Raw genomic sequence first — 57302 nt, 5'->3', positions numbered from 1 at the left:
TGGCCTATGACCGGGAGGTCTATGATGACCTTTACGTCGGTGAGGCGGTCGAGTTTCTACAAGAGTTCGAGGACGAAGACGGAAGCCGCCCGCGTTGGGATCTGATCGCCGCAACGGATGTCTTTCCCTATCTGGGCGCGATCGAACCCATCCTGGCCGGGGCCGCTGATCGGCTTGAAGCCAAGGGCTACTTTGCCTTTTCAACCGAGACGCTGCCTGAAAGCACTCTGGCTGGCAGGGACTACATGGTCGGTGCAAAACAGCGTTTTGCCCAAGGCGAGGGCTACTTGCGCCGCGGTCTTGAGGCTCATGGTTTCAAGGTATTGGCCATGGATCCGATCACCGTGCGTCTTGAAGACGGCGAACCGGTGCCAGGGCACTTGGTTGTTGCCCAGCTGGCGGCGTAATGCGTCACACGGTTGTCTCTGAGATTTAAACGCAAAAAGGGCGGGGATCAGGAATCCCCGCCCTTGCCGTCGCCGGCTCTGGCCTCTGCCGGCGACTTGCCGCGTTTAGCTGTGCGCGAGCCGCTTGAGCAGCGCCAGTTCCTGTCCCAAACTCGTATCGGCCTGTGATTGCGCCTCGATCTTACGGACTGCATGAAGAACCGTTGTGTGATCACGGCCTCCGAAGCGCTTGCCGATCTCGGGCAGGGAACGCGGTGTCAACACCTTCGACAGATACATGGCGATCTGTCTTGGGCGGACCAGATTGCGGGACCGGCAGGCGGACAGGAGGTCAGCCTTGCTGACGCTGTAGTGCTTGCACACCACCTGCTGAATCTCCTCGATCTTGATGTTGCGTTTCTCACCCGAACGAACCAGATCGCTGAGGATCTTGTCGGCGAGATAGGGGGTGATTGCCTGAGATGTCAGCTGGTGGTGGGCATAGAGCCGGTTGATGGCACCTTCCAGGTCTCTGCCGCAGGCTGTGACATGGCAGGCGACATAATCGAGCACCTCCTTCGGGATGTCGAACGTCGGCAGAAGCTTCTTGGCCGCTGCCAGCCGCCTTGTCAGAATACCGCGGCGCAGGGCGAAGTCCGGGGGCTGCAAACCCACCACCAGTCCATCACAAAGCCGGTCACGCAGTCCGCACTCGACCGTTTCCAGTTGCAGCGGCGGGCGATCAGCAGCCACGATGACGTGCTTGACCGGTTGCATGAGCGACAGAAGTGTCTCGCTGAAGTCCGCCTGGGCCTGTTTGCCATGGAGGAACTGCATGTCGTCGACCAGCAAAACGTTGATTGATGCAAGGATCCGTTTCAGGGCCTGGAACGAGCGGGACTTCAACGCCGGCACGAGATGGTACATGAAATACTCGGCGGTCAGATAGCAGACAGTCTGTCCGCGAGACCTTGCCTCCGTCGCAACGGCATGGAGCAGATGGGTCTTGCCGAACCCGACAGCGCCATGAAGGTACAGCAGATCGAGGGCTTCGTTTTGACCACCTGCGATTTTACGGGCTGCCTCGAAGGCAAGCCCATTGGAATCTCCTTCGACAAAGGACTCGAAGGAGTTTCGTGGATTGGTCGGCGCGCCTTTCAGGAATTCAATCAGAGTTTCCTCGTCGGCGTCGCCGAGGGCGATGGGCACCTGCGGATAGCGAATGGCATCTGGCAAGCCCGGGTGGGCATAGCTGGCACGGGCCGGTGATGCATTGGTGGGTATGAGTTTTTTGGGCTTGGCCTTGCTTGGGCGAAGTGCGCTGCGAACCGTCAATTCGATGCTGTTGATGTCCCGGCACTCGTGTTGCCAAAGGCCGACCAACTGCTCTTCGTAGTGGGATTGGATCCAGTGTTTCAGGAAGCGTGTCGGCACTGACAGCCGAACAACATCCCCATCGTTTTCTTCGAGAATAACGCGCCCAAACCAGTTGAAATAAGCGTCATCTCCAAGTTCTTCTCTCAATTTAGACTTCACACGATCCCAGCGTTCCGTTCCGTTCACACTTTGAATCTGCATACTCGCCTCCTGTTAAAGGAAAGCGGCCCAACTCACCCGCTTGCTGTTTTTTAAAGGAAGGACAAGACAGTGATGCCTTTGGCTTCCTTCGGTTTTTTGCGGTTTTGATCCGCAGTCTGGGTTTTCTCGGCATCCCGACATCTTCTGGTCAGGTATGCGCTTTCACCACGTGCACTTTGTTTCTTCTGGACTTTGGCAACCGCGACATCGCCCTTGTTGGTTTTTGTAAGCCGTTGCGCGGTCGAAAAGTCAGGAGCGAAAATTGCTTGTATTTACACTCCAGAGTGTAATTAACCCTGTTATATTTTACGGAAGGTTCTCCTTTGCTTTGAACTTGTGATGTCAATTATTGTTATTTGTCTTTCTTGAGTATTGAACAGCTTTTTTGAAGAAATCAAAAAAAAATTAATCTCTTAGGAGAAATCAGAGCTGTTAACCAGCATTTGGCGCGTTATGTCCTGTCAAATCTACTCTGTCTCGCAGCAGACGCTTTTCCCCATCACGTCCATAAGGATGTTTTTCGGCATCAAACTGTGACGAGAATGTTCACGATTTCGGATAGGATATTGACGGACATGAGGAATCACTTGAGCCGGCGGCCCTTGTCAGTTTTTTCAAGCCTGACAGATAGGTGGCTCTGCGATTGGCCCTCAGCTCCCGATTGGTTTCGTCAGGCCCGCTGAGTGCGTGGCCTTGGGAAATCAGTCCTTAGTATTCGCAAGTCATTTACAGGTTCGAACCCTGAGCAGCCCGCTGAGCCGTTTCGCGCTTGCAACAGCCTCTTCGCGATGAATTGGCCAGCTTTGCATGAGGCCCTCGATGATCAGGTTCAGATCCACCTGATGTTGCGTCAGACCGCAGGCCCGGGCAGCGCGCTCTGACACCTCTCCCTTGTGCCGCTCCAGAAGCGCGCGAAGCCGTGCATCTCCGGGCGCTGCGGCCACAGCGGCATGAAAGAGGCACCCATGAGACGCCTCATTCAGCATCCATGCGCCAATCCGGTCCATCAGGCTGTCGGTTGCCATGGCCTGATCCTCAGGCAGATCGTTGAAGGTGCTTGCCAGATAGCGTTGATGTCGATGCTCAAGAGCTGCCAGCACCATGTCATCGCGTGACGGTGTGTACTTATAAAGGGTTCTGAGACTGACACCGGCCGCTTCGCGCAGGTCCTCGACGCTTGGCTCCGCAAAGCCGCGGAGCGCAAAGGCGTGTTCAAGCCCGGAGGCGATCTTGGTCATTGTCGCGTTCATGCTTGACTATGTAGAATGATCCCTCTACCAAGGCAAGTAGAGTAATCATTCTACCAACTAAGGGGGCCGTGATGGCACTTCCAGAAACAATGAAGGGCATGGTCCTGACAGGGCATGGCGGCCTCGACAAATTGGTCTGGCGCGAGGACCTGCCGGTTCCGGCGCCCGTACCGGGAGATGTCCTTGTTCGCGTCGGCGCGTCTGCCGTCAACAACACGGATGTGAACACCCGCATCGGCTGGTATTCAAAGACTGTGCGCGGCGACACGGCTGTCGCCGCAACAGACGGCTATGAGGATTCCGAGGATCTTGAAGGCGGATGGGCTGGGGCCTTGTCCTTCCCTCGTATTCAGGGCGCAGATTGCTGCGGCAAGATTGCCGCCGTTGGCGAAGGCGTTGATCCGGGGCGTATCGGTGAAAGGGTTTTGCTGCGCCCGATGCATCGTCCTGTAGGGTCAGAAGATCCCCACGCACTTGCCACGATGGGCTCGGAGCGCGATGGCGCGTTTGCCGAATACACCACGATTGCGTCTGTCAACGCAGTCGCCGTGCGCTCGGACCTCACGGATGTCGAGCTTGCTTCGTTTCCCTGCGCGTTTTCGACTGCAGAGGGCATGATCCAGCGTGCCGGGCTCGCAGGCGAGCGCGTTCTGATCACCGGTGCTTCAGGCGGCGTTGGCTCGGCGGCCATTCAGTTGGCAAAGAGACGCGGCGCGCATGTCACTGCTGTGACCAGCCCGGCAAAGGCCGCAGATCTTCGTGCGCTGGGCGCAGATGCGACTCTGGATCGTGACGCGGAACTGGGAAAAGAGGCCTATGACGTGGTCCTGGATCTCGTTGGCGGCGCGCGCTGGAACGCCTTGATCGATGCCCTGCGCACCGGTGGTCGCTATGTCACATCAGGTGCCATCGCGGGGCCGATTGTCGAACTGGACCTACGCACGCTTTACCTCAAGGATCTCACCTTGATCGGCAGCACGCGTCAGCCGGTCAATGTCTTCACCGATCTGGTGAGGTATATTGAGACTGGAGAAATCAAGCCGACGGTGGCGCGAACCTTTCCCTTGAAGGAGCTGCGTGCAGCGCAAGAGGACTTTCTGGCCAAGGCCTACATTGGCAAGATCGGGATCGTAATACCGGACTAAGCTTCGAGCCGCACATGCGATCGCCATCGACGGTGGTCTATAAGAAGGTCCGCTTCGAAGTGAGGCGGACCTTCTTTTTTCGCAAACCGTTTTCAGGCTCAGATCGCCGTCGTCAGCTGCATGTGCGGGACACCGTCCGAGGTCTTCTCGGCGGTCTTTCCGTCGTTTCCGAGCGTCACGGTGACCCGTTGCCGGAAGGCGGAAAAGCTGTCGAAGCTGACCACATCTACCGGCTCGTCGAAAACAATGGTGATGCGCGTCCTGTCGGACGGCCCCACCTTGGCGGCCGAGACGATCTCGCCCTGGAACGCCTGATGCAAATATGTGCCGGATACCTTCTGCCCGAGAGACAGCGGCACGTTGGGCGCATTGCCTCTGGCAGCATGAAGGGTGTTCCAGTCGCGGAAGCCATATTGCCGGGCAACAAGATCAAGCGACTGGCCGTGATTGAGTGGCGCATCGGTTGCTGCCGGCAGCGCGGCTCTCAAACGTTTGGCCTGAGCTTTCAACTCGCTCAGCGGAGGAAGTGTCGATAGGGTCATGGGAACGTGCCTTTCACGTTTGTTGCAGGCGTTCCGGATGGGGCTCGCATTGCCATCGGCCTGCATCAAAGCAAAGGCTGATTTCAATCTGGCCGTCGATTGTTGGCGGCAAGGGAAGGTTTCACCCAAGGCATATGCCCGCGAGCGGCCGGGACCTTCGACCCGACCGCCGAAATAGGAACCCGCCAGCCTTCTGTCAAGGCTTGCGGGCCAGGCGGCTACAGAACGCGACCGGGGTTAACGAGACCCTTGGGGTCGAAGGCGTCCTTGATCCGCTGCATCAGGTCCAGTTCAAGCTCGCTTTTTACGCCCTTGAGCAGATCGCGCTTGAGGCGCCCGATGCCGTGTTCGGCAGAGATCGAGCCGTTGAAGTTGGCCACGATGCCATGAACGATCTCGTTCATCGCGTCCCACTTCTCCAGATAGGCTTCTTTGTCCGCGCCGACCGGCTGGCTGACATTGAAGTGGATGTTGCCGTCACCCAGATGGCCAAAGGGCACTGGGCGGCAGTTGGGAACGAAGTCCGTGACCGCGGCGATGGCCTCTTCCAGGAACGCCGGGATCGAGGCGACAGGGACAGAGACATCGTGTTTGATCGAGCCACCTTCGGCCTTCTGCACTTCAGACATGCCATGCCGAATGTGCCAGAAGTCCTGGACCTGCTGCATGGACTGGGCGAATGCCGCGTCCTCCACCAGTCCGCCCTCGAAGGCTTCGCCCAGAATTGACTCCAGCAAGTCACGAACCGGAAAGGCCTCAGACCCGCTCGAAAGCTCCATCAGCACATACCACTCGTGTGGCGCCTCGAGAGGATCTCGCGCGCCGTCCAGATGCGAGAGACAGAACTCGACCCCGACCCGGGGCATGATTTCGAAGCCTGTCAGCACAGGTCCTGCCTGAGCCTTCGCGGTGGAGAAGAGCTTCAATGCTGCCTGGGGATCTGCGAGACCGACGAAGGCGGCTTCCAGCTTTTTCGGCTTGGGGAAAAGTTTGAGTGACGCTGCGGTAATTATGCCGAGAGTCCCTTCCGCACCGATAAACAATTGTTTCAAATCATAACCAGTATTGTCCTTGCGGAGGGTCCTGAGACCATTCCAGACATCGCCATTTGGCATCACCACCTCGAGCCCGAGAACGAGGTCGCGGGTGTTGCCATAAGCAAGAACGGCAGTGCCGCCGGCGTTGCTGGAGATGTTGCCGCCGATCTGACAGGATCCCTGCGACCCCAGCGCCAGCGGAAACAGGCGGTCGACTTTTTCAGCTTCATTTTGCAAGGTCTCGAGGATCACGCCGCTCTCGACCGTGATCGTGAAACCGTCGGGGTCGACGGCTCGAACCTTGTTCATTCGCCCGAGTGAAAGAACGATTTCATCCCCGGTTTCCAAGGGGATTTGACCGCCCACGAGACCGGTGTTGCCACCCTGGGGAACGATCTTGAGATCGTTCTGGGATGCATATTTCATCACCGCGCTGACGTCCTCGGTTGATCCCGGTCGCAGCACCATCGGTGTCACACCCTGATAAAGGTCCCGCCATTCCGTCAGGAACGGAGCCTTGTCTTCGGGGCTGGTCAATACATTAGCTGCGCCGATGATTTCAGCGAGCCGCTCGGCATGGGGATTTCGCTCCATGAGCGCATGTCCTCGTTTCTCGATGGGGTGATTTCGGCCGGTAACATAGTGCCAAGATGTGGTCCCGTCGACGCTTCATTCGCGTTGACGGCGTCTTGAAGGATATGGGGGGCTGTGCCATAGGAGGCCAGCCCGCTATAGGGTGGTTACTGGAATCCTTCTGGAGATGAAGATGGCGGAAACGCGCGGACTTATGAACGGCAAACGCGGACTTATCATGGGCGTTGCGAACAACAGGTCGATCGCCTGGGGAATCGCAAAGGCTCTTGCCGATGCCGGCGCGGAACTCGCTCTGACCTATCAGGGTGATGCCCTGAAAAAACGTGTCGAACCTCTGGCAGACCAGCTTGGCGCCTTCGTGGCCGGCCACTGTGACGTGACGGATGGGGACAGCATCGATGCCGTCTTCAAGGCGCTTGAAGACAAGTGGGGCAAGATCGATTTCCTCGTTCATGCCGTTGCCTTCTCCGACAAGGATGAGCTGACCGGGCGCTACGTCGACACGACCTCCGACAACTTCAACCGCACCATGGATATTTCGGTCTACTCCCTGACGGCTGTCACACAGCGTGCAGAAAAGCTCATGGACGATGGTGGTTCGGTGCTGACGCTGACCTACTACGGCGCCGAGAAGGTCATGCCGCACTACAACGTCATGGGGGTTGCCAAGGCTGCATTGGAAGCCAGCGTCAAATATCTGGCGATGGACCTTGGTCCCAAGCAGATCCGTGTGAATGCGATCTCTGCCGGCCCGATCAAGACCCTCGCAGCCTCCGGCATTGGCGACTTCCGCTATATTCTCAAGTGGAACGAATACAATGCGCCGCTGCGCCGTTCGGTTTCCATCGAAGAAGTGGGAGACAGCGCGCTCTATCTCCTGTCCGACATGGGCCGCGGTGTCACCGGAGAGATCCAGCATGTCGATTGCGGATACAACATTGTCGGCATGAAGGCCGTGGACGCGCCGGACATTTCGGTGGTGAAGGACTAAGGTCCGAACCCGAAGCTCTCAAGGCCGGCGCGAGCCGGCCTTTTTTATATCTATCGGGCCGTCTCCGCAGGGATCTGGACAGCCCGTCATGAATTGGTGATAGGTAGCGGCCAGAAAGAGGTTCTGCTGTCGTTGGATTCTCATCTTCTCAAGCCCGCGAAAGTCGCCATGAGTTCTGCACTGCCCAAGCTGAATGACCCGAATTTCCTGATCTTTATTCGCCATGGCCAGACGGACTGGAATGCTGAAGGCCGCATGCAGGGCCAAAGGGATATCCCACTCAACTCGATCGGCCGCGGCCAGGCCAGCGACAATGGGCGTCGTTTGGGAGACTTCCTCAGCGCCGAGAACGTCGATCCCCAAACTCTGGATTTTATCTCATCGCCGCTCGGTCGTACGCGGACGACGATGGAACTCGCGCGCACGGCCATGAACCTTGATCCCAGTGCCTATCGCCTTGATGAGCAGCTGCTTGAGATCACGTTTGGTGAATGGGAAGGTTCTACGCTGGAGGAGCTTGCCGAGGATGCGCAGGACCTCGTTCTTGCGAGGCGTCATGACAAATGGGGGTTTGTGCCTCCAGGTGGTGAGAGCTACGAGATGCTTGCAGGCAGGATCGGCAACTGGCTGAAGACGGTCGATCGTCCGAGTGTCGTGGTGGCGCATGGCGGCGTGTTTCGCGTCCTGCGCGGCCTTCTGGAAGGGCTGGAGACCACTGTGGTGCCCAAGCTGGATGTGCCTCAGGACAAGGTCTTCGTCTGGCGCAACAGCGGGTTTTCCTGGATCTGATCCTGGCGGACAAGAGCACACGGCAATGTGAAAAGCTGGTCGCGTAAATGGTTGATCGAGCTTTGAAACCTTCGCGTAAGAAGGGGCGAACACAGGACGTTGCCATGCCGGATCTTTCAGACCAATTTTATCTCAGGTTAGAACCCTTTACTGATTTCGCGACCGTCGGCGACGTGGAGCGCTATGAAACCGTTCCGGCCGACTGGGTGATCCTTGCCGCCGATATCGTCCGTTCCCGCGATGCGATTGAGGCCGGTCGCTACAAGGAGGTGAACCTCATCGGCGCGGCGGTCATCTCCGCAGTGCTCAATCAGGTTGGCCGCGAAAACGTGCCCTTTGTCTTTGGCGGCGACGGCGCGATGCTGCTTGTACCGCCAGGCGCTGTGGACGCGGGAAAGATCGCACTGGCAGGCGTTCAGCGCCTCGCCGCCGAGGAAACCGGGTTGTCATTGCGCACCGCCGCGATCCCGCTCACCGAGATCCGGTCAAATGGCGCCGACGTCTGTCTTCGCAAATATGAACTGTCGCCGGGCAACTACCTGGCCATGGTGATCGGTGGTGGGCTCGAGCTTGCAGATCGGATCCTCAAGGACGAGGGCCTCTGCAAACCCTTCCTGATTGATCCGGCCATGGCCGTTGAACCTGACCTTGAGGGATTGTCCTGCCGCTGGGAGCCTCTGCCGTCGGAGCGGGGAAAGGTTCTGTCCTTGATCCTGAGGCCCTCTGAAGGCGGCGGTGAAAGCCTGCGGTCGATCGCGGCGGACATTGAGCACATTGTTGGCTTTGATCCGCTCGGTGAGACGGATAGCGCCAACCACGTCACCCGAGACCGGTTGAGATTCCGGTTCCCTCCACGCGGGCTCGGACTGGAAATCCGGATGCTTTCGCGCACCGGAAACCGCTTTGCCTATGGCGCAAAGGCAGTGTTTCAAAGCCTGGCCACGATTTGGGGCTTCGTCACGGGGCTCAGCGTCGGGCCATTTCGTCCTGCGCGATACCTCCAGGAAATTTGCCGCCATACCGACCACCGAAAACTTGATGACTCGCTTCGCCTGGTTCTCGACGTTTCGATGGAACAACTGAACGCCCTGACCGACTATCTCGACGAGGCGTTCCGCGCCAGACGTCTGAACTATGGCATGCATGTCAGCGACAGCGCCCTGATGACCTGCTTTATGACGGACATCGGCGCCAGTCAGCATGTGCATTTCATCGATGGCGCAAATGGCGGACTGTCCGTTGCTGCTTCGGATTTCAAGCAGCGCAAGGCAGCTACGTCCTGACACTTGTTCCTCTCGTATGGGGGCGACAACCGTCCCCGCTGGGCGGAAGGGCTTGAGATCAGCCTTTTGATGGCTTATCGCTTCCCGCACTGGATTTCAGCGGGTCGGCACGTGCCGACGATCGCTTTCGGGAAGGCAAGGCATGTCACATAACACGTTCGGGCATCTGTTTCGCGTCACCACCTGGGGCGAAAGCCATGGACCTGCGATTGGCTGTGTTGTTGATGGCTGCCCGCCGCTCATTCCCCTGACAGAGGCCGATATTCAGGGCTTTATGGAAAAGCGCAAACCCGGCCAGTCGAAATACACCACCCAGCGGCGCGAGCCGGATGAAGTGAAAATCCTCTCCGGCGTCATGATCGACGAAGACGGCGTGCAAAAGACCACTGGGACCCCAATTTCTCTGATGGTTGAGAACACCGATCAGCGGTCCAAGGACTATTCCGAGATCAAGGATCGCTATCGTCCGGGCCATGCCGACTACACATATGATGCCAAGTATGGCATTCGCGATTACCGCGGTGGGGGACGCTCTTCTGCACGCGAGACCGCCATGCGCGTGGCCGCTGGTGCCGTTGCACGAAAGGTCTTGCCGCAGGTGACCATCCGTGCCGCACTGGTTCAGGTCGGTCCCCACAAGATCAATCGCGACAACTGGGATTGGTCCGAGGTCGACAACAACCCGTTCTTCTGCCCCGACAGGGAAGCAGCTGCATTTTGGGCTGATTATCTCGATGGTATCCGCAAGGCCGGGTCTTCTGTCGGTGCAGTGATCGAGGTCATCGCCGAAGGCGTGCCCGTCGGCCTGGGAGCGCCGATTTACGGCAAACTCGATACGGAGCTGACCGCGGGGCTTATGTCGATCAACGCTGTCAAAGGCGTTGAAATCGGCAATGGCTTTGATGCCGCCGCTCTTACAGGCGAGGACAATGCTGATGAGATGCGGATCGGCGAGGACGGCAAGCCGCTGTTTCTCTCCAACAATTCGGGCGGCATTCTGGGTGGAATTTCCAACGGTGACCCGATCGTTGCCCGTTTTGCGGTCAAGCCGACATCTTCCATCCTGACAGAGCGCAAGTCCGTGACGCGTCAGGGGCAGGAGGTCGATGTCATGACCAAGGGCCGCCATGATCCCTGCGTCGGGATTCGAGCCGTCCCGGTCGGTGAAGCCATGGTCGCCTGCGTTCTGGCCGACCATCTTCTGCGCCATCGCGGTCAGGTCGGGTAGGACCTGGCCCGATCACTTCTCCGCGAAGTGGGGGCTATAGCAAACTTCTGATACATCTCGTTACAGTTTTCATACTGCCATTGGCTGGATTGCGGATGTCAGACTTTTAGTATTCTCGCCAGGCAGGCTGCTCTGCCTTACCGATGGAGGGATGCTATGAACGAGATGACCCCGGTTCGCCGAAAAACGGCAAAAGACTTTCCGCAGGAACTGCTCGACCTTTACGATTTTTATGCCCACGGCAAGATCACCAAGCGTGAATTCATGACACGTGCCGGCAAATTCGCAGTTGGCGGTGTTACCGCTGCCATGCTTTTGAACCAGCTGGCGCCGAACTACGCGCTGGCACAACAAGTGGCGCCGGACGATCCCGAGATCGAAACCACGCGTATCACCTATCCCTCGCCCAACGGCCACGGCGAAGTGAACGGTTATCTGGTGAAACCAGCCGGTGCCACGGGCAAACTCCCAGCCGTGCTGGTCATCCACGAGAACCGTGGGCTCAACCCCTACATCGAGGACGTGGCGCGCCGCATGGCCAAGGCAGGCTTCCTGGCACTTGCTCCTGATGGACTGACTTCGGTCGGGGGCTATCCAGGTACGGATGATGAAGGCCGCGAGCTGCAGCGTACAGTTGACCGCGAGAAACTGCTCAATGACTTCTTTGCAGGTTTTGAATTCCTGCTGAAACACGAAGGCTCAACCGGCAAGGTCGGGGCTGTTGGCTTCTGCTACGGCGGCGGTGTGGTCAATGCGATCGCCGTTGCGTATCCGGAGCTGAGTGCAGGCGTTCCCTTCTACGGTCGCCAGCCATCCGCAGAAGATGTGGCCGCAATCGAGGCACCGCTTCTTGTTCAGCTCGGTGAGCTCGATGAGCGCATCAATGCTGGCTGGCCGGCCTATGAAGAAGCCCTCAAGGCCAATGGCAAGACTTACGAAGCCTATATCTATGAGAACGCCAACCATGGCTTCCACAATGATACGACCCCTCGTTACGATGAGGAAAAGGCAAAGCTTGCCGAAGAGCGCACGATTGCATTCTTCAAGAAGTATCTAGGCTAAGGCGCCGGCAGCGGCGGTCTTTTAGCCGAACGCAAGCCGGATGAAGACGAGGACGAGGCCGCCCCCGATCAGGGCGGCCTTTTTTACGGTCGAGCCCGCGGCAATCAGGCCGTAGGAGATGCAGCCGAGCCCCAGGCCAATCTGGGCAAAGGCAAGCAGCGCGGCGACGGGCGCGTCTGAAAGACCGATCAGATCCGGATTGGCAATCATGCCCAGCGGGATGATGTAAAGCCCGATCCCCAGCGCCATCGCGGTCACTGCGACCTTCAGCCAGTTTTCGTTGATCATGCCGGCGGCAATGAAGACAGCACCGCAGACAGGCGGCGTGATCGTCGAAAGAAGTGCGAACCAGAACACGAAGAGATGGGCCTGAAGCGGCTCCAGGCCAAGCTGGGTGAGGGCTGGGCCGGCAACCGAAACGCAGATGACATAAGCCGCGGTGGTCGGAACCTCCATGCCGAGCACGAGACAGGCAAGGGCCGTCAGGAACAGAGAAGGCCAGAGATAGCCTCCCGATACAGACAGGATCAGGGACGTAATCTTGACGCCGAGGCCAGTGATCGACAGCACGCCGATGATGATTGAGGCGCAGAGGATGATCGAGGCAATCATCGCGACCTGGCAGGCTGCCGTGACCAGGGCAGCCTCCATGCGAAGAGACGTCTTCTTCATCGAAAAGCCAAACTTGGCATCGGTGAACAGCAGCAGGAAACCGGCGAGGATCGCAAGGCAGGCCGCGTACTGTGGCGTATAGCCGACCGCAAACATGCCCCAGAGCAGAACCGAGAAAGGCACCAGGAAGAAAGCGGTGGTGATCAGCGTGGCCTTTAGATCCGGACGGTCGGCTTCGTCCATGCCTTTCAAGTCCAGCCGGCTCGCATAGGCATTGATTCCGACCCATACGGCGATGAAGTAGAGCAGGGCCGGAAGAACCGCAGCGGCCATGATCGATGTGTATGGGATGCCGGTGAGTTCGACCATAACGAAGGCACCGGCCCCCATGAGCGGCGGCATGATCTGGCCGCCGGAGGAAGCAACGGCTTCAACAGCTGCAGCAAGCCGTTTCGGATATCCAAGCCGCGTCATGGCGGGCAGAGTGATGGCGCCGGTCGATGCCACATTGGCGGATGCGGAGCCGGAAATGGAGCCGAACAGCGCTGACGAAACCACGGAGACTTTTGCTGCACCACCGTTGAGACGACCCGCGGCCGTTGCTGCAACGTTCATAAAGCCTTGACCGGCTTCGCCTGCGTTGAGCACTGCTCCGAAAATGACGAAGATTGCGACCACCGAGACGGAAACACCCGTCAGGCTGCCCCAGATGCCACCTTCGGCAATCGTGAGGGTTCCGAGAAAACTCTCGATTGGAGTGCCCGAGTGGCCGAATTCACCGGGGATGTGCTGTCCGAACAGCCCGTAGGCCAACGCCAGAATGGCCACGAGCGGCAGAGGCCAGTTGATGGCCCGCCGGGCCGCTTCAAGTACAGTGACCAGCAAGATGGCAGCGACCGCGATCTGAAAGTCACCTTCCAGAAAGCCGTATTGATCAATCAGGACGCTGTGGTTCAACGCAACCCAAAGGCTGGCAGCGAGGCCAAGCGCCGCAATCACATAGCCGGTCACCCGTGAAATGAGGCCGGTCGACGCGCTGAAGAGGAAGATCCAGGGAAGGGCCAGCGCCAGATGAAGTGGTCTGCTGACAAGGTTCGGCACCAGACCTGAAAAGATCAGGCCGAGGTGAAAGGCAACCAACGTGGCGGCGCAGGCAAGCAATATGAAGCGATGAATCGGTCGCGCGGGTGCGGTAGAGGTCGGCATGGCTGGCCCTGGCAAAAACAAGACCCCGGGCACATGGCATGCCCGGGGCAAAATCATCGAGAGGGTAAGTGGTTTACTTTTGCGCGTCGGTCAACGCAAAACCGACCTCTTCATAGTAGCGCTGGGCACCTGGATGGATCTTGCCCGTGATGGTGCCCATCAGGCCTTCGTCTACGCCATTCCACCAGCGGGCAGTCTCGCCCATCTTGGCCTTGGTTTCCCAGAAGGTTTTGGTCATCGCATAGGCCGTGTCATCATCCATGGCTGTCGTCGTATAGGCGACGACGGGAAGCGACGTGGTTGTGATATCCGCGTCCTGGCCTGAATAGGTACCAGCCGGAATGACCAGCTTGGCGCGTTTGGACTGGGCAATCTGCTCGTCTGTCAGGGTGAGGACCGTCACGTCGGTGGAGGCGGCCGCCTCGATGACGTTCGGCGCAGGCCATGAGCCGGCGGTGACGAACCCATCGATCTGACCGTTCTTCAAGGCAGGAACAGCGTTGGACAGCTCGACTTCTGCGAGTTCCACCTTGCCTTCGAGGCCGAAGAGCTTGAGGTACTTCTCACCCTCGCGTGCGCCGAAAGATCCCTTGCCGAGCAGGATGGTCTTGCCTTCCATGCCAGCAAAGTCCGTCGCGCCGCTTTCTTTCGACATGACGAAATGCATGGTCAGCGACGGGATCGGGAACAGGGCGCGGATTTCGTCGAACTTCGGGCTCGACTTGCCTTCGAACATGGCTTTGCCGCCCTGGGCCAGACCCACGAGAGCCGGCGGCGTCGTGAACACATAGTCGCCGCCGCGTGCGCGGGTTTCCATGACGTTCTGGACCGAGCCCTGGCTTTCCTCGACCGTGACGATGATGTCACCGCCAGAGCCTGCCTTCATGGCTTCGGCAATCTGGACGCCCATCTGATAGTAGGATGAGCTCGATTTGGCCGACTTGTAGGTGATGCGCGTTTCTGCTGAAGCAGGCAGCGCAAGGGCGAAGCCGGCGACAGCGGCAAGGCCCAGACGAAGAGCTGATTTTAGCATGGTTTCCTCCAGTTTGATTTGAGATGCTCTGACCTGACCAATGAATGAAAGCCGGGCCCTGGCACATGTCTTTGCGGCGCAGAGTGCACGCTCCGGCGCCGTTCCACAACTGCCTTTACAACCATTTTAGGCCTTGTCAGACGCCTTAGACTTCGATCCGCTGAAAAGCCTTGTTGGAAGTCACGGCATGCGTGCTGGGTTGGCAGTCAGGCGGGCCGATAGGCTTGCAGCCGTCGCAGGATTTCCTCCGGTTCGCCCGCCAGCGTGTTCAATTTGATCGTCAGGTGATCAGTCCCGTCGGCTTGCCGGGATAATTTCCAGTTCCGCGTCATGACCGACTTCCAGAGCGGAAACATGTGCTTTTCATTTACGGCGTCTGGCAAAGCGCTGGTCAGCGAAATTTCCAAGCCAACGAGTTCGATGCTGCGCACGGACGATTGATGGAGGGTCATCTGGTCGATGGAGGCCCAATCGATAAATCCGATACGCTCAACGAACAGACCCTGCTCATTTGCCCCGAGCTGAGGCTGGCTACGGTCGATCATCGGATAGTGCCAAAAGGACACCAGCAGTGGCACGATGGCGAGGCCCGCCAAAGGTTTCACGCCGCCGAAAAGGCCAAGAACGACAAAGCCAAAGCCGAAGAACAGACCGCCAATGACAAGCGCCTCTCCTGTCGACCGAATATAGCCAATTGCAAATGGCTTGGGCCCGTTCGGGGTTTCCGAATTCGTGTCTTTGACGTCTGTTGGCATGAGGCGAATTGATATCCTGTTGTGAGGACGCTGGAGCCTCCTTGTTTCAGGCCGCTGAAGCCTTGTCAAAGCCTCCGCCCGCAACAATGGCGGTCACACGCTAGGCGCCGGCCGCTTTGGTTGGTGTCTCTTTCCCGATGCCCAGGAGCTTCATCAGTGTGAAGGCTGCGACGGCGCAGAAGGTGATGGCTGCGACCAGCGGTGTCACGGTGCCATCGAAGAATGGGCTTGCCGCCGCAATCATCAGACCGCCCGCGATCATCTGAAGGGTGCCGCCAAGGGAGGAGGCCAGGCCGGCAATTTTGCCGTGGTGATCAAGAGCGAGCACCATGGTCGAGGGAATGACGAGGCCAAGACACGCATTGCCGCAAAACAGGAAGAACATAACCACCGGCAGCACCCCATAGCCGGAAAGCGTCAGGGCAAGCAGGGCGAGTTCAATCAGGACGAAGCCAGTGACCGCATAGACGATGACCCGCGTCATGCCAAAGCGTTGACCGAGTTGGGCCGCGATCTGCGAGGACGCGAAGAAGCCGATCGCGTTGACGGCAAACGCAAGACTGAACTCGACGCCCGACAATCCGAAGTGGCCGGTGTAGACGAACGGCGCGCTGGCGATGAAGACAAAAAAGCTAGCCATGCCGCAGCCACCGATCAAGGTCAGCCCCATGAACAGGGGATCCGCCAGCAGCACCTTGAGGCCCGCAAAAAGAGACCGCGTGTTGACCGGCACGCGGTCTTCCGGCGCGAGGGTCTCGGGCAGGGCCCGGTCTGTGACGATGAGCGAGAGAACAGCGGCTCCCGCGAGGAAATAGAAGATGGCCTGCCAGCCGCCGATTGCGATGATCCCGGTACCTGCGAGAGGCGCCAGCATCGGCGACACGCTTATCACGAGCATCACCAATGCCATCAGACGGGTTGCCTGATAGCCGGTGTACATGTCCCTGATGATGGCGCGCGGTATGACCATGACCACGGCAGCACCGACACCCTGCAGCAGGCGCGATGCGATCAGCCATTCGATCGTAGGCGACAGGGCACAGCTGATGGACCCCAGGATGAACAAGACAAGGCCGCCATAAAGCGGCAGCTTGCGGCCGATTTGATCCGAAAGAGGGCCATACACCATCTGCGACAGGCCGAAGGTCAGGAAGAAGGCCGTCAGCGTCATCTGCGTTGATGCAATCCCTGCGTCGAGGTCCGCTTCAATTGCGGGCAGAGCAGGGAGATAAATGTCAATGGCGAGTGGTCCAACGGCAGCAAGCAGCCCAAGCACCGCCGCAGATCGAAACAATCCGCTGGTCATCTGATCATCCTGAAAATCGGTATGGAAGGGCCGGGAGCGAGCCAAGAACAACCCGTTCAGGATAGAGGCTGAAGTGATCAGGCGCAATAAGGCAAAAAGCCCTCCGCCACAGGGACGGAAGGCTGTTCACAGCTGGTTTCTAGAGGGGTTATTGATCCAGAATTTCCGTGGCCTCGATCTTGATGTCGAAGCCTTCAAGGCCGACGTAATGGCGCTCGCGGGAAGCCAGCAGGCGGATGGACGTGACGCCGAGATCTTTGAGGATCTGCGCGCCCAGTCCAACTTCACGCCATTGTTCTTCGCGCGCCTGGGCCGAGCCATGTTCCTCCAATTCGGCAGCTTCCAGATCGGTGCGGGGCCGCTTGGACTGGCGGGCAACGCCGACCGACCCTTCGCGCAGATAGACTACGATGCCGCGTCCACGTTCGGCAAAAAGCTGCATGGTGGTGTCGAGCGGTTGGGTCTGGCCGAAGACATCGTCCAGTACGGATTCCAACTGCAGACGCACCGGGACATTGCGCCCGTCAAGAATATCACCATAGACAACTGCCACATGGTGCATCGGGTCATAGGGGGTCTCATAGGTCATGGCATAGGCAGGGCCTGCGATCGTGTCGATCGGCTGCTCGTTGATCCGCTCAACCAGTCGTTCGGTGCGCTGACGCCAGGCGATGAGGTCTGAAACCGACACCATCTTGAGTTCATGCTCCGCGGCAAAGGCAGCAACCTGGTCGCCGCGCTTCACCGTGCCATCGTCGTTGACGAGCTCGCTGATGACGCCAACTTCCTCGAGGCCTGCAAGTCGGCATAGGTCTACTGCCGCTTCCGTGTGACCGGAGCGCATCAGCACGCCGCCCTCCTTGGCAACCAGCGGGAAGACATGACCGGGGCGGACAAAGTCCTCGGCACCGACATTGGGATTTGCGAGGGCCCGGACTGTGGAGCAACGCTCCTCGGCCGATATGCCGGTCGTCAGACCCTGGCGGTAGTCGACCGAAATCGTGAAGGCGGTCGCCAGCGGCGCATCGTTCTGCGACACCATCGGATCGAGACGGAGCCGCTGGGCGGCTGCCACCGTCATCGGGGCGCAAACGATCCCGGAGGTGTGCCGGACGATGAAGGCCATCTGTTCCGGAGTGATTTTGGAGGCGGCAACGATCAGGTCGCCTTCGTTCTCGCGATCATCATCATCTGTCACGACGACAACTTCGCCACGTTCGAATGCACGGATAGCTTCTGCGACACGGGCCTGGGACACAGGATGCTCCTTCGTAGTGGATAGGCCGAGAAAGTCATTGGGGGTAACGGCGCCGTTCGTGGCCTCCGCGATTTTGCGGGCCATGTCCCGCGACACCCAGACATCGGGGTCGTTGCACAAGGCAGTAACGGAGGCGGCGGACAGGTTCGCGCGTCGCGCAAAGGCGCTCCGGCTTTCCCCCATCTCCAAGAGCCAATGATCCAGTCTCATGAGACCCATTTAAGCCCGTGCACCAAGCCTGGCAAGGCATACATGCAAAAAATTTCAGTATCACTGAAAGGCTCAGGTGCCTGGAAAACACCCAGGATCACGCACTGCCGCCAGGAAGGCTCTGAACAGCCGGCGGTGGGCAGGCCGGTAGAGCAGAAACTCTGGATGCCACTGAACGCCCATCAAAAAGCGCGCAGATGTGTCCTCGAAGGCCTGGGGAACACCAAACTCGTCCCGCCCGACGATCCGGATGTTCTCGCCCGTTGTGTCGATGGCCTGGTTGTGGAGGCTGTTGACGCGGACACAGTCGCAGGCGTGGATGCGTCCCAGCCGGCTTGGTTCTTCGAACGTCACGGTCTTGCGCGGCAGGGGCGTCCACATGGGGGGTAGGTCAGCGAAGGCCTCACGGACATTCTGGTGGAGATTGCCGCCCTTGTGAACGTTGATCATCTGCGCGCCGCGGCAGACCCCGAGCACCGGGATGTCACGCGGTGTGGCATGGTCCAGCACGGCGAGCTCCATCTCGTCACGCTCCGGATCGAGACGTGCGTCAATGAGCGTATCGCCCCGGTAAAGGTCGGGGCTTATGTCATCGCCTCCGCCGATGATGAAGCCGTCGAACCCGCAAAGCTCGGAAGGGTCCTGAGGTGCAAGCAGCCGCACGGGTACCGCGCCGTAGAGCCTCAGGGCGAGCCAATAGAACCACCACATGTAACGTCCGCCGCCCCGCGACGTTGTAACGCCGATGCGAGGACGTTTCGTTCCTGTTTCCCTCATGAAAGCAGCAGCCATTCACTGGCGCGCAGGGCCCAATTGGATTGATTGGCCGATGTCAGATATTCCGTTGCCATCGCATCCAGAAGGTCAGGCTTGTCCGCGAGGTCCTCAACCAGGCACCAGCGGTTCCACTCCAGCGCAATCGACCATGCCTCCTCGTCCAGCCGCGCATCCGGCAGCCGGTAGTGGAACGTTGGTCGCGATTTGATCAATGGATCCGAGACGGCCGCCGCCACCTTTTCCGGGTTCAGATGAGACAGAAGCGGCAGGAGATCCAGCTCCCGGTTTCGGGTCGGGTTGAACTGGAGGTAATCGTCAATCAGTTGGTTGAGGTCGGGTGCATAGGCAGGGGCGAGGATCTTGCGGACATAGTCTTTGGGGAAAGGATCGGCAAAGGCCGTGAGCTTGCGCGTCTTGTCCACGTCGATCACGCCGCGCAGCCAGGGCGAAAGCAGCATGTAGGCTTTGAGGACCCGGCTGATATAGGCCCCGGAGAATTCCGGCAATTCGGGATTGAGCTGCGCGCCAAAGGCATAGAGCAGATTATCACGTGTGCCGCTTGCTCCCGCTTCTCTCAAGGCGAGCGTGAGCAGGCTCAGGTCGCTCAGTTCATTGAGCGCAATCGGCGGGCAGATGATCTCGCAGGGGACGACAAGAGAGGATACGTCGCCAAGAAATTCCTGCACACGGCTTTCGACCTGACCAAGAACTCGATCCATGTTCTTGTCGCCGCCACCAAGCCCGCCGTGAACATATTGGCTGTCGAGCTCGCAGACAAAATCGCCCAGTCGTGTTTCGCTAATCGCAAAGCGATGCGCGTCCTGACGCTCGATCTCACCGCCGAAAAGTTGATGTACAAGCGCAGCACCGTCACGAGCCGACACCGCTGCAAATTCCAGCTCCACGCCGACGCGTCGCACGTCGCCCTTGGGCGTGGTTTGCCGCGCGGGCATTTTGAAATTGCTGTGGTAATCGAACATGGAGTCTGGGTTCCCGACTGATGAGAGCTATCAATCGCAAACGCCGGGGATCTGATTCTGTTCCATCGGGCGGGCATCATTGCGCCCAGGTCACGGGTTGCTCGGAGTTGGGGCTACTTCACGAACGCGGCAACCCGGGACACAAAGGCAGGCGCGAAAAAGCTGCGGCGCATGCCGACGTTCAGGAACATCTGGTCCAGGTCTTCCTTGAGGTAGGAAGTGTAATAAGGTTCGTGGAAGAGCTGTGGAAACAGGGACAGCAAGCCGTCATAGTCGGGCACATCGCCGGTCTGCAGGCTGTCGACAAACAGGAAGCTACCTCCCGGCTTCAGGACCCGTGCGACTTCTGAAACCACCTGCCGCCTCACCTTTGGTGGCAATTCGTGAAACAGGAAAACGCAGGAGAGAACATCCATGCTGTTGTCGGCAAACGGGAGCTTTTCCGCCATGGCGTTGATGAAGCTGGCGCGCTTCGTCGGTATCCGCTCCACGGCGACATTCAGATAGGGCTCGGACAGGTCAACGCCGATGCCCCTCAGTCTCGGAAAGGCGTCCAGGGCCGGGCGCAAAAGGCCGCCCGTTCCACAGGCCAGATCCGCGTAGGCAATCTGGCGCTGGTCCTTGCGTTTTACGATCTGGGCAAAAGGAACAAGTGCACGCCGCCGCATGGCCGCGGTGGCGCCGGAAAACAGCACGTCGACCTGAAAATCATAAAGCCTTGCGCTGTCCTCAGACAACCAGCCGTCGCTCTGGAAGTGAAAGTTCTGCTGATAGTATCGAGGTAGTGTTTCGGCAAACCTGTCTGTGTCTTCAAACACTTCCTGATGAGCTCCAGTTGCACGTCGCCGTGCAACTTCAGGTACGTCCTTGAAGAAGGCGCGGCTTGTCGCAACAAGCTCTCGAACGCTCATGCTGCCGTCACGGGGAGCCGGATAGAGGCCGGCCTCTACGGCTTGCAGGTCCGAGGCAAAGAGAGCGGCGATATCAGCCAGCATGCGTCTTTGACTTGGGACGGGCCCATCCGGCACCGGCGCAGGTGTCTGAGGAAGATCTTGCTGCAGACGCTTGTTCATCCGGCGCATGACTTCGGAGTGCACGGTATAGAGCGCCATCCGGTTTCCCTGCCGCCAGACATAGTCGGCACGTGAGGCAAGCTTTCGAAGCGACAGTCTCCGCCGCTTCCTTTGCTGGGGCTCTATCGCCACCTTTTCAAAGGATGCAGAAGCTGTTGATGCACTGCGCGCCTCGGCCATAGTTCATTCCCGTTTCAGGATCGCGACACATTCAATATGGGGCGAGAACAGGAACTGGTCCACAGGTGTGACCTTTTGGAGCGTATATCCGCCGTCAATCAGAATTCGCAGATCCCTGGCGAGGGTCGCAGGATTGCACGAAACGGCAATCACCGTCTTGACCTTGGACACGGCGATTTGTTCGGCCTGCGCCTGGGCTCCGGCACGCGGTGGATCGAAGACGACGGCGTCGTAGCTCGCCAGTTCTGCTTTCATCAGCGGCCGGCGAAAAATATCGCGGCGCTCGAAGGTGACTTTCTTAAAGCCGCGTGGAACGCGGAGAGCCTTGTCGAGCGCCTTGTTGGCCGCTGCATCCCCTTCGACCGCATGGACGGATGCGCTCTTGGCGATCCGAAGGGCAAACGTTCCCACTCCCGCGAAGAGATCAGTAACTTTTTTGGATTTTCCTAGCCCTTCGAGCACCAGGTCGCATAGGGCCTCTTCGGCCTGAAGGGTTGCCTGTGTGAAGCCGGCTGGTGGCGGAACAACCGTCAGGCCGCCCATGTCGAGTGCGGGTGGTCTCGCTTCGAGGAGCGTCTCGCCATTGATCGTGAGGCGTGCGAGACCGAGCTCGACAGCCAGCTGGGACAGCGCAGCAAATTTGCTTTCGTACTTGCTATCTGCCTGGTCAAAGGCAACGTCGAGGCCGTTCGTGGTCGAAAGAACGTTGACGCGCAACTCACCCTTTTTCGGCATCAGTTCAACGCAAAGGCGTTTCAGCCCGCGAAGGCCTGCAACGATCTCGGGCACCAGAACCGGGCACTCGGAGATGTCGACCATCTTGTGGCTGGCCTTCTCATGATATCCGAGAAGGATCGTGCGGCCGGCGCGGGCCGCCGTCAGGACCGCGCGCCTGCGGCTTCCAGGTTCGCTTGGAACCACTGGCGCAACCTCGGCTTCGATTCCTCGATCGGCCAGTGCCTTGACGACCAGGCCGCGCTTCCAGTCCAGGTAAGGTTCCTGCGCCAGATGCTGCACGGAGCACCCGCCGCAGCTCTCATAGTGCTTGCAGATCGGCTCGATGCGGTCGGGGCTTGTTTTGATGTAGGTGACATCCGCCGCGCGACCATTGGAGACTTCGGCGGTCACTTCCTCGCCAGGGAGCGCGCCGGGGACATAGACCTGTCCGCCTTCACTATGGGCAATGCCGTCACCGCGGTGGCCCAACTCCGCGATTGTCAAATTTGTATCCCTCATGCGGGCAGCGTTAACTGCCCGGGTCCCCGCTTGCAAGGGAAGACGCCAACGCGCGGCCTAATTCCTGCCGGCGCATCGTTTGAGAGAAATGCGTGTTGCTAGCTGTTTTTGCGACCGTAAAGCAGCCATTCGGCGTTGCCATCGCCACCCTTGACCGGAGAGGGAACAAGATCGCCTGCGGTCCAGCCAGGCTGGCTATCAAGCCAGGTCTGCAGTTCTCCGGCAGTGTCTTCGGCGATTTGCGGCTCGACCAGGCCACCCTTGCCGATGTTGTCACGGCCGGCCTCGAACTGCGGTTTGACGAGGAACACACCAGCTGCACCCGGTGCGGCGAGATCAAGCGCCGGCGGCAGGGCAAGCTTGAGGGAGATGAAGCTCACGTCTGACACCAGGATTTCCGGATGGTCGCCTTCAAGATCAGCGAGGGTGAGCTCACGGGCGTTCAACCCGTCGCGCCGGCGAACTTTGGGATCACCGGAAATTGTCTCATGTAATTGGTCATGGCCGACATCAATGGCGTGAACCCTCGCGGCGCCTCGTTCGAGAAGCACCTGTGTGAAGCCACCAGTCGAGGCCCCAATGTCGAGGCAGACGCGACCGGACACATCAACGCCGAAACTGTCCAATCCGGCAATCAGCTTCAACGCCGCGCGCGACACATAGGCGGCTGCCGGATCGGCGACAGAGATTTGAGCTGTCCCGGCGATCTTCTGGGCCGGCTTCAGGCACAGCGCGCCATTCACCTGAACTGTTCCGCGCAGGATTGCGTCGCGCGCACGGGCGCGGCTTGGGAAGTGCTTCAGATCGACAAGATGCTGATCAAGGCGTTGTTTGCTGCTCATGACGCGTGTCTTAGTCGAACTTGGCGTCCTGGAAAACCTGGCGCCTCAAAAACAGCCGGCAATGCCGGCAACCAGTTGATCGAAGTAGACACGCTCGCCGAAACGCAGCCACAAGAGCCCCGAGGCAGCGATCAACATCGTTCCCCCGGTCGCAAGTCCCAGATAAAGAGGCATGTGCATGGCTCTGAGGCTCCCTGGTTCTTTTCGTCGCGAATGCTGCCCGGCCTCAAGAAGAGGCTGGAGCATTTTCGATCAGCCGCTGGAGTTTCTTGAGGGCGCTGTCTTCCGCTTCGCCATAGGCAATTGTGCCGACGAAGTGATTGTTCGCGTCCATCAGGAACACGGAGGCCGAATGATCCATCGTGTAGCCGCCGTCCTCGAGAGGCACCCGCTTGGCATAAACCCTATAGGCTTTGATCATCGCGTCAACCTGCTCGCGAGACCCGGTCAGCGGGACGATGCGGTCGTCGAAGGCAGAGACATAGTCCCGCATGACCTCCGGTGTGTCGCGTTCCGGATCAACCGAGACGAATGCGAAGTTCAGCTTGTCGGCATCTTCGCCGAGAGTATCGATCCATCCCTGCATATCCGAAAGTGTTGTCGGACAGACATCCGGACAGAAGGTGAAGCCGAACATATAGGCAGTGGGTTTGCCGGACATCTCCTGGTCGCTCACCTTTTCGCCCGCGCCATTGACGAGCTCGAACGGTCCGCCGATCGCAGAGAGCGGTTCGATCAGGGCACCAGCATTCTTGTTGCCCACCGTCTGCATTGTGATCAGAACACCGGCTCCGACTGCAAGGGCGGCAACTGCCGCCCAAGCTCCGTAACGTATCGCTTTCAAACCAGACATATTGCCCTCAGTCCTTGCCGTGTCCGGCATGATCGCCGTGTTTCATTTTGGAGTGATCCATCTCGCCATCTCCCATTTTACCGTGGTCCATGCCCTTCGCGCCGATCTTTTCAGCGGTTAGCTCCACGGTGATCTCACCGGCTTTTTCGAAGGTCAGCGTCACAGGAACTTTCTGCCCCTTGGTGATTGGGGCGTTGAGCTTCATGAACATGATATGGAAGCTTCCCGGCTTCAATACGGCAGTTCCATTGGCCGGGATTTCCAGACCGTTCTCGAGCTGACGCATTGTCATGACGCCATCATTGACGGCCATTTCATGAATTTCGGTCCGACCGGCTGCCGGTGAGGACGCGGAAACAAGGCGATCGGCCTCTGATCCGGAATTGTGAATTTCAACGAAGCCGCCAGCAGCTGCGGCCTTCGGAGGCGTTGCGCGCGTCCAGGGATGGTCGATGGTCAGATCACCAAGCTTGTAGTCTTGCGCCTGAGCGGAAACCGACAAGAGTGCGATTGCGGCCGCAGTGGCCAGCGTTTTCAGAGACGTCATGTGTCATTGATCCTGATTGGAAAATAGTCGTTGGCGCTTGCGCGCCAGATGTCGAGTCAGGTCAAGACAAAGGGCGGTGCCCGAATTGGTCCGGCGGTCCAGGGACGTGCTGATGTACCGAAATGATCTAGTGATCCAGGCCGCGAGGAAAAGCGATTGTCGGCAGATTCGAAGGCGTAAGCTGCGCCTTGAGGCGTGGCCGAAAACTGGCCAATGTGGCTGCACCCCGTCCCACAGATACAGTGGGCAGGGTCGTGTTGACCGCCCGACGGCAGTAGGCGCCCGTCTTCGAGAGAAGATGTTTGGCACAGGATGCCGAGGCCTTCTCCCGCAACGCCGGGCGAGATGGCCAGGCCGACCATGATGACGGTGACTCTAAGCCCGAGCGCGAGCATGGCCAGGATCGCCAGGGGGTGGCGTTCCTGCCGCAGCATTTGAAAGAGGCTCGGGCACGAGTTCATGGGCGGAATATGATGGCAAACTGCGGTGGCGTCGAGGGGTGTTTTGCCACAGGGGCGGAAATCGACCTAGCCTTTGTCAGAGGTCGCCGCGTCGTCAGTCTTGCCGGGCTCCTCTTCGGCAGCCGCTTCCTCGAGATCCTCATATGCCACCACCTCCTCCGTAATGGTATCAGTCTCCGCATTGTAGATTTCGTCGTCATAGGCTGGAAACTCTTCCGGCGGGATGACGTTGGGCGCATCAACATCCAGTGGCTCGGGCGACATGACTGTACCGACCTGAGCTGTTGCAGCGTATTCGAAGTCGAACTTCTCTTCAGGATCGATGGCACTGCGCGCAAAGAGGCGCGTCAGTATGAAGGCGACCATCACCACATTTACGACGGCAACCAAGAAATAGAGCCCCGACGGTCCTGTTTGGTTCATCAGGATCGAGGCCGAGATCGGGCCGGCGACGGAGCCAAGTCCGAAAGCGAGCAGCAGTCCCGATGATGTTTCAACGAAGTCTTCAGAATCGGCATAGTCGAAGGCGTGGGAAACCGCGATTGCATAGCCGGGCTGCGAACAGATGCCTATGAGCATGGCCAGGGCCGTTGCGGTCTGAAAGTCCTGAGGAGCCAGCACGGCAACACCGGTTGCGACCACAGAGGTCGCTACTCCAAGCATCAGCAACACCAGCCGACGATCCATCCTGTCCGAAAGCCGGCCGACGGGCCATTGTGAGAGCATGCCGCCGGCAATGACGGCGGCTGCGTAGACGGCCGACTCGTTGGTCGAAAAACCGATCTGGGAGCCATAGAGCGGCGAGAGGGACCAGATGGCTCCATTCGCGACACCGATGAGTAGAGCACCAACCAGAGCGGCAGGCGAGTTGCGGTAAAGCTTGATCGGCCGGAAACGGACCAGCGTAATGGGAGCTGGTTGATTGGCAGAAGTAAGAGCGACCGGGATGACGGCGAGGCTCACGGTGACCGACGCGATGGCAAACGGGATGAAAGACGTGATGTCCATACCTGAAATCGAGACCTGTCCCACCATCATGGCAGCAAACAGGATCACGACGTAGGTCGACATGATCGTTCCGCGGTTCTCGTTTGTGGCACTCTCGTTCAGCCAGCTTTCAACGATCATGTAAAAGCCTGCGAGACAAAAGCCCGAGATGATACGGATTGCGAACCATGCGACCGGATCGACGGCGATCGGGTGCAGGATCGCGGCGGCGGACATGAGGGAGACAACCGCTGCATAGGCGCGGATGTGGCCAGCGCGCATGATGACGAGTGGTGCGCCAAGGCAGCCGAGCACGAGCCCGATAAAATAGGCCGAGGAGATTGCACCGATTTGCAGGTCGCTGAAATCCGCGTTGCTCGCAGCAAGCGGCAACAGCGTCGACTGCAGCCCATGTCCGAGAATGAGCAATGCGACTGAAATCAACAGAGCGGAAACGGAAGCCAGCATCTGCGCCATGAATCACCTCGGTGCAGTTGGAAAAAAGAAAATGCGCCGGCGCAGGGGCCGACGCAGATCTTCTTGAATTCCAGCTTTCTCAGTCCTGACCGGGCCTGTCAATCGATTACTGACGAATGACGCAAACCGAGCACACAAGTGACGGTTTCATCTTCTGAACGCGCTAAGTCAGGCGCGCTGGAAGGAGCCGAGATGGTCCTGACCGAGAGCAAGGAAGACTTGCTTCATGATGCCTTCACAGGTGAGGCCCGCGTCTTTGTACAGTATGTCCGGCTTGTCCTGGTCCTGATAGACATCAGGGAGCGTTACCGTACGGATTTTCAGACCATTGTCCAAAAGACCGAGCGCTGCCAATTGGCTCAGAACATGGCTTCCAAAACCGCCAATCGAGCCCTCCTCGACCGTGACCAGCACTTCGTGTTCTCTCGCCAGGCGCGTGAGGAGATCGACGTCGAGCGGCTTGGCAAAGCGCGCATCGGCAACCGTTGTCGAAAGACCGGCCGCATCCAGTTCATCGGCCGCTGCAAGACATTCGCTCATGCGTCCGCCAAAGGACAGCAGCGCAACCTTCGTTCCCTCACGGCGGATCACGCCCTTGCCGATTTCGAGAACCGTTCCGCGCTCGGGAAGCTCAAGGCCGACGCCTTCGCCGCGAGGATAACGGAATGAAATCGGACCTTCGTCATACGCAACCGCTGTCGCGACCATATGGCGAAGCTCGACTTCGTCAGCAGCTGCCATGACGACAAAACCGGGCAGGCAGGACAGATAGGCCGTATCGAAGGCGCCGGCATGCGTCGCCCCGTCTGCGCCAACCAACCCTGCGCGGTCGATCGGAAAGCGAACCGGCAGGCCTTGAATGGCGACATCATGCACAACCTGATCGTAGGCGCGCTGCAGGAAGGTCGAATAGATCGCGGTGAACGGCTTGAACCCTTCCGTCGCCAGACCGGCGGCAAACGTCACCGCATGCTGTTCTGCGATGCCGACATCAAACGTCCGAGTAGGAAAGGCTTCCTGGAACAGGTCGACGCCGGTCCCGTCGGGCATGGCAGCGGTAATCGCAACGACTTTCTCGTCGTCTTGTGCTTCCCGGACCAGCGACGTCGCGAACACATTGGTGTAGCTCGGTGCATTTGCCTTCGGCTTTGACTGTTTGCCGGTCACGACATCGAATTTCGCTACGCCGTGATACTTGTCCTTGGCGCCTTCGGCAGGAGCGTATCCCTTGCCCTTCTGGGTGACCGCATGGATCAACACCGGTCCATGGTGCGTGTCGCGGACATTTTTCAGGATCGGCAGAAGATGTTCAAGATTATGGCCGTCGACAGGGCCGACATAATAGAACCCGAGCTCCTCGAACAGTGTTCCGCCGGTCCAGAAGCCGCGTGCATATTCTTCTGCGCGCGCTGCTTTTTCCTGGAGAGGTTTCGGCAGGTTCTTCGCAATATTCTTGGCGGCATCTCGCAGGGATTGGTAGGTCGGGCCCGATACGAGCTTGGCAAGATAGGCTGACATTGCGCCCACTGGCGGCGCAATGGACATGTCGTTGTCATTGAGGATGACAATGAGCCGCGAGCCAAGGTGACCGGCATTGTTCATGGCTTCATACGCCATGCCCGCGGACATCGCCCCGTCGCCGATCACGGAAATGACGTTGTTGTCCCTGCCAGCCAGGTCACGCCCGACGGACATTCCAAGGCCTGCTGAAATAGACGTAGAGGAATGGGCAGCGCCGAACGGGTCGTAGGGGCTTTCCGACCGCTTTGTGAAACCTGACAGCCCATTGCCCTGACGCAGCGTCCGGATGCGGTCGCGCCTCTCTGTCAGGATTTTATGCGGGTAGCATTGATGGCCTACATCCCAGATCAGACGGTCGTCAGGGGTGTTGAACACATAGTGGAGCGCGACGGTCAGTTCGACCACCCCAAGGCCTGCGCCCAGGTGTCCGCCGGTGACGGAAACCGCGTCGATCATCTCCGCACGAAGTTCCTCGGCGATCTGACTTAGATCGGTTTCCTCGAATTGACGCAGATCCGCTGGACAGTTGATCTGATCGAGCAGGGGAGTAGATGGTTTGGACGTCACGCTGTGTACGGCTCCAGAGGGTTCTATTTGGCGCGCAGGATTACACCAAGCACAGATAGGGCGCAAACCGGGCTTTGGCACTGGGTGTTTTTGCGCCTTCTTTTTCCGGTAAACGAAATCAAGCTTCAAAAAGATAGTCAAAAATATCAGGTTGTTGTCGAATTGATAGGCTAGTCACCCAGATGGGTGATGCATTTAAACCGGAAGTGGAATAAAAAGCTGATGTGGTCGATGGGGCCACGTGCACAGTGATCAACTGGGGCCGTGTTTCACGGCCCCTTTTTTTATGCGCCGCGGCGGCTCTCGGTCATCTCAGCCAAAGGCTCAGTCAGTTTCAAAAAAGACCGCTCAGGCTGTGGATCAACTGTGTCAGTTCAAGCTGGGATTGCGTGGACGTTTTCTCATAGATCCGGCGCAGATGTGTCTTTGCAGTATTTCTGGTGATGTCGAGGTTCTCGAGGGTTTCGGCAAGAGACCCGCTGACGGCGAGGTCGTAAGCCAGGCGCGCTTCTCCATTCGACAATCCGAATGCTGACCGAAGCAATCCTTTAAGATCTTCCGAGAGCTTGTAGGGCTTTCTGACTTCCACCAGTATGAAATTGCTCTCGGCAAGCTCTGGTGTGCCGGGAAGGGACGGGAGGCCGCGGATCGAGACATGACACAACGCTTCGTCATGAACAGAGACAAAAACAGACTGTTCGGGAACTGGCGTGGCATCGAGCGACTGTCCGGCTGCCGCTCCAGATCTGAAAGGGGCGCCCACCTGCTGTGATACCGACGTCAGCGCTGTTTCGAGTTCTTTCTTTGTCGGCACAAGTCGGTTTCCATGGACGGTGAAAATATGGCCGTCCTTCAGGAGCTCTCTGTAGGAGGGCGTGCTGAAGTGGATCGAGAGATCTTCGTCGATGAGACACATTGCGTTTTTCTGGCTCGATGCCATCAACTGCAGCGCCTCCTTGCGAGAGGCGGCTTCACTGAAGCGTTCTGCGACATCCAGGGCGGATGAAACCGCCTTTGCGAAGCGCCTGAAGGGCGGCATGACGTAGTCCGGATCAGCCTCTTCCATCGAGATCGTTGACCAGAGGCAACCGACCAGCACTGTCGTTCCCCGCGATCGCAGGACGGGCGTGATCAGGCCGGGCCAATTGGCAATTGGGTGTTCGGCCGGTACGGGATGCTTCGAGACTTCCTTGCTGCGGTTCGTCAGCTGAGCCTTGCAATAGGGATAGTTGACCGCGGCTTCGTCGATCAGGAAGCGCAATGCCGTACGGTTCGCTTCGGTCCGGACATTGTCCAGAAAGTCGATGAGTTCTTTTGCCTGCGTTGCATCGGAAAATCGGCCCGTGTGTTCCTTGTCCGGACCAAATTCGAGCATGTAGGCGCGGCATTTGAGGGACCGCTCGACGCATTGCAGGGTTTGAGGCCATAACGACGGGTTGCCGGCGCATTCTTGAACGCGCTCCAGCACCCTGAATTCGTCATGTGCGGTAATCGAAACCATGCCGCATAATTTTCCAGTTTCTCAGCTATTGGCAAGAGGAAAGCTGGTCAATTCGGCAAGATCTCGGTAAAAATGTATACATTACGCAGCGGAATTTTTTAAATCGGAGAAAATTGGGGTTGTCAGGTCAGTTTTCGGGGTCAAGGTCTGATGTGCCGGCTGCTTGCCCGTCCTGTCCCAGCTGGATCTTCTCTACCTTCGCCTCGGCTGCTTTCAAGAGACTGTTGCAATGACTGCGCAAGGTCGCACCGCGCTCATACATCTCGATGCTGCGCTCGAGTGGCACATTTCCCTGTTCCAGCTCCCGCACAATCGTTTCCAGCTGCTTGAGCGCTTCTTCAAAGGAAAGAGAGGCAAGGTCTGGCTGGGTCGTTTCGCTGGTCATGACGCTAATCCGAGAGGTTCTTGAAGACGGCTTTAGACACTTACGGTCTTGGTGGCTGAGGTCAAGGTGTCGAGGTCTGTTGCGCGGCGCTATCCTCAAGTGATCCGAAGGATCAATCAGCCTGTCATCAGCGTCATCACATGTGCGGCCGTCGAGCGCGCCAAGCCTTCAAGATCGTAGCCGCCTTCAAGGACCGAGACGAGGCGTCCGTCACAGTGTTTTTCAGCCACGTCCATCAGGGCCCGGGTCGCCCAGGCAAAGTCGGCTTCCAGAAGGTTGAGGCTGCCAAGCGGGTCGCGGGCGTGCGCATCAAAACCGGCGGAGATAATGACCAGATCCGGCGCGAAGCCGCGCAGTCGGGGAAGGATGACAGCTTCCATCGCTTCCTTGAAGATCGGGCCGTCATCACCAGCAGCGAGAGGGACGTTGACGATCGTATTGGCTTCACCGGTCTCATTTGCGGCACCAGAGCCCGGATAGAGCGGCATCTGATGGGTCGAACAATACATCACGGTTGGATCTGCCCAAAAGATATCCTGGGTGCCATTGCCGTGGTGAACATCAAAATCGACGATTGCAACACGCTCCGCCCCATATTGGGCCTGGGCAAAACGGGCCGCTACCGCGACGTTGTTGAAAAAGCAAAAGCCCATCGCCCGGTCTTTTTCAGCGTGGTGGCCAGGTGGGCGGGACGCTGAAAATGCGTTGGTGACCTTTTTCTCAAACACCTCTTCTACGGCGCGGCACGCGCCACCCGCCCCACGCAGTATCGCCTCCCAGGTACCTGGAGACATCGTGGTGTCCGCATCGACCCGCGAAAGGCCTTCTTGAGGCGCAAGCCTGTGCAGCATGTCAATATATGCCATGGGATGCGCGCGCGCGATGTCTTCGCGCCGTCCAATCGGGGCCGCTTCACGTTCCAGAGGTTGAAAGCGCTCGTGCTCAAGGATGCGGTCAATCGCCCTCAGTCTGTCCGGTCGTTCGGGATGGCCTACTGGCGTCAGATGATCGAGGAAGGTTGGATGATGAAGCAGAAGCGTTGACACAAAAGCACCAATAACAGGAGGTCGCCGAGCGGGCATAAGGATTGGGTGCATCAGACCGACGCTCCGCAAGCCTGTCAATCAGGCATTGGATGTAGGAGATGTCGGGGGGAGAATCTGAAGCGATGCTGAGCGCAAAGAAACGGGGCCGATCTGGTTGGAGATCTGGCCCCGAAAGGTGCGAGCACAAGAGTGCTCGAGGGGAGGTCCGCTGCATCTGATTTAACAAGTAAAAGTTAGATGATTCGCGACTTGGATCGCCAGAGCAGTGGCGATCTTCCGCAGATGTATCTGTGTATAAGTAGTGTAGTGAGATAGAAAATTGCGCTGAGGTATTAGTGATTATTGTCAATTACACGATATGAGGTGCTCTAAGAGAGACTTTTTCTGAGTTAGCTCGTTCGATCAGGTCTTGGACGTTTTCAAGCGATCCCGCAAAGTCCGCTGCCAATCCGACACCAATCAATGCGATCAATCGTGACGCGCCATCAACGGGTGAGGGGCCATGATCACGATGGTGTATTCGGGCGTGGTGCGGCTGCGCGTTCAAGGCGGTCATTGATGGCTTCCCCGAGGCCTTCCATTGGGATGGCCTGAACGCAAATTGTCTTTGCTCCAGAGGCGTCCAAGTGTCTCAATGCCGCGAAAAGCCTTGCTGCTGCTTCTTCAAGGTCGCCTGCGGGACTTAAATTGATTTCGCAGACAGCACCATCCGCGCCGGGAAGCCTATGCGACCCAAACGCCAGGAGTGCCTCGCCGTCCTGCACCGCTTGCACGTCCAGGCGTACCGCCGCTGAAGGCGCATAGTGTGACGAGAGCATTCCAGGTGCTTGCGGCGCGTCAGGCCTCGTTGGCGTCGAAGCATCGATCACGGCGCGTCCAAGGACAGCTTCCAGATCCTTTCGCGGGATGCCGCCCGGGCGCAGCAGGCTCGGGATGCCATCAACGAGCGCGACGATTGTGGATTCGATGCCGACCGAACAAGGGCCTGCGTCGACGACAAAGCTAAGCGAAGCGCTCAAGTCAGCTGTGACGGCATCCGCGGTCGTCGTGCTGACCTTTCCCGAAATATTGGCACTGGGCGCGGCAAGCGGTGAGCCACATTTCTCTGCGAGAAATCGCATGACCGGTCCCGCGGGCACGCGCAGGGCAACGGTGTCCAGCCCAGCCGTTGCAAGGTCGCAAATTGTCGATTGTGGTTTCTTGGAGACAACGAGCGTAAGCGGGCCGGGCCAGAAAGCCTTCGCAAGCTTCATGGCGTCCTCATCGAAAATCCCGTGCTCCAGACAAGCTTCCAGCGATGGCAGATGGGAGATGAGGGGATTGAACTGGGGCCGGCCTTTCGCGGCGAAGATTTTGGCGCAGGCGGAGCTGCTGGTGGCGTCGGCGGCAAGCCCATAGACCGTTTCCGTCGGAATGGCCACGAGTTCGCCTGCCTTGATCGCATCACAGACCGCGTCCACCTCGGCGGCGTCCTGCCAGTCGTCCTGTGTCAGATCCAGGGTCCATCTGCGCATGGATTTCCAAGTCTCCGCCTGAATGGGTGTCGAACCGATCGTGTCGAAGTGCCGGGTTGCCGTAGCGACACGGGTTGACGTTTACGTAAACCGAGTTAGTGTTCCGTCAAATAGTCAAACGTCAGGGCCTTTTGCGGCCCAGGCGCGGCGCCGTCAAGGTGCCGTATAAAACTGCTTAGGGAGCTCTTCATGTATCGCGCGCCAATCGACGAGATTGCTTTCACCCTCAAGAACGTTTGTGGGCTCGAAGAGCTTCAGAAACACGAGGCGCACAGTGAGCTCGGAGATGACCTCGTTTCTGCGATTTTGACGGAGGCGGGGCGCTTTGCCGCAGAGGAAATTGCGCCCTTGAATTCGGTGGCTGACAAGCATGGAACTCCCTTTTCGAACGGTGCGGTCACAACGCCCCCAGGCTGGAAAGAGCTTTACCATCGCTGGATCGAGGGAGGCTGGAACGGCCTGAGTGCAAATCCCGACTTCGGCGGCCAGGGCCTGCCGGTCATGCTCTCAGCCGCAGCGTTGGAAATGTGGAACTCCGGCTCCATGGCCTTCGCGATCGGACCAACGCTGACAATCGGTGCGGTTGAAGCGCTCGAAAAACACGCAACGGATGAGCTGAAGGCCAAGTATCTCGAAAAGCTGGTGTCCGGTGAGTGGATGGGCACCATGAACCTGACTGAACCACAGGCAGGCTCCGACCTGAACGCCTTGAAGGCCAAGGCGATCCCCAATGGCGATGGAACCTACAGGATCAGCGGGCAGAAGATCTTCATCACATATGGCGAACACGACATGACGGACAATATCGTTCATCTTGTGCTTGCCAGGCTTCCCGATGCGCCGGCGGGAACAAGGGGCATTTCGCTGTTCCTCGTCCCGAAACTCTTCGTCAATGACGATGGCACTCTGGGAGAGCACAACGACGTGCGCTGTGCCGGCGTCGAGCACAAACTTGGCATTCATGGTTCGCCGACCTGTACGATGGTGTTTGGTGATGATGGCGGCGCCACTGGTTGGTTGATCGGCGAGGAAAATCGCGGCCTGGCCTGCATGTTCACGATGATGAACAACGCCCGGCTCGCCGTCGGTATTCAGGGACTCGGTGTCGCGGAGAGGGCCTATCAGCAGGCACTCGCTTACGCCCTTGATCGCAAGCAGGGCCGTGCTCCGGGTGAAAAGGGTGAGGGGATGAGCGCCATTGCACATCATCCGGACATCAAGCGGACGCTTTTGGCCATGCGTTCACGGACGCAAGTGGCGAGGGCGATCTGCTATGCCTGTGCCCACGCTATTGACATGTCGCATGTGGCCGAGACGGCGGAAGACAGGAAGTTCTGGTCGGATCGCGCCGGGCTTTTGACCCCGCTTGCAAAAGCGATCCCGACCGACTTCGGCGTTGAGGTTGCCTCCATGGGCGTCCAGATCCACGGCGGCATGGGGTATGTGGAGGAGACAGGCGCAGCTCAACACCTTCGTGATAGCCGTATCGCAACGATCTACGAAGGCACCAACGGCATCCAGTCGATCGATCTTGTCATGCGCAAATTGCCGCTGTCGAACGGCGAGCATATCGACGGTTTCATTTCGGAGTTGAGACAGATTGCCGATGAAGTCGCCGCCAGCAACCGTCCTGAATTCGGTGCGACGGCTGATCGGCTCCATGCAGCGATTGAAGAACTCGAACGGGTCACGTCCTGGATGAAGGCGGCACAGGCTGAAGGATGCGTTGCCGAGGCTTTGGCTGGCGCAACGCCTTACCTCCGACTGGCCGGGCTGACACTCGGCGGGGTTCTTCTTGCCAAGGGAGCGCTGCGCTCAGGCACAGAGAATGCCGCAGCTTCGAAAGACCGTACGCTGCTGGCCCGCAGTTTTGCGGAGACGAGCCTTTACGAGACCATTGCGCTCGGGGCCGATGTCACGTCTTCGGCAGGCTCGATCCTATCTCTCGACCCGGAAGCGCTGGCGTCCTGACAGAAGCTGGCAATGGGAGGAATTCAATGATCCGGAAATCTCTGGAGGAGGGGGTTTGCACCCTCCGACTTGACCGTGCCGAAAAGAAAAATGCGCTTACCGGCGCAATGTATGCGGACCTTGCGAAAGCCCTTGAAGAGGGGAATTTGGGTGAGAGCGTAAGATGCCATCTCATCTGTGGTCAGCCCGGGGCCTTCACTGCGGGCAATGACATCGCGGACTTTCTGAAATTTGCCGGAAAGGGCGATCTTTCTGACACGCCTGTGATCCGCTTTCTCAAAGCGGTCGCCTTGAATGAAAAGCCGATTGTCGCGGCAGTCGACGGTCTGGCAATCGGCGTTGGAACGACGTTGCTGATGCATTGCGACATGGTTTTTGCAACGAAGGCATCGACCTTCAAGACGCCTTTCGTTGATCTGGGACTTGTGCCTGAGGCTGGCTCATCCCTTCTCGCACCCAGGCTCATGGGGCATGCGCGGGCGTTCGAACTCCTCTGTCTTGGGGCCGCCTTTGATGCGGAAAGAGCGCATGCCGTGGGCATCGTGAACCACATTGAGGAAGACGTCGAAACGGTCGCGCTTGCCTGCGCCAAGGCGATTGCCGCAAAGCCGCCTCAGGCCATGAAGCTGTCGCGGGATCTGCTGCTGGGCGACCGGAAAGACCTGCTGGCACGCATCGACGAAGAGGCCCGAATTTTCGGTGAGCGGTTAAGTGCGCCCGAGACCATCGCCGCTTTTCAGGCCTTTATGATGAAGAAGCCCAAGGGCTGACAACATTGATCGGAGTATCCCAATGAGCCTGTCAGGCAAGACACTTTTTATCACCGGCGCATCGCGCGGCATCGGCAAGGCGATTGCCCTGCGCGCGGCGCGTGATGGTGCAAATATTGCCATTGCGGCCAAGACCGCTGAGCCGCATCCCAAGCTGGAAGGCACGATTTTTTCCGCAGCGGAGGAAATCGAGGCGGCTGGCGGCAAGGCACTGCCACTGGTCCTTGATGTTCGCGACGACGAAGCAGTGAAACGTGCGATCGACAAGACGGCTGAAACCTTCGGCGGGCTGGACATCCTCGTCAATAACGCCAGCGCAATTCAGCTGACACCTCTTGCCCAAACGGACATGAAGCGATTTGATCTGATGCATCAGATCAACACGCGCGGCACGCTAGCCTGTTCGAAGCATGCGATCGAGCACCTGGCGAAGTCGGACAATCCGCATATCCTGACCTTGTCGCCGCCCCTTGATATGCAGGAAAAGTGGTTCGCCCCCTTCACACCCTATTCGATCGCCAAATATGGCATGAGCCTCGTGGTTCTGGGGCTTGCCGGTGAGCTCAGGGCGAAGGGAATTGCGGTCAACGCGCTCTGGCCGCGCACGACAATTGCGACGGCCGCAATCAAGAACATCATCGGCGGTGACGCCTTGATGCAGCAAAGTCGGACACCCGATATTCTGGCAGATGCTGCCTACGAGATCTTCACGACCCCATCGGGAGAGCTTTCTGGCCAGTTCCTGATTGACGACACCTTCCTGGCATCACGTGGCGTGACCGATTTCGATGGCTATCGTGTCGATCCGAGTGTTGCCCTGGCGCCCGACTTCTTCGTGCCGGATGACAGTGTCGCGCCGTGCGACCTTGGTCCTGTCAAAGCCTGACATCCCTCGGCGACCTAAGACTGAACCAAAAGAGCCCCGGCAGTTTGCCGGGGCTCTTTTGGTTGGATTGATGCTTTGTCCGGCTTAATCGAATTCCGGTCCCCTGGCCCGGTAAGGTGTGACGTCCTTCCAGGCTTTCATGAGGGTTTCCAGCTCGCCATCCGCATTCGGCGGTAGGATGATCTGAAGTTTGACGAGAAGGTCGCCATGACCACCGCCCTTGGTCGGCAAGCCCTTGCCCTTCAGGCGCATAGTCTTGTCACCCGAGCTGTTGGCTGGAATGTTCAAATTGACCGCGCCCGTCAGCGTCGGCGTGCGGACCTTGGCGCCGAGCACCGCCTCATAAAGGGTAAGCGGTAGTTCCAGGATCAGGTCGTTTCCGCGTACATCGAAGAGCTTGTGCGGCTTCAAGCGGATTTCGACAAGCGCATCTCCGGCTGAGCCGCCATATTCACCAGGGTACCCTTGGCCACGCAGGCGGATCTTCTCACCCTCGTGAGTGCCGGCTGGTATCGTGACGTTGACAGTCTTGCCGCTTGGCAGGGTAACTTGCGTCTTCCCGGCGTTGACGATGTCCTCAAGCGAAACCGCCGCGATCAACTCGGCGTTCTTGCCTTTTTGAGCGGGTCGCGTGCGCTGACCAGCGCCAGGCTTTGGCCCACCGGCCCCAGCCGCGCCGGCACGTGCCCGTTTGCCGCCGCCAAAACCACCAAGGATATCATTCAGGATGTCGTCGAAGCCACCGGCAGAGCCGCCTGCGCCACCCGCCGACTGTCCACGGAAACCTCTCGAGGAACCTGCACCGCCAAAGTCCTGGAAGTCCGAGAAACCGTCAAAGCCATGGGATTGAAATTTCTGCTTGCCCTCAGCGTCGATTTCGCCCCGGTCAAACTTCCCGCGCTTTTCCTTGTCGCCAATGATCTCATAGGCCTGGTTGACCTCGGCAAACTGAGCCTGCGCTTTCGGATCATCCTGATTTTGGTCAGGGTGATATTTCTTTGCCAGCTTGCGAAAGGCTTTTTTTATGTCGGCCTCGGATGCCGATTTCGCAACACCGAGGACGTTGTAAGGATCACGCATGGAATGTCACCAATTCATGGATACGGCCGGCGCACCCGCCCGCCTCCGAATTTTGTCTCTGGAACTATATCGTGATTGATAGGAAAAAATTCCAGACCCGTTCGGAATAGTCTTCAGATCTGTTTTACCGGGATTACAGAGCCGATCAAGCGTCGCCAGCGGCCAAGCTGGTAATTGTCAGCTGTCGGCTGATGTCCCGGCAGGCCGTCCCGGAATAGATCCTGACACCCGCAATCGTGTTGGCTGTCGTCTTGAACGTCAGGCATCCAGTTTCGGCAAGTGCCTGCTGGTCGACATCGCTGACCTTGCCTGAATTGCCGCTTTCTGGATTGGTCCAGCTCAGACGTGCATCATGATCATCGTCCGTCTCCTGCTTCGGAACGGCACCTGAGGTGAGCAAGTCGAGCGTGTAAGCAATGATCTGCCGGTCTTTTCCGTCAATGTCGGTGAACGCCACATCTATCCCTGAGGGAATGGAGCCGGTCAGAACAAGCGGTGTTTCGACGTCGTCGCTTCCCAGCGGCATCGTAACCTGGCTGCAGCCGCCGACAGCGAGGCATAGAAGAACGCCCAAGCTCGTGAGGCTCTGGATCTTTGCCTTGCCGGCAGTATATGTCTGTTCGTGAGACAACTGGTTCGATCCCGATTGGCCCTGACCTTACATGCGGTCAGCGCGCCATTTCCAACACTCGGCAGGCAGGAAATGACAGACTCCAACACTTCGCCAAAAGAGTTAACAAATGGTGACTTTACCGAGTCATCGAAGCCGTTTGACCTGTTCGGCGAGTGGCTTGAAGACGCAGGCGAAAGCGAGATCAATGACCCGAACGCACTGTCCCTGGCGACTGTCGATCCAGATGGATTGCCAAATGTGCGGATGGTGTTGCTGAAAGGCTTCGATGAGCGTGGGTTTGTGTTTTACACAAACTTTGAAAGTGCCAAAGGCCGTGAGTTGCTCAGCGCCGGCAAGGCCGCGATGTGCTTCCATTGGAAGTCGCTTCGACGCCAGGTGCGGATTCGCGGCCGGATTGTTCAGGTCGATGACGCAGAGGCTGATGAATACTATCAGTCCCGCGCGCGCGGCAGCCGTATCGGCGCCTGGGCATCCAAGCAGTCACGCCCCCTTGAAAGCCGCTTCGCACTTGAAAAGGAAGTTGCGAAATTTACGGCCAAATTCGCCATCGGCGAGATTCCGCGGCCGGACCACTGGAGCGGCATCCGCCTAGTTCCAACATCAATTGAGTTCTGGCACGATCGACCGTTTCGTCTTCATGACAGGGTCGTTTTCACACGCGCCTCGACTGATGAGGGGTGGACCAAGGATCGGCTGTATCCGTGACCTAAAGCCAAGGGCGAGCCTCAGAGCAGCTTTTTCCAGCGCAGGAAAAAGTAGGTCATGGCGACCGAGGCAAACATAAGCGCGATCGAGAATACAAACCCGAGATGCCACTTCAGCTCTGGCATGTTGATGAAGTTCATCCCATAGATCGACGCGATCAAGGTTGGCGGCAGAAAAATGACGCCGAGCACGGAGAACACCTTGATGATCTGGTTCTGCTCCAGATTGACAAGCCCGATGGTGGCGTCGAGCAAGAATGACAGCTTGTTGTCCAGGGCGTCGCCATGCTCCTTGATCGAATGAATGTCACGGCCAAAGCTCTTGCAGGTGAGGTATTGCTCGTCGGAGAGGGATACCTTTCGCCCGTGACTGTCCAGAAAGAGCAAAAGTCGTGAGAGGCTGGCGCAGACGTCGTGCATCTTTGCGACCTGCAGACCGATTCTGCCCTGGGTCTTGATCGCTTCCTGATAAACGCTTCCCTTCCGGGCGGTAATGCCTTCTTCAAAGACCCTGAAGGACATCTCGTCGAAGTGTCTTGAAGCCTCCTCCATCACATCAGCTGACCGATCGATAATGATCTCCATCAGAGTGAAAAAGACAGCTGGGCCTGTATGCGGGATTGTCGCGTCTTTTTGAACTTTCCGGCCGCAGATGACGATCGACTGCGGATCGCCATAGCGCACGGTGACCAGTCGTTTTGACGACAAGACGAAGGTGACGGACGAGAGTTCCGGATCTGGCGTTCGCGCTGCCATCGGAAGCAGTCCCGTCATGACGATTGCCCCCGGTTCGTCATAGAGCCTGGCGGATGTTTCGATGGAGGCGATTTCTTCACGGGTGGGAATTTCGGCGCCCATCAGCTTCTCGGCTGCGAGCTGCTCCTCATGGGTCGGCTGGACCATGTCGATCCAGACCGAAGTCGAAGGCAACGGCTCTCCTGCCGCGACCTCACGTCGTTCGAGGCCAGCGGAAGAAGGGCAATAGGAGATGATCATGCAGCGGGCTCCGAGGCAATCCGTGGATTGCATAGAAACATGCCACGCTGAATTGTCATGTCCAGCAGAGACTTGACCCAAGCGAGACTGAGCGTTCAGACCTTGCGGCTCGTCCGCGCACGATCAATGGACGTTTCCATTGCGAGCCGGACGGGCGTTGAAAGTCGCTCAGTTGTGGTTCTTCTTCTCGGTTTTGTGGCCCGCGCAAAGCGCAGCTGCAGTCAAGGCCGCGATGCCGACCGGCTTGTATTGGCTTTCGAGAGAGGGCTTGGCAGGTGAAGCAACTGCAACGCTTTGGGCTTTTTCAGACATTGGTCTCGTCCATGGAGTCAAAATGTTCCGGGGACTTGCGCCGCAAATGAGACATTACGTTGGCAAAGAGCTTTTACGAAAGCCACCGCGCCGCGAAGTCGTGGTTAATGCCAATTCATGATGCGCCGCAAATCGCGTTTAGGCGAGTAACAATGAATAACTGAATGTAACGGAAAGCATTGATTTGTTGGTTGAAGCCGGTGCGCTGGCTAAATGAGGAAGCTCTTGTGATTGTGCAGGGACGTTGATTTACGGCACAGATCATCCCGTATGATGACCGCAAGAAATACCAGAATAGTGTCGCTATCAGCAGAAGTGCTCCTGGAATGAGCGCGCTCGAAATCAAGTTCGCGCCGACGATCATTGCTGAAAATCCCAGAATGAGGCCCAGCAGTGCACCAACAAAAGTGGTTCTAATGTAGTGATAATGCCATCTAAGTCGCCGGCCAGGTGCGTTTGAAAAACGGTTGGCAAAATAAAATGCCACGGGAGATGTGACCGCCAAAAGCAATGCAAGATAGCAGATAACTACATTTTGAAAGCTTGCAGACGAAGCTGATTTCGCGGGCGAAAAATGCTCCGCGCTTTGATGAGACATTCTGAGAGGCATATAATCCTCCAAATGCTGAACTGGAACTGATTTCTGTTGCAATTTTAGCAGAAACTGTCTGTTTTTTGCAGTGCGGAATCGCCGCCGAAGCGCACGAAATTTCATCAGGAGAAATTGCGTCCTGGAGAGGAGCGTGTGTTTGCCGTTCCGAGAAGCGATGCAGGATGCTATGAAATACGGGTGCTGGTGAGAGGTTTGGCGAATTTATGAAACGCTATCCGGTGTTTACATCGAACATCGCGCGACTGAGCCGAAGGGTTGGAGCCATTGCTTTGCCGGTCGCGGTGCTTGGCGTTCTGGCACACCGCGCCGGGTTGCTTGAGCCTGCCCAAATGTCTTTCTCAATTCTCCTTGCGACAATTCTGGGCATCGCAGCGTTGTTTCTGGCCGTCGCCGGCTTCCTTCAGCTTTGGAACCGCGGCGGCACGGGTGCCGGGCACGCAGTGCTTGGCTCCATCTACGGAATTGCGGCTCTTTTGCCAGCAGCCGCCTTGGCGATGGGGCCGTTTTTGCAGGACAGTGCGCTGGATGTTTCGACAGATCCTGATGATCCACCAGCGTTCCTCCAGGGAGTTGATGAGCCTGTAACTCCCAATCAACTGTTGCGGGTTTTGAAAGTACGAAGCGAGGTCCCCCATTCAGCAGACATCGTTTCGCGCCGCTATCGCATGCAGCCGGCCGAGCTACATTTTGCGGCTCTCAAGGCGGCCCGCCGAAACGGATGGCGCATCGTTGCGGAAACGCCTCCGGACCTTCTCGACGACCCGACCGGTTTTCAAGCTGAGGTGAAAACGCCCGTGCTCGGGCTTGTCGAAGACGTTGTCGTCCGGATTCGCCCAGACCGGCTTGGTGCCCTGTTTGACATGCGCTCTGCGTCAAGATCAGCACTGCAGGACATAGGCGGGAACAGCGACAGAATCCGGAATTTTTATGGGGCCGTGGATGACGTGCTTCTGGAGACCTATGGCGAAATCGAAAGCATAGAGGTCCTCGATGATGCCGTCGTGCTGGAGGGCGATCCGCCTGAAGGCGTTTCGGACGTGCGCGCCGATGGCGACGAAAAGATTCCGGTGCCGGAGTTCAAGCCCTATGTCGAAGGCGCCGAGGATAGCTCTGATGAAGATCCAGATAGCGCCGAAGATCTCGAAGGTTAGGTTCGGCAGTTCAAAGCAGCGTCAGGCGCGGCGGTAGCTTGCTTCAAGCCGAACCTCTGGTTCTGCGACGACAAGCTTGCGGGACGCGAGATCCTCAAGGTGCGCAAAGACCGAAAGGGCGGCGGCAGGACGCAGCGCCGGATCGAGCCCGTGATAGATGCGAAGAACCAAATTCGGGATCGAAATTGGCTCCGTGCTCAATTGATCCAAAATCGACGCCTCGCGCTGCAGTCGATGAACCTTGAGATCTGCCACATAATCATGGGCATCGCGCACCAAACCACCGTGGCCGGGAAGATAAATCGTTTCCTGACGGGCCAGAAGCCGATCGAGCGAGGACATATAGGACCGCATGCTTCCATCTGGCGGTGCGACGATCGATGTTGACCAGGCCATGACGTGATCTGCCGAGAACAGAAACGGTGAACCTTTGAGCGCCAAACAGAGGTGGTTGTCTGTATGGCCAGGGGTTTCTATCACTTCGAAGTCGGCACCTGAGGTCTTGTGAAGACTGCCGTCCTCCAGCTGCAGGTCAGGCTTATAGTCTCTGTCAGAGCTTGCATCCATCGGGTTGCTTTCGCCTGTGCCCAGGTTCCGAGCAGGCCGATAGGCAGCACAGCCCACGATCGGCGCTCCCGTTTTGGCTTGAAGCAGTCTGGCGCCCGGAGAATGGTCAAGGTGCGTATGGCTGACAAGAATTGTTTCGACACTTGCCCCGCCGATCACCTTCAAGATCGTGTCGATATGCTCAGGAGAGTCGGGCCCGGGATCTATCACTGTGATCGAATCCTGGCCAACCAGATAGGTGTTGGTGCCGTGAAACGTGAACGGGCTGGGGTTTGGTGCGGTCAGCCTGCGAATGCCGTCCGAGATTTCAATCGCGTTGCCATATGCAGGATCAAACTGGCGATCATGTTTCACTTTTGAATGTCTCCCAGCGGTTTCAACGATCCTCTAGCATGTCAGACGTTGCATGTGCCATCGTCTGTCACTGATCGCCAGACAGTCATGAATAAGAGGCGATGATGGGATAAGAGCATTCGCTGCGGAGGTGCTTCTACACAATGTTGCTTTCGATCGCGTGCAGTGTGCTCACTCGGGTTCTACCTTTAAGAATGCTTCAATCGGGTTGATCAGCGATGTCAGACGACCAAACATGTCAGTTTGAGTGCTTTATTCGAGCGCCACGGGAAAAGGTGTTCGCCGTTCTGACCGAACAGCTTGAGCGCTGGTGGACGACCGTGTTCGACGCCAAAAATGAGGGGGATCTCCTGGACGTGGGAATTGATCCTCAGCCGGGAGGAGCCTGCTCTGAAACCTCCTCGGACGGGCAACTGAAGACCTGGGGCACTGTTCTTTCAATCGAACCACCGCTTTATATCCGCCTCGCTTGGCAGGTCTCATCAGCGGGATCGTCGCTCGTGGATCCGGCAGCAGCAAGCCGTGTCATGATTTCCCTCAGGCAGGCGGGGGAGGACACGCGGCTCGAGCTCGTGCACACGGATTTTATCCGGCATGGCGATGATGCCGCCGCGTGTCGTGCGCTGATGTGCTCCCAAACAGGTTGGCCATTGCGGTTGAGCTATCTGGCCAACGCATGCTGCTAGCATTGGAAAAACCGAGGCGTTTGCTGTGTAGGAAAACCAATCAGGTGGCCGATTGTCGCTTATCTGACATGCTTGCCATGGTATCAGCGGTGCCCGCTGTAGTTTGAAATATGTGCTGGAGCGGTCTATCTGATTGATAAGTCGTCAAAATAACAAACTGAAAAATGCTGTCCGGAAGCGCGCCTGAAAATGACCGAAGTCCCAAGCGAACCAGCAAATCCGGCTGTTGATTATAAGCCGGCTTCGCCTTTTAGCAGGCTACGGGAAGCCCGTTGGCAGCTCATGACCGCTGCGGGCCTGGCGCTTGCCTCAAACGTCTTCTTTGACGTTCCCTGGCAGGCGGCTTTAGGTGCTGTTGTGCTTCTGGTTGGCGTTGCGGCTTATGTACCGCGCAGGCTCAGGTCGCGTCGGCTTGAGGTCGTCAAACAGCGCGAATTGCGCCGCATGTGGCCCGGCACCGGTATGAAGGTGACCGTCGACGCATTGCCCAGTCCCTGTTTCGTTGCTGATGGCCGTGGCATTACGCGCTACATCAATCAGGCCGCGCTGAAGCGATATGGTGAGCTGAAGCCGGGCGATCCGCTGTCTTTTTCCCTTCGCGCGCCGTCCTTGCTCGAAGCATTCGACAGGGTCTGTAGTTCTGGTGCTGCGGAACGGATAAACTGGACTGAAAAGGTTCCGACCGAGGCCTGGTTCGAGGCGCATGTCTCGCCCGTCTACATGCCTGGCCCGAGCGCTGGAGTGAAAGCTGGCCGATTGCCGGACTTCGTTCTCGTTGTGATCCAGGACTTGTCCGAGCAGCGGCGGCTCGAACGCATGCGGACCGATTTTGTCGCAAATGCGAGCCATGAGCTGCGCACGCCGCTCGCGTCACTTACTGGTTTTATCGAAACGATCCAGGGGCCCGCGCGCGATGATCCGGCTGCACGGGATCGGTTTTTACAGATCATGCTCGAACAAGCGGGCCGGATGCGCCGCCTGATCGATGATATCCTCTCGCTTTCCCGGATCGAGCTCAAAGCTCACGTGAAGCCCGCGGCACTGGTGGATCTGGTCGAGATCGTCCGCCACACCACTGACGCACTGGCACCGCTTGCTCGCGACATGAATGTCGAGATCGAGACCGATATTGGCGTTGGCGAAGCCCTGGTGCGCGGAGACCGCGATGAACTGATTCAGGTCACTGAAAATCTGATTGAAAACGGCCTGAAGTACGGCAGCACTGGCGAAAAAGTCGCGGTTTCCATCAAGCCCGTCGATCCGGATGCTGAGCCGGTTAATTGGTCTCTGGTCGTTCGGGATTTTGGCGAGGGGATACCAGCAGAACACCTGCCACGCCTGACCGAGCGTTTCTACAGGGTCGATGTCGACTCCAGTCGCGCGCTCAAGGGAACAGGCCTTGGTCTCGCCATCGTGAAGCACATATTGAACCGTCACAGGGCGCGTCTGGAAATCGAAAGCGCACCGGGCGAGGGCGCAGCTTTCAAGGTGCATTTCCCCGCGAGCGACGCTGACTGATCTGGGTTGGCATCTTGCCTGAAGTCATAAAACTGAATCGCTGGTCTCTTATACGACGATCGACTTTGTGACTTTGTGGCTCAGAGCAGGATCGGAGTGACCAAATGGGTGGAATGACCAAGAAATGTCTTATCGCCCAGGCTCTCGTGCTTCTGAGTTTCGGCAGCGCTCAAGCCCGTGATCGCATCTTGATCGTCGGATCGTCGACGGTGTTTCCCTTTTCCATGGCCGTTGCCGAAACGTTCAGCGAGAAAAGCGGTCAAAAAGCTCCCATCGTAGAATCGACTGGAACGGGCGGGGGGCTCAAGCTGTTTTGTGCCGGTGTAGGCGCCAACACCCCCGATATCACCAATGCTTCGCGCCGGATCAAAAAATCTGAGCTCGAGATATGCCGCAAAAACGGCGTTACGCCAGTCGAGGTCATTGTCGGCTACGACGGTATTGTCCTTGCCAATTCGAAGGCTGGCCCCGAATTCGATATCACGATCGAGCAGATGTTCCTCGCCCTTGCGAAGAATATTGAACATCAAGGCGAGGTTCGCCCCAATCCATTTGCCGATTGGTCGGAAATCGATCCTGAGCTTCCCGCCGAGAAAATCGAAGTCTTCGGACCTCCGCCCACATCAGGCACCCGTGACGCCTTTGAGGAACTCGTTATGGAGGCCGGCTGCAAGATCGTTGGCGGTATTGAAGAGGACGCATGTCCTGAGATCCGAAATGATGGGGCCTATGTCGAGTCCGGGGAGAACGACGATCTGATCGTGGAGAAGCTTGAGGTCAATCCGGGCACAGTAGGCCTTTTCGGATTTTCTTTTCTCGATCAAAACAGCAACGAAATCCAGGGTGCCGCTGTGGGGTCAATCGAGCCTACCTTTGAGAATATTGCGTCCGGCGCTTACCCGATCTCGCGGCCACTCTATTTTTACGTCAAGAAAGAGCACGTCGGAACGATCCCTGGAATCGAAGGATACCTTGGAGAGTTCACTGCAGAGTCGGCCTGGGGTGACGATGGCTATCTCGCTGAAAAGGGACTGATTCCCCTGACCGCAGATCAGCGGAAAGAGGGGGCAGCGCGCATCCAGAAGATGGAGCCGCTTCAACTCTGAGGGGTGTGGCCGCGATCGGGGACGCTCAAGTCGGATGAGGACGAGCGGGGCGGGTGGATCGCGCGAGCATCAAGAAATTCTCCGCCATGGCGGATTACAGTTCGTCTCGATGAGGGTATTTTACCTTACGGACTTCAAGCCCTGCGATAATTGCTAAGGCCCTTTCATAAAGCCGTTCAGCGCTTTGTAAGGAAAAGCCGTAAAATATAAAAATTATCAATAAAATCAATAATTTATATCGTCACAAAACTGATATCAAATAGTCATAGAAGTCACATGCGTGACCACTAGGGTCGCAGCCATCGCACAGGCTAGAAAGTCTGCGATATCCAAGAAACCTTGACATTCAAAGGGAGTGGTCAAGTGAAATTTAAGACCCTCGTTAGCGCAACCGCTCTGGCCGTTGCTTCCACCGCATTTGTTGGCGCTGCTCAGGCTCGTGACCAGGTCCAGATCGCTGGTTCTTCCACAGTTCTGCCTTACGCGTCCATCGTTGCAGAAGCTTTCGGCGAAAACACCGACTTCCCGACTCCAGTCGTTGAGTCCGGCGGTTCCTCCGCTGGCCTGAAGCGTTTCTGTGAAGGCGTCGGCGAGAACACCATCGACGTTGCAAACGCATCGCGCAAAATCCGCGAAAAAGAAATCAAGGCCTGTGCTGAAGCTGGTGTCAAAGACATCATCGAAGTTCGCATCGGCTACGATGGGATCGTTTTCGCTTCTCAGCAGAGCGGCCCGGCTTTCACGGCGTTCCAGCCTTCCGATATCTTCAATGCTATCGGCGCAAAGGTTCTCAAGGACGGCGCAATCGTCGACAACTCATACAACTCTTGGGCTGAGTTCAACTCTGACCTGCCGGACGTTGAAATTGCCATGTTCATCCCGGGCACAAAGCACGGTACTCGCGAAGTTTTCGAAGACAAGGTTCTTCTTAAAGGTTGTGAAGACACTGGTGCCATGAAAGCCATGATGGACGGCGGCATGTCTGAAGACGACGCTGAAGACGCATGTCTCAACGTTCGCGCTGACGGCAAGTCCACCGACATCGACGGTGACTACACCGAGACCCTGGCACGCATCGACTCCAACTCCAACGGCATCGGCGTCTTCGGTCTGGCGTTCTACGAGAACAACACCGACAAGCTCAAGGTTGCCACCATGGGCGACGTTGCTCCTTCCACCGAGACCATCGCTTCTGGCGAGTATCCGGTTTCCCGCCCGCTGTTCTTCTACGTCAAGAAGGCACACATCGGCGTGATCCCAGGTCTGAAGGAATACGCACAGTTCTTCATCGCTGACGAAATCGCTGGTCCTCAGGGCCCGCTGGCTCAGTATGGCCTGGTTTCCGATCCAGAGCTCGCTGCCGTTCAGGCATCGATCGATGCTGAAGAAACAATGAAGTAATCGAGTTTCGCTCGATCGGGGCGGCGCTTTCGCCGCCCCTTTTCCTTCCTGACTTACATTGTCGAAAAACTTTCGGGGAAGCAGATGCCTTTATTTTGGCTCATCTTGATCGTCCTCGCCGTCGCTACGGTGGGTTACGTTCTGGGGCGGTCGCGGGCCTTGGCCAGTGCTGGGGGAGAGCGGCGGAAACTGCACTCGCTTCCATCATATTACGGTGCCAACGTCGCGATGAAAGCCGCCGTGCCGGCCTTCTTGCTGATGATTGTCTGGCTCTTGGCGCAGCCATTCTACATTGACAACTCCATCTCCGGCATGATCCCGGACTCTGCGATCAGCGAGGGGTCTTCTCGCGGTCTGGTGATGGCGGAAGTTCGGCGTGCAGCCAGGGGATTGGACAACGCAGTTGCGATGGGTGAGATCACGGATGATTTCGCTCGCAACGCACGCGCTGACTTCAACGACATCACCGCCCGCCTCAAGGAGGCCGGCCAGATCGTCACCTCCGAGATCACACAGCCCGTTATGCGCGCGGCTCAGCGGTTCCGAATTCTGGATGCGACCGCAAGCCTGATCATGGCAATCGCCGTGCTTCTTGTTGCTGTCATTGGCGCCCTGTGGGGTTTGCGCGAGACCAAAGCCGATTTCTGGGCGCGCAACACCGTTGAAGGCGGCGTGAAGGCGCTTCTGATTGGTGCTGCTTCGATCGCCATTTTGACGACGATCGGTATCGTGCTGTCGCTGGTGTTCAACACCATCGAATTCTTCAGGCTCTATCCGGCCATTGACTTCTTCACAGGTCTGACCTGGTCGCCGAGCTTCTCCGGTCGCGGCGGATCGTCAGAGCTGGGCATTATCCCGCTGCTCTGGGGCACGTTCTATATTTCGATCGTTGCTCTTGCGGTTGCCGTCCCGGTCGGCCTTTTCGCGGCGATCTATCTCTCGGAATACGCCGGTCCCCGCGTTCGTGCGGTGGCCAAGCCGCTTCTGGAGGTTCTCGCCGGTATCCCGACCATCGTTTACGGTCTCTTCGCACTCCTGACAGTCGGCCCTCTGCTTCTGTCGGTCTTCGGCGATGAGGGTATCGGCATCATGCAGGCCGGAACGGCCGTGATGACAGCCGGTCTGGTCATGGGCATCATGTTGATCCCGTTCGTCAGCTCTCTGTCCGATGACATCATCAATGCAGTGCCTCAGGCCATGCGTGATGGTTCTTATGGACTGGGCGCAACCAAATCCGAGACCGTCAAACAGGTGATCCTGCCGGCCGCTCTTCCGGGCATCGTCGGTGCCATCCTGCTGGCAGCTTCGCGCGCCATTGGTGAAACCATGATCGTGGTGCTGGGAGCCGGTGCTGCGGCCCGCCTCAGCCTCAATCCTTTCGAGGCCATGACGACTGTCACCGCCAAGATCGTCAGCCAGCTGACCGGTGATGCGGACTTCGCGTCTCCCGAAGCTCTGGTGGCCTTTGCACTGGGGATGACCCTCTTTGTCGTGACCCTTGGTCTGAACATCGTCGCGCTCTACATCGTGCGCAAATACCGGGAGCAGTACGACTGATGACCGAGACAACCCTTTCTCCGGCACCATCATCTGCCGAGACGCCAGCAGCGCCAGCCAAGGGGAAATCCCTCTATGCGCTGGACAAGCTGACGCAAAAGCGCAACGCCTCCGAGACACGCTTCAAGGCCTACGGCATTACCGCGATCCTGATCGGGCTGTTCTTCCTCGTGGTGCTTGCTGTGTCCATCATCAGCGAAGGCACTCCGGCATTTACCCGGACTGTCGTCGAGGTTGAGTTTGCAGTCTCCCAGGAACAGTTTGATGATGCTGAAAAGCAGCTCTTCAAGACACGTGCCTACGAGAACCTGTTTATCTCAGGCCTCAAGCAGCAGCTCGATGAGAGCGGCGTGACGGTTCCCTTCGATGAAGCTGCAATCGAGCGTCTGCTCGGTAAGCCGGGCAACACGATCCGGTCCTTCTTCCGGGAAAACCCGGATCAGATCGGCCAGCCGGTTGGCTTCGAACTGGCAGCTTCGTCGCGTGTCGATGGCTACATGAATGGCCGCGTCACGCGTGACAATATCGTCGACAGCCGCTTCCTGATGAAGTCGGACCTGGATATTGCTGACGCACTTGTCGAGGCCGGAATCATCAAGACCGCATTCAACTGGAACTTCATCACCGGGGCAGACTCCGGCGTTGATAACCCGGGCGGAGCTGGCATCGGCGCTTCGGCTGTCGGTTCCTTCTTCATGATGCTGGTTGTTCTCTTCCTGTCGCTGCCAATTGGTGTGGCCGCGTCGATCTATCTGGAAGAGTTCGCACCCCAGAACCGGATCACGGACATGATCGAGGTGAACATCTCGAACCTGGCCGCCGTTCCGTCCATCGTGTTTGGTATCCTCGGCCTTGCTGTGTTCATCCAGTTCATGCATCTGCCGCAGTCCGCGCCGCTGGTTGGCGGTCTGGTGCTGACGCTAATGACCCTGCCGACAATCATCATCTCGACGCGGGCGTCCTTGAAGGCTGTCCCGCCGAGCATCCGCGATGCTGCGCTGGGTATTGGCGCCTCCAAGATGCAGGCCATTTTCCATCATGTGCTGCCACTGGCGATGCCGGGAATTTTGACCGGGACGATCATCGGTCTTGCGCAGGCCCTTGGAGAAACAGCTCCGCTGCTTCTGATCGGCATGGTTGGTTTCGTTGCCCGCGGTTATCCCGATGGCCTGATCGCCGGCTTCACCGAGCCAAACTCGGCCATGCCTGCACAGATCTACACTTGGGCGGCACGTGCGGACTACGCTTTCTACGAGAAAGCCTGGGGCGGCATCATCGTCCTGCTCGTCTTCCTGCTCTCAATGAATATTCTTGCGATCATCCTGCGCCGCAGGTTTGAGCGCCGTTGGTAAGAAAGCCGCTTCCCATGAATGAGATGCCTAATACAGTCGAAAAGGTCACCGATATGACTGAGACGAAAATCGCCGCTCGCAAGGTCCAAGTCTACTACGGCGACACGCATGCGATCCAAGACGTTGATATCGACATCCAGGCGAAGGCGGTTACCGCGTTTATCGGCCCGTCGGGCTGCGGCAAGTCGACTTTCCTGCGCACGTTGAACCGCATGAACGACACCATTGATGTCTGCCGCGTTGAAGGCGACATCAAGATCGATGGCGAAGACATCTATGACCCGAAGGTTGACCCGGTTCAGCTGCGGGCCAAGGTCGGAATGGTGTTCCAGAAACCGAACCCGTTTCCGAAGTCGATCTACGACAACGTCGCCTACGGACCGCGGATCCATGGTCTGGCCAGCAAGAAAGCGGAGCTCGATGAGATCGTTGCTTCGAGCTTGCAGAAGGCAGGTCTGTGGAACGAGGTCAAGGACCGCCTTGACGGTCCGGGCACCGGTCTTTCTGGTGGTCAGCAGCAGCGCCTTTGTATTGCTCGTGCGATCGCGGTCAGCCCGGAAGTGATCCTGATGGATGAACCCTGCTCGGCACTGGATCCGATTGCAACGGCAAAGGTCGAGGAACTGATCGACGAACTTCGTGAAAACTACACGATCGTCATCGTGACGCACTCCATGCAGCAGGCCGCGCGTGTCTCGCAGCAGACAGCATTCTTCCACCTTGGTATTCTCGTTGAGCTTGGCGCTACGCAGGATATCTTCACAAACCCGCAAGACAAGCGCACCCAGGATTACATCACTGGACGCTTTGGTTGATCGCGCTGGTTCCAGGCTGGAAAGGGAAACTTAGATGACCGAACATACGGTATCGTCCTACGACGAAGAACTGACCACGATTGCTGGTCGCATCGCAGAAATGGGTGGCGTTGCCGAAGAACTGGTCAGCGACGCGGTGTCGGCGTTGATGAGACGCGATCTCGTGCTGGCTGATCAGACCATTGCCAAGGACGTCAAGCTGGATGAACTCCTGCTTGATATCGAAATGCGCAATGTGCAGGTGATCGCGCGCCGTCAGCCGATGGGGCAGGATCTGCGCGAGATCATGGCAGCCGGTCGTATTGCCAACGATCTTGAGCGTGTCGGCGACATGGCCAAGAACGTCGCGAAGCGCGTTATTGCCATGGACGAAGGCCTCAAGTCTTCGACACTGGCGATCGGTGTTGAGCACATGACCGAGCTCGCCCTCGCGCAGCTCAAGGCCGTTCTGGACGCCTACACACGCCGTGACGCGGATGCTGCAAAGCTGGTTCGGGACCGCGACAGCGAAGTCGACGCCATTTACACGTCCATCTTCCGCGAGCTCCTGACTTACATGATGGAAGATCCGCGTAACATCACGCAGTGTGCTCATTTGCTCTTCTGTGCCAAGAACATCGAGCGCATCGGTGATCACGCGACGAACATTGCCGAGAACGTCTACTACATGGTCACGGGTGACCGACTGACGGACGACCGTCCTCGCATGGACGAGACGGGCGTTGCGGACAAGGAAAACGCCTGACGGGACCCCGTCAGGCACGAGTGTGTCGGAGTGAAATGGAATGCCTAAGGTACTCATCGTTGAAGACGAGGAGCCGCTTAGCCTCTTGCTAAGGTACAATCTTGAAGCTGAAGGCTATGCGGTTGAATCCTGCATGCGCGGCGATGATGCAGAAGTGCGGCTTCGCGAAAGCGTGCCGGATCTGCTGCTTTTGGATTGGATGCTGCCAGGTATTTCAGGGATCGAACTTTGCCGTAGGCTGCGCATGCGGGAGGACACAGAGCGCCTTCCGATCATCATGCTCACAGCCCGTGGCGAAGAAGCCGAGCGTATTCGTGGTCTGTCGACCGGCGCCGACGACTATGTCGTCAAGCCCTTTTCCGTACCCGAGCTCATGGCGCGGGTACGGGCGATCCTGCGCAGAGCCAATCCTGAAGTCGTGTCGTCCATGCTGCGCTCGGGTGATATTGAACTCGATCGGGAAACACATCGCGTGCGTCGGAGCACCAAGGAAATTCATCTTGGTCCAACTGAATTCCGCTTGCTGGAATTCCTGATGACGTCACCGGGCCGGGTTTTCTCACGCGAACAGCTTCTGGACGGGGTTTGGGGGCATGATGTCTATGTCGACGAGCGCACCGTCGATGTGCATGTCGGCCGTCTCCGCAAGGCTTTGAACCGCGGTAAGGCCAAGGATCCGATCAGAACCGTCCGCGGCGCGGGCTATGCCTTCAATGACCAGTTCGCGGTCGCCTGATTTTTATAGGTTCCGAGATCAAAAAAGCCCGCCGATGAAAATCGGCGGGCTTTTTCGTTTGATATCTCAGTGATGTCAGGACGCGCGGGCTGTGACGGCCTTGCGATCACGCCGACGGTCGCTGACGGGCTGGTAGGCGATCTTGCAGTGATGTGCGCAATAGGGAACTCCCGCATCAGACGAGCGTCCGCAGAAATAGAAGTCATCGCTGCTCGGATCGCCGATCGGCCATTTGCATGTGCGTTCGGTCAGGGTCAGGATCGACGCCCGCTCTGAAATCGGCACCAATTCCGCAATGGGCTCGGCTTCCGGCTTGATTTGGGCGACCGGTGCAGGCGCTGTCTCCATCTTGAGCGCCGTAGCGCCCTGGGTCTGCGGCTGCGGCGCGCTGGGGCGGCTTGATGAGGATGTTGACGCAGTGGTCGTCCGGCTGCGGCGCGGCTTGGAAGCCGGCGCAGGCGTCTTGGCACGGCCCGACAAGCCAAGACGGTGTACCTTTCCGATAACGGCATTGCGCGTGACGCCGCCTAGTTCGCCTGCGATCTGGCTCGCGCTGTGGCCTTCGGTCCAGAGCTTCTTCAGCAGCTCCACGCGTTCGTTCGTCCAACTCATTTTTGCCGCACCCCGTCTGGTCTGTGGCCAATAGCCACGAGGCATTAACCTGGTGTTAAGGCACGTGCATGCGTGCCAGTCGTGGCATATTTAGTGCCATTAAGTGATTTGTCGCACGAGATGTCGTATCCGACGGGTTGAAGACTACAATAGCGCGAAAAGTTGAGGCAAGGTTGGCAGGCCATTGAGATGGGGATGAACCCACTTTTCCCCAGAATAGCCATCCCTATGGGAACGCTGCCGGAATTGGCGGAAACCCGCCAATTGCATTGACAGCAAAGAGTGGAAGGGGTGTATAAGCAATTCTGATATGCGCGTGCCGCCTTCCGGGCGGCATGTTTCGTTTTGGGGGCGGGTCCTGTTCCCGGCGTAAACAGCCAGGATTGCCTGGTGCGCTTATCAGAAGTTTAGTCTCTCCACAGGAGTAAAGAGTAATGTCGGCGTCTGCGCTGTTTGGAACTTACGCAAGATCGGGCCTGGAGTTCGATCATGGGGAAGGTGTCTGGCTGGTGGCGAGCGATGGCCGACGATTCCTGGACTGCGGCTCCGGCATCGCCGTCAATGCGCTTGGGCACAGCCATCCGCACCTGGTGGAGGCGCTCAAGACCCAGGCGGAAAAACTCTGGCATGTCTCGAACCTGCATCCGGTTGCCGGGCAGGAGCGTCTCGGACGTCGTCTTGCAGATGTTACCTTCGCTGATCGGGTTTTCTTCACCAATTCGGGTGCGGAAGCCATGGAAGCGGCGATCAAGACAGCGCGGCGCTACCAATATGATCAAGGTCATCCGGAGCGCTTTCATGTCGTGACGTTCGAGGGCGCCTTTCATGGCCGTACCCTTGCGACGATCGCGGCTGGCGGGCAGGCCAAATACCTTGAAGGCTTTGGTCCCAAGGCGCCAGGCTTCGACCAGGTGCCCACGGGCGATCTCGAGGCGCTGAAGCAGGTGATCGGCCCGCAGACCGCTGCCATCGCCATTGAGCCGATCCAGGGCGAGGGCGGTGTCCGTGAAGTGCCGGCGGAATTCCTGCGTCAGCTGCGCAAGATCTGTGATGACGAAGGCCTTCTGCTGATCTTCGACGAAATCCAGACCGGCGTGGGCCGGACTGGAAAGCTCTTTGCCCATGAATGGAGCGGCGTTAACCCGGACATCATGGCAATTGCGAAAGGCATCGGCGGCGGTTTCCCCGTGGGCGCATGTCTCGCGACTGCAGAAGCGTCTGCCGGCATGGTGCCGGGCACTCATGGAACGACGTTTGGCGGCAATCCCCTCGCCATGGCAGTGGGCAACGCTGTTCTCGACGTGATCCTCGCGGATGAGTTTCTCGATGCGGTCAAGTCAAAAGGACTGAGTTTCAAGCAGAAGCTCGCCGGACTGGTCGATAACCATCCAAAGGTTCTGTCCGACGTGCGTGGCACGGGTTTGATGCTGGGCTTGAAGTGCGTCGTTCCTGTGGCTGAACTGGTCTCCATGGCCCGCGAGCACGGACTTCTGGCCGTTCCTGCAGGAGACAATGTCGTGCGCATCATGCCGCCGCTGACGATCTCCGAGGAGGAAATCTCCGAAGCCGTTGCACGGCTTGAAGCTGCTGCTCAATCACTGGAACAAAAAATGACACTTGAGGGAGCGGCAGAATGACCAGCACCGGTTTGTCGCGGAATTTTCTTGATCTGACCGAAGTCAGCTCCGACGAGTTGCGGCACATTCTTGACGCCAGCAAGCGGATCAAGAGCAAGCGCAACGGCGTCCATCGCGGTGTCGGCCCGCTTGCAGGCAAAGTGCTTGCCATGATCTTCGAGCAGCCGTCGACGCGTACGCGTATCTCCTTTGATGTGGGCATGCGTGAACTCGGCGGCGAGACCTTGATGCTCACCGGCGCGGAAATGCAGCTTGGGCGCGGCGAAACGATCGCAGACACCGCCAAAGTCCTGTCGCGCTTCGTTGACGCGATCATGATTCGTATCCTCGATCACGATCAGCTGTGCGAATTGGCTGAAAATGCCACTGTGCCTGTGATCAACGGCCTGACGAAAGAATCTCATCCCTGCCAGATCATGGCGGATTTGCTGACCTTCGAAGAGCATCGCGGCAACATCAAGGGCAAGTCGGTGGCCTGGACCGGCGACAGCAACAATGTTCTGGCGTCCTGGGTTCATGCAGCTCCTCGGTTCGATTTCGAGTTGCGCATCGCAACCCCGTCCGAACTGGCACCTCCCGCAGACCTCATCGAAAAAGCACGCAAGGATGGGGGCTCGATTCTCGTCACGGACGACCCATATGAGGCAGTAAAGGGCACCGATTGTGTCGTGACCGACTGCTGGGTTTCCATGGGAGACGACGATGCGGAGAGTCGACACAATCTTCTGAGTGCCTATCAGGTCAACAAGCGTTTGATGTCAGAAGCCAACCCCGACGCGCTCTTCATGCATTGCCTGCCCGCACACCGCGGTGAGGAAGTGACATCGGAGATCATGGACGGCCCGAACTCGGTGGTTTTTGACGAGGCGGAAAACCGTCTCCATGCACAGAAGGGCATTCTCGCCTGGTGCTTCAACGCTGTGTGAAAGGCATAAGGCGTGGCATTTGATTTATCGGAATTCGGTGTAACCCCGGCTGGGCAGGACGCCGTGCGTCCTTTTGCGGTCGAGGGGCTGGATGTGCGTGGGCGTGCGATCACCCTGGGACCGGTGGTCGATAGCATTCTGGAAAGGCATGCCTATCCCGAACCGGTCTCGCGTCTGCTTGCAGAGGCGATCGTCCTGACCAGCCTGCTCGGCACCTCGCTTAAGTTTCAGGGGCGGTTCACCCTGCAAACCCAGACCGATGGACCGGTGTCCATGCTTGTGGTCGATTTCTCGTCGCCCGAGGCGATTCGTGCATGTGCAACTTTCGATGAGGAGTTGGTCGCAGCAGTGATCGAGGCTGGAGCGGCGACACCGGAGCGGTTGCTCGGTCGTGGCCATCTCGCGATGACCATCGATCAGGGCAAGCATATGCAGCGCTACCAGGGCCTGGTTGAACTCGACGGCATTTCGCTGGAAGAGGTTGCACGACGCTATTTCGCGCGCTCGGAGCAGATCCCGACGGAAGTCCGGCTTGCTGTCGGTGAATTGTATACGCGCACGCAAGGCGGCGGTCCCAACCATAAATGGACCGCAGGCGGTGTCATGGTGCAGTTCCTGCCCGAGGCTCCCGAGCGCATGCGCCAGCCCGATCTGGATCCAGGCGATGCACCGGCCGGAGCCGACGTACACATCATCGATGAAGATGATGCCTGGGTTGAAGCCAAGGCTCTGGTCGACACGGTCAAGGACGTCGAGTTAACGGACCCGTCCGTAAGCGTGGAGGAGCTGCTGTTTCGGTTGTTCCATGAACGCGGTGTCCGGCTCTTTGACCCGCAGCCGATTGCAGACCAATGCAGCTGCTCGCGCGAAAAAGTCAAAGGCATTCTGACAAGCTTCAGCGCTGAAGAAGTTGATCAGATGACCGTTGACGACAAGATCGTCGTGAAGTGCGAATTTTGTA

The 57302-nt window shown here is 58.0% G+C and carries 55 protein-coding genes (2 of these 55 running past the window's edge); 24 read left to right on the top strand and 31 right to left on the bottom strand.

All coding sequences use genetic code 11. The features are described from left to right. Positions 1 to 407: the final stretch of a class I SAM-dependent methyltransferase gene (locus tag IG617_RS16550; RefSeq protein ID WP_192110363.1), read on the top strand. It extends 424 nt beyond the left edge of the window; the window shows 407 of its 831 coding nt (coding positions 425-831); its start codon lies beyond the left edge, outside the window; the stop codon is at positions 405 to 407. 105 nt (positions 408 to 512) lie between these two features. On the opposite strand, the gene dnaA is transcribed toward IG617_RS16550, so the two are convergent. Continuing rightward, complete coding sequence (gene dnaA, locus IG617_RS16545; RefSeq protein ID WP_192110362.1) at positions 513 to 1964, bottom strand: chromosomal replication initiator protein DnaA; 1452 nt, start codon at positions 1962 to 1964, stop codon at positions 513 to 515. A 722-nt stretch (positions 1965 to 2686) separates the two neighbouring features. Then, a complete protein-coding gene (locus IG617_RS16540; protein WP_254170593.1) occupies positions 2687 to 3202 on the bottom strand; it encodes a TetR/AcrR family transcriptional regulator in 516 nt (171 codons plus the stop codon). Positions 3203 to 3285: 83 nt separating this feature from the next. On the opposite strand from IG617_RS16540, the gene IG617_RS16535 reads away from it, so the two are divergent. Beyond that, positions 3286 to 4359: an alcohol dehydrogenase family protein gene (locus tag IG617_RS16535; RefSeq protein WP_192110360.1), complete on the top strand. Its 1074-nt coding sequence runs from the start codon at positions 3286 to 3288 to the stop codon at positions 4357 to 4359. A gap of 98 nt (positions 4360 to 4457) precedes the next feature. Here the strand turns inward: IG617_RS16535 and IG617_RS16530 are convergent, their stop codons facing one another. Continuing rightward, entirely contained in the window at positions 4458 to 4901 is a 444-nt protein-coding gene (locus IG617_RS16530) for a glyoxalase superfamily protein (protein WP_192110359.1), read from the bottom strand. Between the two features lie 218 nt (positions 4902 to 5119). After that, positions 5120 to 6532 carry an FAD-binding oxidoreductase gene (locus IG617_RS16525; protein ID WP_192110358.1) on the bottom strand — a complete coding sequence of 471 codons (1413 nt, stop codon included), beginning with the start codon at positions 6530 to 6532 and terminating at the stop codon, positions 5120 to 5122. Between the two features lie 172 nt (positions 6533 to 6704). Here IG617_RS16525 and fabI point away from each other — a divergent pair, with 172 nt between their 5' ends. The 5 genes from fabI to yghX all read left to right on the top strand — a co-directional run bounded on the left by fabI (position 6705) and on the right by yghX (position 11885). Beyond that, a complete protein-coding gene (fabI, locus tag IG617_RS16520) occupies positions 6705 to 7523 on the top strand; it encodes an enoyl-ACP reductase FabI (RefSeq protein WP_192110357.1) in 819 nt (272 codons plus the stop codon). 168 nt (positions 7524 to 7691) lie between these two features. After that, positions 7692 to 8312: a histidine phosphatase family protein gene (locus IG617_RS16515; protein WP_192110356.1), complete on the top strand. Its 621-nt coding sequence runs from the start codon at positions 7692 to 7694 to the stop codon at positions 8310 to 8312. A 104-nt stretch (positions 8313 to 8416) separates the two neighbouring features. Next, positions 8417 to 9595: a DUF3095 domain-containing protein gene (locus tag IG617_RS16510; RefSeq protein ID WP_192110355.1), complete on the top strand. Its 1179-nt coding sequence runs from the start codon at positions 8417 to 8419 to the stop codon at positions 9593 to 9595. 142 nt (positions 9596 to 9737) lie between these two features. After that, positions 9738 to 10823: a chorismate synthase gene (gene aroC, locus IG617_RS16505; protein ID WP_192110354.1), complete on the top strand. Its 1086-nt coding sequence runs from the start codon at positions 9738 to 9740 to the stop codon at positions 10821 to 10823. Positions 10824 to 10979: 156 nt separating this feature from the next. Further along, positions 10980 to 11885 carry a YghX family hydrolase gene (gene yghX / locus IG617_RS16500; protein WP_192110353.1) on the top strand — a complete coding sequence of 302 codons (906 nt, stop codon included), beginning with the start codon at positions 10980 to 10982 and terminating at the stop codon, positions 11883 to 11885. A gap of 21 nt (positions 11886 to 11906) precedes the next feature. On the opposite strand, the gene IG617_RS16495 is transcribed toward yghX, so the two are convergent. From IG617_RS16495 to IG617_RS16405, 20 genes are all read right to left on the bottom strand, one after another. After that, positions 11907 to 13703: a TRAP transporter permease gene (locus tag IG617_RS16495; protein WP_192110352.1), complete on the bottom strand. Its 1797-nt coding sequence runs from the start codon at positions 13701 to 13703 to the stop codon at positions 11907 to 11909. A 73-nt stretch (positions 13704 to 13776) separates the two neighbouring features. Continuing rightward, positions 13777 to 14736 carry a TAXI family TRAP transporter solute-binding subunit gene (locus IG617_RS16490; RefSeq protein ID WP_192110351.1) on the bottom strand — a complete coding sequence of 320 codons (960 nt, stop codon included), beginning with the start codon at positions 14734 to 14736 and terminating at the stop codon, positions 13777 to 13779. Between the two features lie 206 nt (positions 14737 to 14942). Beyond that, a complete protein-coding gene (locus IG617_RS16485) occupies positions 14943 to 15491 on the bottom strand; it encodes a hypothetical protein (protein ID WP_192110350.1) in 549 nt (182 codons plus the stop codon). A 100-nt stretch (positions 15492 to 15591) separates the two neighbouring features. Further along, a complete protein-coding gene (locus tag IG617_RS16480; protein ID WP_192110349.1) occupies positions 15592 to 16797 on the bottom strand; it encodes a multidrug effflux MFS transporter in 1206 nt (401 codons plus the stop codon). 148 nt (positions 16798 to 16945) lie between these two features. Continuing rightward, positions 16946 to 18265, bottom strand: a complete 1320-nt coding sequence (ribB, locus tag IG617_RS16475) for a 3,4-dihydroxy-2-butanone-4-phosphate synthase (protein WP_192110648.1) — start codon at positions 18263 to 18265, stop codon at positions 16946 to 16948. Between the two features lie 72 nt (positions 18266 to 18337). Then, a complete protein-coding gene (locus tag IG617_RS16470; protein ID WP_254170592.1) occupies positions 18338 to 18976 on the bottom strand; it encodes a gamma-glutamyl-gamma-aminobutyrate hydrolase family protein in 639 nt (212 codons plus the stop codon). 62 nt (positions 18977 to 19038) lie between these two features. After that, on the bottom strand, positions 19039 to 20022 hold the full coding sequence (locus IG617_RS16465) for an amidoligase family protein (protein ID WP_192110347.1): 984 nt from the start codon (positions 20020 to 20022) through the stop codon (positions 19039 to 19041). A 113-nt stretch (positions 20023 to 20135) separates the two neighbouring features. Beyond that, positions 20136 to 21275 (bottom strand): class I SAM-dependent methyltransferase, encoded by a 1140-nt coding sequence (locus IG617_RS16460; protein WP_192110346.1) that lies wholly within the window; start codon positions 21273 to 21275, stop codon positions 20136 to 20138. 3 nt (positions 21276 to 21278) lie between these two features. Further along, positions 21279 to 22496 (bottom strand): class I SAM-dependent RNA methyltransferase, encoded by a 1218-nt coding sequence (locus IG617_RS16455; protein WP_338110009.1) that lies wholly within the window; start codon positions 22494 to 22496, stop codon positions 21279 to 21281. 113 nt (positions 22497 to 22609) lie between these two features. Then, positions 22610 to 23353, bottom strand: a complete 744-nt coding sequence (locus IG617_RS16450) for a TlyA family RNA methyltransferase (RefSeq protein WP_192110344.1) — start codon at positions 23351 to 23353, stop codon at positions 22610 to 22612. A 45-nt stretch (positions 23354 to 23398) separates the two neighbouring features. Further along, positions 23399 to 23533 (bottom strand): hypothetical protein, encoded by a 135-nt coding sequence (locus IG617_RS21835; protein WP_276529834.1) that lies wholly within the window; start codon positions 23531 to 23533, stop codon positions 23399 to 23401. A 46-nt stretch (positions 23534 to 23579) separates the two neighbouring features. Continuing rightward, positions 23580 to 24206 carry an SCO family protein gene (locus IG617_RS16445; protein ID WP_192110343.1) on the bottom strand — a complete coding sequence of 209 codons (627 nt, stop codon included), beginning with the start codon at positions 24204 to 24206 and terminating at the stop codon, positions 23580 to 23582. A 7-nt stretch (positions 24207 to 24213) separates the two neighbouring features. Beyond that, complete coding sequence (locus IG617_RS16440; protein ID WP_192110342.1) at positions 24214 to 24753, bottom strand: copper chaperone PCu(A)C; 540 nt, start codon at positions 24751 to 24753, stop codon at positions 24214 to 24216. A gap of 56 nt (positions 24754 to 24809) precedes the next feature. Continuing rightward, complete coding sequence (locus IG617_RS16435) at positions 24810 to 25187, bottom strand: hypothetical protein (protein ID WP_192110341.1); 378 nt, start codon at positions 25185 to 25187, stop codon at positions 24810 to 24812. 93 nt (positions 25188 to 25280) lie between these two features. Further along, positions 25281 to 26678 carry an MFS transporter gene (locus IG617_RS16430; RefSeq protein ID WP_192110340.1) on the bottom strand — a complete coding sequence of 466 codons (1398 nt, stop codon included), beginning with the start codon at positions 26676 to 26678 and terminating at the stop codon, positions 25281 to 25283. A gap of 168 nt (positions 26679 to 26846) precedes the next feature. Beyond that, positions 26847 to 28766 (bottom strand): 1-deoxy-D-xylulose-5-phosphate synthase, encoded by a 1920-nt coding sequence (gene dxs / locus IG617_RS16425; protein WP_192110339.1) that lies wholly within the window; start codon positions 28764 to 28766, stop codon positions 26847 to 26849. 334 nt (positions 28767 to 29100) lie between these two features. Continuing rightward, entirely contained in the window at positions 29101 to 30267 is a 1167-nt protein-coding gene (locus IG617_RS16420; protein ID WP_192110338.1) for a helix-turn-helix transcriptional regulator, read from the bottom strand. Between the two features lie 127 nt (positions 30268 to 30394). Beyond that, on the bottom strand, positions 30395 to 30652 hold the full coding sequence (locus IG617_RS16415) for an exodeoxyribonuclease VII small subunit (protein WP_192110337.1): 258 nt from the start codon (positions 30650 to 30652) through the stop codon (positions 30395 to 30397). A gap of 116 nt (positions 30653 to 30768) precedes the next feature. After that, a complete protein-coding gene (locus IG617_RS16410) occupies positions 30769 to 31698 on the bottom strand; it encodes a histone deacetylase family protein (protein WP_338110007.1) in 930 nt (309 codons plus the stop codon). A 506-nt stretch (positions 31699 to 32204) separates the two neighbouring features. Beyond that, the gene (locus IG617_RS16405) at positions 32205 to 33212 is read right to left on the bottom strand and encodes an L-threonylcarbamoyladenylate synthase (protein WP_192110336.1); all 1008 of its coding nucleotides are present in this window, start codon (positions 33210 to 33212) and stop codon (positions 32205 to 32207) included. A gap of 189 nt (positions 33213 to 33401) precedes the next feature. Here IG617_RS16405 and IG617_RS16400 point away from each other — a divergent pair, with 189 nt between their 5' ends. From IG617_RS16400 to IG617_RS16390, 3 genes are read left to right on the top strand one after another with little or no spacing between them, the layout of a single operon-like run. Continuing rightward, positions 33402 to 35183, top strand: a complete 1782-nt coding sequence (locus IG617_RS16400) for an acyl-CoA dehydrogenase (protein ID WP_192110335.1) — start codon at positions 33402 to 33404, stop codon at positions 35181 to 35183. A gap of 26 nt (positions 35184 to 35209) precedes the next feature. Further along, positions 35210 to 35953, top strand: coding sequence for a crotonase/enoyl-CoA hydratase family protein (locus IG617_RS16395; protein ID WP_192110334.1), 744 nt, complete (start codon positions 35210 to 35212; stop codon positions 35951 to 35953). Between the two features lie 22 nt (positions 35954 to 35975). Continuing rightward, positions 35976 to 36839: an SDR family oxidoreductase gene (locus IG617_RS16390; protein WP_192110333.1), complete on the top strand. Its 864-nt coding sequence runs from the start codon at positions 35976 to 35978 to the stop codon at positions 36837 to 36839. 84 nt (positions 36840 to 36923) lie between these two features. Here IG617_RS16390 and IG617_RS16385 read toward each other — a convergent pair whose 3' ends face one another. Then, positions 36924 to 37919 (bottom strand): DnaJ C-terminal domain-containing protein, encoded by a 996-nt coding sequence (locus IG617_RS16385; protein WP_192110332.1) that lies wholly within the window; start codon positions 37917 to 37919, stop codon positions 36924 to 36926. 145 nt (positions 37920 to 38064) lie between these two features. After that, entirely contained in the window at positions 38065 to 38550 is a 486-nt protein-coding gene (locus tag IG617_RS16380) for an RT0821/Lpp0805 family surface protein (protein WP_209008558.1), read from the bottom strand. Between the two features lie 72 nt (positions 38551 to 38622). Here IG617_RS16380 and pdxH point away from each other — a divergent pair, with 72 nt between their 5' ends. Beyond that, positions 38623 to 39258 carry a pyridoxamine 5'-phosphate oxidase gene (gene pdxH, locus IG617_RS16375; protein ID WP_192110331.1) on the top strand — a complete coding sequence of 212 codons (636 nt, stop codon included), beginning with the start codon at positions 38623 to 38625 and terminating at the stop codon, positions 39256 to 39258. Between the two features lie 20 nt (positions 39259 to 39278). On the opposite strand, the gene IG617_RS16370 is transcribed toward pdxH, so the two are convergent. The 3 genes from IG617_RS16370 to IG617_RS16360 form a co-directional block, all read right to left on the bottom strand. Beyond that, a complete protein-coding gene (locus tag IG617_RS16370; protein WP_192110330.1) occupies positions 39279 to 40253 on the bottom strand; it encodes a magnesium transporter CorA family protein in 975 nt (324 codons plus the stop codon). A 168-nt stretch (positions 40254 to 40421) separates the two neighbouring features. Continuing rightward, on the bottom strand, positions 40422 to 40565 hold the full coding sequence (locus IG617_RS16365) for a hypothetical protein (RefSeq protein WP_192110329.1): 144 nt from the start codon (positions 40563 to 40565) through the stop codon (positions 40422 to 40424). Between the two features lie 115 nt (positions 40566 to 40680). Further along, the gene (locus IG617_RS16360) at positions 40681 to 41280 is read right to left on the bottom strand and encodes a hypothetical protein (RefSeq protein WP_192110328.1); all 600 of its coding nucleotides are present in this window, start codon (positions 41278 to 41280) and stop codon (positions 40681 to 40683) included. 101 nt (positions 41281 to 41381) lie between these two features. On the opposite strand from IG617_RS16360, the gene IG617_RS16355 reads away from it, so the two are divergent. Next, positions 41382 to 42329, top strand: a complete 948-nt coding sequence (locus IG617_RS16355) for a DUF1499 domain-containing protein (protein WP_192110327.1) — start codon at positions 41382 to 41384, stop codon at positions 42327 to 42329. Positions 42330 to 42350: 21 nt separating this feature from the next. Here IG617_RS16355 and IG617_RS16350 read toward each other — a convergent pair whose 3' ends face one another. Beyond that, complete coding sequence (locus IG617_RS16350) at positions 42351 to 43250, bottom strand: MBL fold metallo-hydrolase (protein WP_192110326.1); 900 nt, start codon at positions 43248 to 43250, stop codon at positions 42351 to 42353. A 218-nt stretch (positions 43251 to 43468) separates the two neighbouring features. Between IG617_RS16350 and IG617_RS16345 the strand changes: the two genes are divergently transcribed. The 9 genes from IG617_RS16345 (at position 43469) to phoB (ending at position 53166) form a co-directional block, all read left to right on the top strand. Next, positions 43469 to 43936 (top strand): SRPBCC domain-containing protein, encoded by a 468-nt coding sequence (locus IG617_RS16345; protein WP_192110325.1) that lies wholly within the window; start codon positions 43469 to 43471, stop codon positions 43934 to 43936. 282 nt (positions 43937 to 44218) lie between these two features. After that, complete coding sequence (locus tag IG617_RS16340) at positions 44219 to 45454, top strand: ATP-binding protein (RefSeq protein ID WP_254170591.1); 1236 nt, start codon at positions 44219 to 44221, stop codon at positions 45452 to 45454. A 113-nt stretch (positions 45455 to 45567) separates the two neighbouring features. Further along, positions 45568 to 46560 carry a substrate-binding domain-containing protein gene (locus tag IG617_RS16335; protein ID WP_192110645.1) on the top strand — a complete coding sequence of 331 codons (993 nt, stop codon included), beginning with the start codon at positions 45568 to 45570 and terminating at the stop codon, positions 46558 to 46560. 363 nt (positions 46561 to 46923) lie between these two features. Then, the gene (locus IG617_RS16330) at positions 46924 to 47961 is read left to right on the top strand and encodes a substrate-binding domain-containing protein (RefSeq protein ID WP_192110323.1); all 1038 of its coding nucleotides are present in this window, start codon (positions 46924 to 46926) and stop codon (positions 47959 to 47961) included. Between the two features lie 84 nt (positions 47962 to 48045). Then, the gene (gene pstC / locus IG617_RS16325) at positions 48046 to 49518 is read left to right on the top strand and encodes a phosphate ABC transporter permease subunit PstC (protein WP_192110322.1); all 1473 of its coding nucleotides are present in this window, start codon (positions 48046 to 48048) and stop codon (positions 49516 to 49518) included. Then, a complete protein-coding gene (pstA, locus tag IG617_RS16320; RefSeq protein WP_153771007.1) occupies positions 49518 to 50870 on the top strand; it encodes a phosphate ABC transporter permease PstA in 1353 nt (450 codons plus the stop codon). Before pstC ends, pstA begins: the two co-directional genes overlap by 1 nt. A gap of 53 nt (positions 50871 to 50923) precedes the next feature. Next, on the top strand, positions 50924 to 51685 hold the full coding sequence (gene pstB / locus IG617_RS16315; RefSeq protein WP_246542155.1) for a phosphate ABC transporter ATP-binding protein PstB: 762 nt from the start codon (positions 50924 to 50926) through the stop codon (positions 51683 to 51685). A gap of 34 nt (positions 51686 to 51719) precedes the next feature. After that, positions 51720 to 52430 (top strand): phosphate signaling complex protein PhoU, encoded by a 711-nt coding sequence (phoU, locus tag IG617_RS16310; RefSeq protein WP_192110320.1) that lies wholly within the window; start codon positions 51720 to 51722, stop codon positions 52428 to 52430. Positions 52431 to 52470: 40 nt separating this feature from the next. Further along, entirely contained in the window at positions 52471 to 53166 is a 696-nt protein-coding gene (gene phoB, locus IG617_RS16305; protein ID WP_192110319.1) for a phosphate regulon transcriptional regulator PhoB, read from the top strand. A 75-nt stretch (positions 53167 to 53241) separates the two neighbouring features. Here phoB and IG617_RS16300 read toward each other — a convergent pair whose 3' ends face one another. Next, positions 53242 to 53778 (bottom strand): GcrA family cell cycle regulator, encoded by a 537-nt coding sequence (locus tag IG617_RS16300; protein WP_192110318.1) that lies wholly within the window; start codon positions 53776 to 53778, stop codon positions 53242 to 53244. Between the two features lie 434 nt (positions 53779 to 54212). Here IG617_RS16300 and IG617_RS16295 point away from each other — a divergent pair, with 434 nt between their 5' ends. The 3 genes in view from IG617_RS16295 to IG617_RS16285 are tightly spaced (at most 12 nt apart) and all read left to right on the top strand, a layout consistent with a single transcriptional unit that may run on beyond the window. Next, positions 54213 to 55415, top strand: a complete 1203-nt coding sequence (locus tag IG617_RS16295; protein ID WP_192110317.1) for an aspartate aminotransferase family protein — start codon at positions 54213 to 54215, stop codon at positions 55413 to 55415. Continuing rightward, a complete protein-coding gene (argF, locus tag IG617_RS16290) occupies positions 55412 to 56341 on the top strand; it encodes an ornithine carbamoyltransferase (protein WP_192110316.1) in 930 nt (309 codons plus the stop codon). The genes IG617_RS16295 and argF overlap by 4 nt, the downstream gene beginning before the upstream one ends. Before the next feature lie 12 nt (positions 56342 to 56353). After that, positions 56354 to 57302 carry the 5' portion of an Hsp33 family molecular chaperone gene (locus IG617_RS16285; protein WP_192110315.1) on the top strand. The gene runs 29 nt beyond the window's last position, so only the first 949 of its 978 coding nucleotides appear in the window; its start codon is at positions 56354 to 56356; its stop codon lies beyond the right edge, outside the window.

Origin of the sequence: Roseibium polysiphoniae, assembly GCF_014842925.1 — a bacterium.
Classification (GTDB): domain Bacteria; phylum Pseudomonadota; class Alphaproteobacteria; order Rhizobiales; family Stappiaceae; genus Roseibium; species Roseibium polysiphoniae.
This window is presented reverse-complemented; position numbering and strand designations above follow the sequence as displayed.

Excerpts from the sequence above, each read along its gene's own strand:
- IG617_RS16440 (WP_192110342.1), bottom strand. The coding sequence starts at position 24,753 with ATGACGTCTCTGAAAACGCTGGCCACTGCGGCCGCAATCGCACTCTTG.
- IG617_RS16415 (WP_192110337.1), bottom strand. The coding sequence starts at position 30,652 with ATGACCAGCGAAACGACCCAGCCAGACCTTGCCTCTCTTTCCTTTGAA.
- IG617_RS16400 (WP_192110335.1), top strand. The coding sequence starts at position 33,402 with ATGTATCGCGCGCCAATCGACGAGATTGCTTTCACCCTCAAGAACGTT.
- IG617_RS16435 (WP_192110341.1), bottom strand. The coding sequence starts at position 25,187 with ATGCTGCGGCAGGAACGCCACCCCCTGGCGATCCTGGCCATGCTCGCG.
- IG617_RS16445 (WP_192110343.1), bottom strand. The coding sequence starts at position 24,206 with ATGTCTGGTTTGAAAGCGATACGTTACGGAGCTTGGGCGGCAGTTGCC.
- fabI (WP_192110357.1), top strand. The coding sequence starts at position 6,705 with ATGGCGGAAACGCGCGGACTTATGAACGGCAAACGCGGACTTATCATG.
- IG617_RS21835 (WP_276529834.1), bottom strand. The coding sequence starts at position 23,533 with ATGCACATGCCTCTTTATCTGGGACTTGCGACCGGGGGAACGATGTTG.
- IG617_RS16300 (WP_192110318.1), bottom strand. The coding sequence starts at position 53,778 with ATGAGTTGGACGAACGAACGCGTGGAGCTGCTGAAGAAGCTCTGGACC.
- argF (WP_192110316.1), top strand. The coding sequence starts at position 55,412 with ATGACCAGCACCGGTTTGTCGCGGAATTTTCTTGATCTGACCGAAGTC.
- IG617_RS16460 (WP_192110346.1), bottom strand. The coding sequence starts at position 21,275 with ATGGCCGAGGCGCGCAGTGCATCAACAGCTTCTGCATCCTTTGAAAAG.
- IG617_RS16390 (WP_192110333.1), top strand. The coding sequence starts at position 35,976 with ATGAGCCTGTCAGGCAAGACACTTTTTATCACCGGCGCATCGCGCGGC.
- IG617_RS16480 (WP_192110349.1), bottom strand. The coding sequence starts at position 16,797 with ATGACCAGCGGATTGTTTCGATCTGCGGCGGTGCTTGGGCTGCTTGCT.
- IG617_RS16360 (WP_192110328.1), bottom strand. The coding sequence starts at position 41,280 with ATGAAATTTCGTGCGCTTCGGCGGCGATTCCGCACTGCAAAAAACAGA.
- IG617_RS16395 (WP_192110334.1), top strand. The coding sequence starts at position 35,210 with ATGATCCGGAAATCTCTGGAGGAGGGGGTTTGCACCCTCCGACTTGAC.
- yghX (WP_192110353.1), top strand. The coding sequence starts at position 10,980 with ATGAACGAGATGACCCCGGTTCGCCGAAAAACGGCAAAAGACTTTCCG.
- IG617_RS16465 (WP_192110347.1), bottom strand. The coding sequence starts at position 20,022 with ATGTTCGATTACCACAGCAATTTCAAAATGCCCGCGCGGCAAACCACG.
- IG617_RS16450 (WP_192110344.1), bottom strand. The coding sequence starts at position 23,353 with ATGAGCAGCAAACAACGCCTTGATCAGCATCTTGTCGATCTGAAGCAC.
- aroC (WP_192110354.1), top strand. The coding sequence starts at position 9,738 with ATGTCACATAACACGTTCGGGCATCTGTTTCGCGTCACCACCTGGGGC.
- phoU (WP_192110320.1), top strand. The coding sequence starts at position 51,720 with ATGACCGAACATACGGTATCGTCCTACGACGAAGAACTGACCACGATT.
- IG617_RS16420 (WP_192110338.1), bottom strand. The coding sequence starts at position 30,267 with ATGGTTTCGATTACCGCACATGACGAATTCAGGGTGCTGGAGCGCGTT.
- IG617_RS16295 (WP_192110317.1), top strand. The coding sequence starts at position 54,213 with ATGTCGGCGTCTGCGCTGTTTGGAACTTACGCAAGATCGGGCCTGGAG.
- IG617_RS16335 (WP_192110645.1), top strand. The coding sequence starts at position 45,568 with ATGACCAAGAAATGTCTTATCGCCCAGGCTCTCGTGCTTCTGAGTTTC.
- IG617_RS16510 (WP_192110355.1), top strand. The coding sequence starts at position 8,417 with ATGCCGGATCTTTCAGACCAATTTTATCTCAGGTTAGAACCCTTTACT.
- dnaA (WP_192110362.1), bottom strand. The coding sequence starts at position 1,964 with ATGCAGATTCAAAGTGTGAACGGAACGGAACGCTGGGATCGTGTGAAG.
- IG617_RS16365 (WP_192110329.1), bottom strand. The coding sequence starts at position 40,565 with ATGTCTGAAAAAGCCCAAAGCGTTGCAGTTGCTTCACCTGCCAAGCCC.
- pdxH (WP_192110331.1), top strand. The coding sequence starts at position 38,623 with ATGACAGACTCCAACACTTCGCCAAAAGAGTTAACAAATGGTGACTTT.
- IG617_RS16370 (WP_192110330.1), bottom strand. The coding sequence starts at position 40,253 with ATGATCATCTCCTATTGCCCTTCTTCCGCTGGCCTCGAACGACGTGAG.
- IG617_RS16495 (WP_192110352.1), bottom strand. The coding sequence starts at position 13,703 with ATGCCGACCTCTACCGCACCCGCGCGACCGATTCATCGCTTCATATTG.
- IG617_RS16340 (WP_254170591.1), top strand. The coding sequence starts at position 44,219 with ATGACCGCTGCGGGCCTGGCGCTTGCCTCAAACGTCTTCTTTGACGTT.
- IG617_RS16405 (WP_192110336.1), bottom strand. The coding sequence starts at position 33,212 with ATGCGCAGATGGACCCTGGATCTGACACAGGACGACTGGCAGGACGCC.
- ribB (WP_192110648.1), bottom strand. The coding sequence starts at position 18,265 with ATGAGACTGGATCATTGGCTCTTGGAGATGGGGGAAAGCCGGAGCGCC.
- IG617_RS16540 (WP_254170593.1), bottom strand. The coding sequence starts at position 3,202 with ATGACCAAGATCGCCTCCGGGCTTGAACACGCCTTTGCGCTCCGCGGC.
- IG617_RS16525 (WP_192110358.1), bottom strand. The coding sequence starts at position 6,532 with ATGGAGCGAAATCCCCATGCCGAGCGGCTCGCTGAAATCATCGGCGCA.
- IG617_RS16490 (WP_192110351.1), bottom strand. The coding sequence starts at position 14,736 with ATGCTAAAATCAGCTCTTCGTCTGGGCCTTGCCGCTGTCGCCGGCTTC.
- IG617_RS16385 (WP_192110332.1), bottom strand. The coding sequence starts at position 37,919 with ATGCGTGATCCTTACAACGTCCTCGGTGTTGCGAAATCGGCATCCGAG.
- IG617_RS16530 (WP_192110359.1), bottom strand. The coding sequence starts at position 4,901 with ATGACCCTATCGACACTTCCTCCGCTGAGCGAGTTGAAAGCTCAGGCC.
- IG617_RS16515 (WP_192110356.1), top strand. The coding sequence starts at position 7,692 with ATGAGTTCTGCACTGCCCAAGCTGAATGACCCGAATTTCCTGATCTTT.
- IG617_RS16470 (WP_254170592.1), bottom strand. The coding sequence starts at position 18,976 with ATGTGGTGGTTCTATTGGCTCGCCCTGAGGCTCTACGGCGCGGTACCC.
- IG617_RS16345 (WP_192110325.1), top strand. The coding sequence starts at position 43,469 with ATGTCAGACGACCAAACATGTCAGTTTGAGTGCTTTATTCGAGCGCCA.
- pstC (WP_192110322.1), top strand. The coding sequence starts at position 48,046 with ATGCCTTTATTTTGGCTCATCTTGATCGTCCTCGCCGTCGCTACGGTG.
- IG617_RS16485 (WP_192110350.1), bottom strand. The coding sequence starts at position 15,491 with ATGCCAACAGACGTCAAAGACACGAATTCGGAAACCCCGAACGGGCCC.
- phoB (WP_192110319.1), top strand. The coding sequence starts at position 52,471 with ATGCCTAAGGTACTCATCGTTGAAGACGAGGAGCCGCTTAGCCTCTTG.
- IG617_RS16535 (WP_192110360.1), top strand. The coding sequence starts at position 3,286 with ATGGCACTTCCAGAAACAATGAAGGGCATGGTCCTGACAGGGCATGGC.
- IG617_RS16355 (WP_192110327.1), top strand. The coding sequence starts at position 41,382 with ATGAAACGCTATCCGGTGTTTACATCGAACATCGCGCGACTGAGCCGA.
- pstB (WP_246542155.1), top strand. The coding sequence starts at position 50,924 with ATGACTGAGACGAAAATCGCCGCTCGCAAGGTCCAAGTCTACTACGGC.
- pstA (WP_153771007.1), top strand. The coding sequence starts at position 49,518 with ATGACCGAGACAACCCTTTCTCCGGCACCATCATCTGCCGAGACGCCA.
- IG617_RS16430 (WP_192110340.1), bottom strand. The coding sequence starts at position 26,678 with ATGGCGCAGATGCTGGCTTCCGTTTCCGCTCTGTTGATTTCAGTCGCA.